At 40.3% G+C, this 48,923-nt stretch carries 46 protein-coding genes, 1 other RNA gene and 2 pseudogenes; 18 read left to right on the top strand and 31 right to left on the bottom strand.

The window, feature by feature from the left end; all coding sequences use genetic code 11:
* Positions 1–66 precede the first annotated feature (66 nt).
* The 3 genes from VF675_RS06660 to VF675_RS06670 all read right to left on the bottom strand — a co-directional run bounded on the left by VF675_RS06660 (position 67) and on the right by VF675_RS06670 (position 3,034).
* On the bottom strand, positions 67–1,938 hold the full coding sequence (locus tag VF675_RS06660; RefSeq protein WP_440204980.1) for a SurA N-terminal domain-containing protein: 1,872 nt from the start codon (positions 1,936–1,938) through the stop codon (positions 67–69).
* A gap of 131 nt (positions 1,939–2,069) precedes the next feature.
* A complete protein-coding gene (locus VF675_RS06665) occupies positions 2,070–2,342 on the bottom strand; it encodes an HU family DNA-binding protein (RefSeq protein ID WP_004976639.1) in 273 nt (90 codons plus the stop codon).
* A 224-nt stretch (positions 2,343–2,566) separates the two neighbouring features.
* Positions 2,567–3,034: a phasin family protein gene (locus VF675_RS06670; RefSeq protein ID WP_004976642.1), complete on the bottom strand. Its 468-nt coding sequence runs from the start codon at positions 3,032–3,034 to the stop codon at positions 2,567–2,569.
* A gap of 195 nt (positions 3,035–3,229) precedes the next feature.
* Here VF675_RS06670 and VF675_RS06675 point away from each other — a divergent pair, with 195 nt between their 5' ends.
* From VF675_RS06675 to fdx, 8 genes are all read left to right on the top strand, one after another.
* A complete protein-coding gene (locus tag VF675_RS06675) occupies positions 3,230–3,877 on the top strand; it encodes a hypothetical protein (protein WP_004976643.1) in 648 nt (215 codons plus the stop codon).
* Positions 3,878–4,000: 123 nt separating this feature from the next.
* Positions 4,001–4,474, top strand: coding sequence for an Rrf2 family transcriptional regulator (locus VF675_RS06680; protein ID WP_004976645.1), 474 nt, complete (start codon positions 4,001–4,003; stop codon positions 4,472–4,474).
* Position 4,475: 1 nt separating this feature from the next.
* Positions 4,476–5,693 carry an IscS subfamily cysteine desulfurase gene (locus tag VF675_RS06685; protein ID WP_004976647.1) on the top strand — a complete coding sequence of 406 codons (1,218 nt, stop codon included), beginning with the start codon at positions 4,476–4,478 and terminating at the stop codon, positions 5,691–5,693.
* 104 nt (positions 5,694–5,797) lie between these two features.
* On the top strand, positions 5,798–6,184 hold the full coding sequence (gene iscU, locus VF675_RS06690) for a Fe-S cluster assembly scaffold IscU (RefSeq protein WP_004976649.1): 387 nt from the start codon (positions 5,798–5,800) through the stop codon (positions 6,182–6,184).
* A 36-nt stretch (positions 6,185–6,220) separates the two neighbouring features.
* The gene (gene iscA, locus VF675_RS06695; protein WP_004976650.1) at positions 6,221–6,541 is read left to right on the top strand and encodes an iron-sulfur cluster assembly protein IscA; all 321 of its coding nucleotides are present in this window, start codon (positions 6,221–6,223) and stop codon (positions 6,539–6,541) included.
* A 99-nt stretch (positions 6,542–6,640) separates the two neighbouring features.
* The gene (gene hscB, locus VF675_RS06700) at positions 6,641–7,156 is read left to right on the top strand and encodes a Fe-S protein assembly co-chaperone HscB (protein ID WP_004976652.1); all 516 of its coding nucleotides are present in this window, start codon (positions 6,641–6,643) and stop codon (positions 7,154–7,156) included.
* Positions 7,157–7,201: 45 nt separating this feature from the next.
* A complete protein-coding gene (hscA, locus tag VF675_RS06705; RefSeq protein WP_440204981.1) occupies positions 7,202–9,061 on the top strand; it encodes a Fe-S protein assembly chaperone HscA in 1,860 nt (619 codons plus the stop codon).
* Between the two features lie 15 nt (positions 9,062–9,076).
* Positions 9,077–9,415, top strand: coding sequence for an ISC system 2Fe-2S type ferredoxin (gene fdx / locus VF675_RS06710; RefSeq protein WP_004976656.1), 339 nt, complete (start codon positions 9,077–9,079; stop codon positions 9,413–9,415).
* Positions 9,416–9,536: 121 nt separating this feature from the next.
* Here fdx and VF675_RS06715 read toward each other — a convergent pair whose 3' ends face one another.
* The 7 genes from VF675_RS06715 to VF675_RS06745 all read right to left on the bottom strand — a co-directional run bounded on the left by VF675_RS06715 (position 9,537) and on the right by VF675_RS06745 (position 17,949).
* Positions 9,537–11,018 (bottom strand): adenylate/guanylate cyclase domain-containing protein, encoded by a 1,482-nt coding sequence (locus VF675_RS06715; RefSeq protein ID WP_004976658.1) that lies wholly within the window; start codon positions 11,016–11,018, stop codon positions 9,537–9,539.
* Positions 11,019–11,084: 66 nt separating this feature from the next.
* Positions 11,085–11,519 carry an HIT domain-containing protein gene (locus VF675_RS06720; RefSeq protein ID WP_004976660.1) on the bottom strand — a complete coding sequence of 145 codons (435 nt, stop codon included), beginning with the start codon at positions 11,517–11,519 and terminating at the stop codon, positions 11,085–11,087.
* A gap of 208 nt (positions 11,520–11,727) precedes the next feature.
* Positions 11,728–15,189 (bottom strand): transcription-repair coupling factor, encoded by a 3,462-nt coding sequence (gene mfd / locus VF675_RS06725; RefSeq protein WP_154320768.1) that lies wholly within the window; start codon positions 15,187–15,189, stop codon positions 11,728–11,730.
* Positions 15,190–15,339: 150 nt separating this feature from the next.
* Positions 15,340–15,699, bottom strand: coding sequence for a hypothetical protein (locus tag VF675_RS06730; RefSeq protein ID WP_004976663.1), 360 nt, complete (start codon positions 15,697–15,699; stop codon positions 15,340–15,342).
* A 226-nt stretch (positions 15,700–15,925) separates the two neighbouring features.
* Positions 15,926–16,705 carry a glutathione S-transferase N-terminal domain-containing protein gene (locus tag VF675_RS06735; protein WP_440204982.1) on the bottom strand — a complete coding sequence of 260 codons (780 nt, stop codon included), beginning with the start codon at positions 16,703–16,705 and terminating at the stop codon, positions 15,926–15,928.
* A 53-nt stretch (positions 16,706–16,758) separates the two neighbouring features.
* The gene (gene rraA, locus VF675_RS06740) at positions 16,759–17,271 is read right to left on the bottom strand and encodes a ribonuclease E activity regulator RraA (RefSeq protein ID WP_004976667.1); all 513 of its coding nucleotides are present in this window, start codon (positions 17,269–17,271) and stop codon (positions 16,759–16,761) included.
* A gap of 12 nt (positions 17,272–17,283) precedes the next feature.
* On the bottom strand, positions 17,284–17,949 hold the full coding sequence (locus VF675_RS06745) for an NAD(P)H-binding protein (RefSeq protein ID WP_131261459.1): 666 nt from the start codon (positions 17,947–17,949) through the stop codon (positions 17,284–17,286).
* 215 nt (positions 17,950–18,164) lie between these two features.
* Between VF675_RS06745 and rpsT the strand changes: the two genes are divergently transcribed.
* A complete protein-coding gene (gene rpsT, locus VF675_RS06750; RefSeq protein WP_004976669.1) occupies positions 18,165–18,434 on the top strand; it encodes a 30S ribosomal protein S20 in 270 nt (89 codons plus the stop codon).
* 196 nt (positions 18,435–18,630) lie between these two features.
* On the opposite strand, the pseudogene VF675_RS06755 reads toward rpsT, so the two are convergent.
* From VF675_RS06755 to VF675_RS06775, 5 genes and pseudogenes are all read right to left on the bottom strand, one after another.
* Positions 18,631–21,330, bottom strand: a pseudogene (locus VF675_RS06755) (M66 family metalloprotease).
* A 349-nt stretch (positions 21,331–21,679) separates the two neighbouring features.
* Complete coding sequence (locus tag VF675_RS06760) at positions 21,680–22,414, bottom strand: histidine phosphatase family protein (protein WP_004976677.1); 735 nt, start codon at positions 22,412–22,414, stop codon at positions 21,680–21,682.
* A gap of 57 nt (positions 22,415–22,471) precedes the next feature.
* On the bottom strand, positions 22,472–23,329 hold the full coding sequence (locus tag VF675_RS06765; protein ID WP_004976680.1) for a 3'(2'),5'-bisphosphate nucleotidase CysQ family protein: 858 nt from the start codon (positions 23,327–23,329) through the stop codon (positions 22,472–22,474).
* A gap of 182 nt (positions 23,330–23,511) precedes the next feature.
* Positions 23,512–23,691 (bottom strand): hypothetical protein, encoded by a 180-nt coding sequence (locus tag VF675_RS06770; protein ID WP_004976682.1) that lies wholly within the window; start codon positions 23,689–23,691, stop codon positions 23,512–23,514.
* Between the two features lie 706 nt (positions 23,692–24,397).
* The gene (locus tag VF675_RS06775; protein WP_004976684.1) at positions 24,398–24,643 is read right to left on the bottom strand and encodes a hypothetical protein; all 246 of its coding nucleotides are present in this window, start codon (positions 24,641–24,643) and stop codon (positions 24,398–24,400) included.
* A gap of 285 nt (positions 24,644–24,928) precedes the next feature.
* Between VF675_RS06775 and VF675_RS06780 the strand changes: the two genes are divergently transcribed.
* From VF675_RS06780 to VF675_RS06795, 4 genes are all read left to right on the top strand, one after another.
* Positions 24,929–25,603: an HAD-IA family hydrolase gene (locus VF675_RS06780; protein WP_440204983.1), complete on the top strand. Its 675-nt coding sequence runs from the start codon at positions 24,929–24,931 to the stop codon at positions 25,601–25,603.
* Complete coding sequence (locus VF675_RS06785; RefSeq protein WP_004976690.1) at positions 25,596–26,036, top strand: RNA-binding S4 domain-containing protein; 441 nt, start codon at positions 25,596–25,598, stop codon at positions 26,034–26,036. The genes VF675_RS06780 and VF675_RS06785 overlap by 8 nt, the downstream gene beginning before the upstream one ends.
* A gap of 144 nt (positions 26,037–26,180) precedes the next feature.
* On the top strand, positions 26,181–27,227 hold the full coding sequence (recA, locus tag VF675_RS06790; protein ID WP_004976691.1) for a recombinase RecA: 1,047 nt from the start codon (positions 26,181–26,183) through the stop codon (positions 27,225–27,227).
* Positions 27,228–27,307: 80 nt separating this feature from the next.
* Positions 27,308–27,997, top strand: a complete 690-nt coding sequence (locus VF675_RS06795; RefSeq protein WP_167845975.1) for a regulatory protein RecX — start codon at positions 27,308–27,310, stop codon at positions 27,995–27,997.
* Positions 27,998–28,063: 66 nt separating this feature from the next.
* On the opposite strand, the gene ffs is transcribed toward VF675_RS06795, so the two are convergent.
* Positions 28,064–28,160: signal recognition particle sRNA small type (ffs, locus tag VF675_RS06800), an RNA gene on the bottom strand.
* 348 nt (positions 28,161–28,508) lie between these two features.
* On the opposite strand from ffs, the pseudogene VF675_RS06805 reads away from it, so the two are divergent.
* Positions 28,509–29,355: pseudogene (locus VF675_RS06805) on the top strand (YbgF trimerization domain-containing protein).
* A 70-nt stretch (positions 29,356–29,425) separates the two neighbouring features.
* On the opposite strand, the gene lpxA reads toward VF675_RS06805, so the two are convergent.
* From lpxA to rimO, 12 genes are all read right to left on the bottom strand, one after another.
* On the bottom strand, positions 29,426–30,214 hold the full coding sequence (gene lpxA / locus VF675_RS06810) for an acyl-ACP--UDP-N-acetylglucosamine O-acyltransferase (RefSeq protein ID WP_004976696.1): 789 nt from the start codon (positions 30,212–30,214) through the stop codon (positions 29,426–29,428).
* A complete protein-coding gene (gene fabZ / locus VF675_RS06815; protein WP_004976697.1) occupies positions 30,211–30,699 on the bottom strand; it encodes a 3-hydroxyacyl-ACP dehydratase FabZ in 489 nt (162 codons plus the stop codon). The genes lpxA and fabZ overlap by 4 nt, the downstream gene beginning before the upstream one ends.
* Before the next feature lie 2 nt (positions 30,700–30,701).
* Positions 30,702–31,772: a UDP-3-O-(3-hydroxymyristoyl)glucosamine N-acyltransferase gene (lpxD, locus tag VF675_RS06820; protein WP_004976698.1), complete on the bottom strand. Its 1,071-nt coding sequence runs from the start codon at positions 31,770–31,772 to the stop codon at positions 30,702–30,704.
* Between the two features lie 3 nt (positions 31,773–31,775).
* Positions 31,776–32,276, bottom strand: a complete 501-nt coding sequence (locus VF675_RS06825; protein ID WP_104851908.1) for an OmpH family outer membrane protein — start codon at positions 32,274–32,276, stop codon at positions 31,776–31,778.
* A gap of 41 nt (positions 32,277–32,317) precedes the next feature.
* The gene (gene bamA / locus VF675_RS06830; protein WP_440204984.1) at positions 32,318–34,828 is read right to left on the bottom strand and encodes an outer membrane protein assembly factor BamA; all 2,511 of its coding nucleotides are present in this window, start codon (positions 34,826–34,828) and stop codon (positions 32,318–32,320) included.
* 42 nt (positions 34,829–34,870) lie between these two features.
* Positions 34,871–36,226: an RIP metalloprotease RseP gene (rseP, locus tag VF675_RS06835; RefSeq protein WP_096901424.1), complete on the bottom strand. Its 1,356-nt coding sequence runs from the start codon at positions 36,224–36,226 to the stop codon at positions 34,871–34,873.
* Positions 36,227–36,229: 3 nt separating this feature from the next.
* The gene (gene ispC / locus VF675_RS06840) at positions 36,230–37,426 is read right to left on the bottom strand and encodes a 1-deoxy-D-xylulose-5-phosphate reductoisomerase (RefSeq protein ID WP_440204985.1); all 1,197 of its coding nucleotides are present in this window, start codon (positions 37,424–37,426) and stop codon (positions 36,230–36,232) included.
* On the bottom strand, positions 37,427–38,251 hold the full coding sequence (locus VF675_RS06845) for a phosphatidate cytidylyltransferase (RefSeq protein WP_136143951.1): 825 nt from the start codon (positions 38,249–38,251) through the stop codon (positions 37,427–37,429).
* A gap of 3 nt (positions 38,252–38,254) precedes the next feature.
* Positions 38,255–39,007, bottom strand: a complete 753-nt coding sequence (uppS, locus tag VF675_RS06850) for a polyprenyl diphosphate synthase (protein ID WP_004976709.1) — start codon at positions 39,005–39,007, stop codon at positions 38,255–38,257.
* Positions 39,008–39,010: 3 nt separating this feature from the next.
* Positions 39,011–39,565: a ribosome recycling factor gene (gene frr / locus VF675_RS06855; RefSeq protein ID WP_004976711.1), complete on the bottom strand. Its 555-nt coding sequence runs from the start codon at positions 39,563–39,565 to the stop codon at positions 39,011–39,013.
* 88 nt (positions 39,566–39,653) lie between these two features.
* Positions 39,654–40,382, bottom strand: coding sequence for a UMP kinase (pyrH, locus tag VF675_RS06860; RefSeq protein WP_004976712.1), 729 nt, complete (start codon positions 40,380–40,382; stop codon positions 39,654–39,656).
* Positions 40,383–40,466: 84 nt separating this feature from the next.
* The gene (gene rimO / locus VF675_RS06865) at positions 40,467–41,810 is read right to left on the bottom strand and encodes a 30S ribosomal protein S12 methylthiotransferase RimO (protein WP_416665295.1); all 1,344 of its coding nucleotides are present in this window, start codon (positions 41,808–41,810) and stop codon (positions 40,467–40,469) included.
* Positions 41,811–42,159: 349 nt separating this feature from the next.
* On the opposite strand from rimO, the gene glnL reads away from it, so the two are divergent.
* Positions 42,160–43,269: a nitrogen regulation protein NR(II) gene (glnL, locus tag VF675_RS06870; protein ID WP_168418932.1), complete on the top strand. Its 1,110-nt coding sequence runs from the start codon at positions 42,160–42,162 to the stop codon at positions 43,267–43,269.
* Positions 43,256–44,734 (top strand): nitrogen regulation protein NR(I), encoded by a 1,479-nt coding sequence (glnG, locus tag VF675_RS06875; RefSeq protein WP_440204986.1) that lies wholly within the window; start codon positions 43,256–43,258, stop codon positions 44,732–44,734. The genes glnL and glnG overlap by 14 nt, the downstream gene beginning before the upstream one ends.
* A 94-nt stretch (positions 44,735–44,828) precedes the next feature.
* On the opposite strand, the gene VF675_RS06880 is transcribed toward glnG, so the two are convergent.
* Complete coding sequence (locus VF675_RS06880) at positions 44,829–45,158, bottom strand: hypothetical protein (RefSeq protein ID WP_004976724.1); 330 nt, start codon at positions 45,156–45,158, stop codon at positions 44,829–44,831.
* 120 nt (positions 45,159–45,278) lie between these two features.
* Here VF675_RS06880 and VF675_RS06885 point away from each other — a divergent pair, with 120 nt between their 5' ends.
* Positions 45,279–45,707 carry an HD domain-containing protein gene (locus VF675_RS06885; protein WP_004976725.1) on the top strand — a complete coding sequence of 143 codons (429 nt, stop codon included), beginning with the start codon at positions 45,279–45,281 and terminating at the stop codon, positions 45,705–45,707.
* A gap of 74 nt (positions 45,708–45,781) precedes the next feature.
* The gene (locus tag VF675_RS06890; protein ID WP_004976726.1) at positions 45,782–46,681 is read left to right on the top strand and encodes a LysR substrate-binding domain-containing protein; all 900 of its coding nucleotides are present in this window, start codon (positions 45,782–45,784) and stop codon (positions 46,679–46,681) included.
* Positions 46,682–46,905: 224 nt separating this feature from the next.
* Here the strand turns inward: VF675_RS06890 and map are convergent, their stop codons facing one another.
* Positions 46,906–47,700, bottom strand: coding sequence for a type I methionyl aminopeptidase (gene map / locus VF675_RS06895; protein ID WP_004976729.1), 795 nt, complete (start codon positions 47,698–47,700; stop codon positions 46,906–46,908).
* A 178-nt stretch (positions 47,701–47,878) separates the two neighbouring features.
* A partial coding sequence (locus VF675_RS06900) for an RNA-guided endonuclease InsQ/TnpB family protein (RefSeq protein ID WP_440204987.1) occupies positions 47,879–48,923 on the bottom strand: 1,045 nt, incomplete at its 5' end.

Raw genomic sequence — 48,923 nt, forward strand, 5'->3', positions numbered from 1 at the left:
ACTTAATCATTTTAGATGCACAAAAAAACCAGCAAATTTGCTGGTTTTTTTGTAGATGTTCATCACTTATTTGATTTTCGCTTTCGATTTCAAATATTGCGTATAGTCATCTAGCTCTTGTTGAGCACGTAATTGTTGATACAACTGCGCTAACTCTTTCAGTTGCTCAGGCGTTAAAGCATTCGATGTAGTATCGTTTACATTTGATACAGCTACCACCACCAATTCATTTGGTATAGATGCTGTTGTTACTGACCACATACCATCTTTAGGCGCAAGCACACTAAATGCAGCACGTTCAATTTCACGCTTTAACAAACCATCTGCACGGGTGAATGTGCCTGCATTTTCAAAACGGATCTGGTTTTTCGCCAAAACGGTCGCTGCAGGTTGAGTTTTAAAGGCATCCAATGCAGCTTGAATATCTTTTTTCGCTGCATCAAAGGCTTTTTTCTCAATCAGTTTAGCTTTTACGCGGGGTGTTGCTTCTTCTAAAGTTTGCACACCTCCGGCATGGTAATTACGCACTTTCACCCATACCACATCGCCATTGGCTAAAGTAATGTTACTCGATGCGTTGCGATCGCCATTTTTCACATCATCATTAAACAATTTAACTTTGACAGATGGCTGGCTTAAAACAGGATGCTGCGCCGCCAAAGTTAAACCATTAACAGATTCGACTTTGGCCGTTTTCACTTCTTCTGCCACAACATCTAAAGCATCACTACTCACCACCAATTCATTTAAGCTGTTGATGGTATCGGTATACGCATTTTCAGTTTTGGCTTTTTGCAACTCTGCCATTAAACGTGCTTTTTGAGTTTCAAACGCAGGGACTTGAACTGTAGCACCTTCTGTTTGAATCACATGATAGCCATATTGAGTTTTAATCGGCTGTGATACTTCACCAGATTTTAAGCTACCCACGGCTTTGTCAAAGGCATCGCCAAATACGCCTGCTTCATAACCTGCAACCTCACCACCTTTGGCTTTAGACTCAGGATCATCCGAATACTTTTGTGCAGCTGCAGTAAAGCTTGTACCTTGCTTAATTTCAGTTGCGGCTTGCTCTGCAAGTTTTTTAGCTGCGGCATCATCACGCGCATCGGTGGTGATTAAAATATGTTTCACTGTCGGTACAGCAGCACCTTTTTGAGTTTCGACAAACTTTTGATAAGCCTGTTGTAACTCTGCGTCAGTGACAGCCGTATTTGCAGGTGCAATATTGGCTGGAGTCACCACAATGTAATCGACATCAACGCTAGCAACCTGTTTAAAGGCATTGGCGTGCTGTTCATAATACGCAGCAATCTCTTGTGCATTTGTGGTGATGTTTTTCTTGTAGTCATCTAACTTAATGCTAGATAAATGCAAAGTACGTTGCTGGGTTTGTAAATTGGCAATTTGCTGAATATCAGACGGGCTAACTAAAGCATAATCGGTAAAGCTAGCACTCAGCATTTTTAACGCATGGTCTTGGCGTAAATTTGCCACAAGCGCCTGATTGGTCATGCCTACAGATTGCAGATAGTTCGCATACAAGCTTTCAGAAAACTTGCCATCTTGTTGGAAATTCGGTTGCTGTGCAATCATTTGTTCAATTTGTGCATCGCTCAAAGAAATCCCTAATTTCTCAGCTTGTTGTAATAACAAGGTACGTGCAACCAACGTATCTTTGGCTTTGTTTTGAATATAATTTTGATTCAATAGTGTTTCATCACCATTGGTATAGGCCAAGTATTGTTCTTTCAAGGAATTGGTCAGATTATCTAATTCTCGTTTTGAAATTTGCTGACCATTAACTGTTTGTGCAGTGTCTTCAGACTGACCTCCACTAAAATATCCTTCAATACCTACAAGTGCTAAAGGGGTCAAGAACAAGACGAGCAAAACTTTGCCCAACCAACCCTTAATAACTTTACGAAAAGATTCCATAAGTATTCCAATATTTTATTTGTGCGAGATTTTAACTGAAAACCCTCAACGAATGAATGCGTTGAAGCCGTTTATTGACATTATTAATAAAAAACGCGCCAATTGGCGCGCTTTCTTGGTATTTTAAAAGATTATGCTACTGAATCTTTTAAACCTTTACCCGCTTTAAAGCTTGGTACTTTGCTTGCTTTAATTTCAAGTGTAGCACCTGTTTGTGGGTTACGACCTGTGCGAGCAGCACGCTCTTTCACATTAAATGTACCAAAACCAACGAGGGTTACAGTATCACCCGCTTTAAGCGCTTCAGTAATAGAAGCAATTGTTGCGTCTAAGGCCTTACCTGCATCAGTCTTAGACAATCCCCCTTTCTCTGCAATTGCATCGATTAATTCTGATTTATTCATGAAAATTACGTCCTCTTAATATCGTTTATTTAAGGTCCAGAGATTTAATTTAAATTACCGTAACGCCTTTATAGCAATGCTTTGAGGGTAAAAGCAATACTCCTTGCACGCTTTTATGCAAAATAAATGGTAAAAACGATGGAACTGTTAGCCTCTATTCAGTTTTGCCCTAAAATACCCGATGTATAATAAAGCAACATCCTTTAAGCCCCCTTTCCACAGAATTACTTTTTCGCAACATCTTCTTTTAATTGTTTATTTTCTTCAATCAACGCATCGACTTTGGCATGTAGTTGCAGTACCAATTGCTCCAAATGTTGTAGGTCTTTTGCTGTCACCAAGCCAATTCTATTTAAAGAATGATTGACGCTATGGTCAATTAAACGCTCAACTTTATCTTTAGTATCAATGACCGACTCTTTGGCTTTTTCAGACACTTTTTCAACTGTTTGATCGGCAATTTCTGTAGTTTTAGATTCTAATTCCTCACCCACCTTGACCAGAGAGTCAAACAATTTATTGCCTTCTTCTTCTGCGCGTGAAAATGCACCTAAACCTGCTAGCCAAATTTGCTTGGTATATTTACGAAAATCGAGTGATGATTTACGTCCTGAGCGTAATTTATCTTTATTTTTCAATGTGGTTTCTGATTCAAGCAAATGCTCTTCTACGCTATCCGTCGTTTTTTCCATGAACCTCTCTCCTGCTTATTTTATGCGCACATAAATGTAATAAACCTACAAAATGCTTTCATAATAGCAAATTAAATACTTGATCGTTTTGCTAAACTGTTCTACAAAGCAAGATTATTCGCTGCGCTTCTTAGAATGTATTCTCAACGAAGCGCAAAACAAGGAATTCAACTTTAGATTTAGGGACTTTATTTTATGAGTGATTCGCAACAAAGACAAAGTAATCCACATTTGTTGCTGACCATGCTCATGATTGTGCTGGAAACAATTTTTAGCTTTATTCTAAAACATGATCGTGTGGTCGCTTTGCAGGCTAAAAAGTTTGTCGACCAGAAAATCACCATTAAAATTAATAGCTATATTCCTTATTTCGACATTTACGTGGAATTCAATCCAAACGGCATCTTATTTGACAGCAAAGCACCTGAACAAGCTGTCGATTTAGATGTGCGCACCACCCTCATAGATTTATTTAAAATCTTTATTTTAGGTAATCGTCGCAGTATTAAACACATGCGTATAGATGGTGACATTACCCTTAAAGATGAGTTTCGTGATCTAATTTTGCATTTTAGTGCACCCAAAGTTTTAGCTGACTGGAAACAATGGCTGAAAGAAGCACCGCAAGAACAAGAAGTGATTGGTTCTAAAAAGCGCATTGCCCCACTTTTAGACAAAATTGATGAACAACGCTCTAAGATCAACACCCTACAAGTTGAGCTTAAACAGCATAAAAACCGTATTCGTCGGATTGAACGTCGTCAAAAGCGCATTAACATCGTCTTTGGTGTAATAACAGTACTATTAATTACGTTATTAGTGTATAATTTATGGATCGTTTAAACGCATTAAAATATCAAGAAAAACAGCGTAAATCCTCGCGCACAATATCACAATAAAATACTTGACTAATTTAGTCGGGATTCATAGAATACCCATATCTAGTCTAATCATGTGTATCGAATCATGCGCTTAACAACTCGCGGTCGCTACGCAGTGACTGCTCTACTTGATTTAGCTTTGCAGCCAACTGAACAAACGATCACGCTTGCTGAAATTGCAGCCCGTCAAACTATTTCTGTTGCTTATCTTGAGCAGTTATTCGCAAAACTTAAGCGCCACGGCTTAGTGTCTAGTGTTCGCGGTGCTAACGGTGGTTACCATTTAGCACGTAGTGCAAATGAAATCACTGTGCTAGAAATCATTGAAGCCGTAAACGAAACTGTTGATGCAACGCGTTGCGACCATAAAGGCAACTGTCAAAATGGTGCAATGTGCTTGACTCACGACTTATGGCAGGAACTCTCCCATCATATTGCCGACTATCTCGCTAAAATCTCACTTGCTGATTTAGTTGCGCGTGACAACGTACAAACTGTTGCCATTCGCCAGAACACAGCACCGTTTGATTCAGCTCTGTTATCGGTTACAGGTATTTGACATGAAACGTCCAATTTATCTTGACTACGCAGCAACCACTCCTGTAGATCCTCAAGTTGCAGAACGCATGATGGAGTGCCTGACTTTTGATGGGACTTTCGGTAATGCCGCTTCTCGTTCGCACGCTTATGGCTGGCAAGCAGAAGAAAAAGTTGAATATGCACGTGAACAAGTTGCGAACTTGATCAAAGCAGACCCACGTGAAATCGTGTGGACTTCTGGTGCAACAGAATCAGATAACCTTGCACTAAAAGGCGTAGCACAATTCTATTCGTCTAAAGGCAAACACATTATTACCTCTAAAATTGAACACAAAGCCATTTTAGATACCTGCCGTGAGCTTGAATCTGAAGGTTTTGAAATCACGTACTTAGAGCCACAACCACAAACAGGTTTAATTACACCTGAAATGGTTGAAGCGGCAATTCGTCCAGACACAATTTTAGTGTCGTTGATGATGGTCAATAACGAAATTGGTACGATTACCGATGTCGCTGCAATTGGCGAAATCACCCGTGCCAAAAAAATCTTCTTCCACGTTGATGCTGCGCAAGCTGCAGGTAAGGTAGAAATTGATTTATCTACCTTAAAAGTAGACTTAATGAGCTTCTCTGCACACAAAATCTATGGCCCTAAAGGTATTGGTGCGCTATTTGTACGCCGCAGTCCACGCGTACGCTTAAAAGCACAAATGCATGGTGGCGGTCATGAGCGTGGCATGCGTTCAGGCACACTTGCAACCCACCAAATTGTAGGTATGGGCGAAGCATTTGAACTTGCAGGCAAAAACTTGGCTTCTGAACAAGCCCGTTTACGTGTATTGCGCGACAAACTTTGGAATGGCTTGAACACCATGGAACAAGTTTTCCTGAATGGTCACCCAACACTAAACGTAGCCAACTATTTAAACGTCAGCTTCAACTTTGTTGAAGGTGAATCTTTAATGATGTCTCTTAAAGATGCTGCGGTATCTTCAGGTTCTGCGTGTACTTCAGCGACTTTAGAGCCATCTTATGTATTACGTGCACTAGGTCTTTCAGACGAACTTGCACACAGCTCAATTCGTTTCAGTTTTGGTAAATACACCACTGAAGAAGATATTGATCATGTCCTAACTGTGACTAAAGCTGCTGTTGAAAAGTTACGTGAACTTTCACCGCTTTGGGATATGTATAAAGAAGGGATTGACCTTTCTAAAGTAGAATGGACTGAACACTAATTCATCCCAAATCTAATGGCTTTGACAGGAAGCCATTAGATTGATAAAGGTAATTTCACCCCCATATTTATATTAAGGCTGACCCCGAGGTTTGGAGAAGCGACATGGCTTATAGCGATAAAGTAATTGATCATTACGAAAACCCTCGTAATGTTGGCGTTTTAGACAAAAATGCTGAAAACGTTGGTACAGGTATGGTGGGCGCACCTGCATGTGGCGATGTAATGCGTCTGCAAATTCAAGTGAATGACGAAGGCGTGATTGAAGAAGCACGTTTCAAAACTTATGGTTGTGGTTCTGCCATTGCTTCAAGTTCTTTGGTTACTGAGTGGCTTAAAGGTAAAACTTTAGATGAAGCACAAGCGATCAAGAACATTGATATTGCTACCGAACTTGCCCTTCCACCAGTGAAAGTACACTGCTCTGTATTGGCAGAAGATGCAATTAAAGCTGCTGTAGAAGACTATCGCAGCAAAAAGACCAAAGCTTAATTTGCTAAGTTTTGTGGAAAAACAAACGGAGTTTTCATGATCAATTTAACTGAAAATGCTGCAACTCATATCAGCAATTACTTAAAGAATCGCGGTAAGGGTCAAGGTATTCGCGTTGGTGTGAAAACTTCAGGCTGTTCTGGTTTGGCTTATGTACTCGAATTTGTAGATGAAGTCGATACGCACGACCAAATGTTTGAACAGTTTGGTGTTAAAGTTTTCGTTGATCCGAAAAGCCTAGTTTACCTAGATGGCATGGAAATGGACTATGTCAAAAATGGTTTAAACGAAGGTTTCGAGTTTAACAACCCCAATAAAAAAGGTGAATGTGGCTGCGGTGAATCGTTCACGGTATAACGCCACCTCCCTCTTTTTAGCTTAAAACAGTGTACAATACACTGTTTTAATTGCATTTATGCAGCCAATTTTGCACACTAATCGCGGATTCCATCTCCCATGAATCATTTTGAGTTGTTTAATCTTCCTGTTGCACTCGATATTGATTTCGCTACTTTAAAAGCTGAATTTTTAAAGCTACAGCAGCAATATCACCCCGACAAAGCCGAAGACAAAGATCAAGCCTTGATTAAATCTAGTAAAATTAATCAGGCGTTTAAACAACTCTCTGCGGTAGACAGTCGTGCTGCATATTTACTCTCATTGAAAAAGCAAGATTATCATCTCGATCAATCCATCCATGACTTTGAATTTTTACAAGATGCCTTGGAAATTCGTGAGCAATTGGATGATGCCAACTGTGCCGATGACTTACAGTCATTAAAGGTTGAAGTACAACAATGGGTTGATGGCTTAGTCCGTGAATTTAAAATTGACTATGCCGAAGAAGATTGGGCAGAAGCGCGTGACACTGTGCGTAAATTACGCTTTTTCATGAAAGTTATGGCTGACCTAGACAAAGCTGAAGATCGTTTCCTTGATGATGACAGTTTTGATTTAGACGATGATTTTTAATTTTAGTTTGTATTTTAATATTTAACGGGCAAAGGATTTTACATAATGGCGCTCTTGCAAATTGCAGAACCAGGTCAATCAAGTGCACCGCATGAACATCGCATTGCGATTGGCATTGACTTAGGCACCACTCATTCATTGGTTGCCACAGTTCTTTCTGGTAAAGCCAAAGTCTTGCATGATGAGCAAGGTCGCGTGCTACTGCCTTCTATCGTCCATTATGCAGAGCAAAATACACATTATGGCAATGCTGCTGCGCCATTTATTACTACAGACCCTAAAAACACGATTGTTTCAGTCAAGCGTTTTATGGGTCGTTCTAAAGCGGACATTAAATTTCAACATCCATACACGTTAGTGGGTGAAGACAATCAAATGCCTGCTTTTGAAACAGCTCAAGGCCGTAAAACACCTGTTGAAATTTCGGCAGAATTACTTAAACAACTCAAAGACCGCGCAGAAGCCAGCTTACAAAACCCTGTAAATGGTGCAGTGATTACTGTTCCTGCTTATTTTGATGAAGCTCAACGCCAAGCCACACGTGACGCTGCCGAGCTTGCAGGTTTAAAAGTATTGCGTTTATTGAATGAACCGACTGCAGCAGCGGTTGCCTACGGTTTAGATCAAGACACCAACTTGGCTCAAGACCGTAACTATGTGATTTACGACTTGGGCGGTGGTACGTTTGACGTTTCTATTTTACGTTTCTCTCAAGGTGTTTTTGAAGTTTTAGCCACAGGCGGCCACACTGCTTTAGGTGGTGATGACTTAGATCGTCTGATTGTAAAATGGGCAAAAAAACAGCTGAATATTGAAAGTTTAGATGATGCAGAATATGCACACTTTATTGTGTCTGCACGTAAAGCCAAAGAAGCGCTCAGCAATGCAGAAAGTGTTGAATTAAAACTGTTAGAGCACACGCTGCAATTAGACCGCGCAAACTTTGAAAGTATTATTCAGGTTGCTTTAGATAAAACCATTAGTGTATGCAAACGTGTATTACGCGATGCCAAACTTGACCTAGATGACATTCAAAATGTAGTTTTAGTTGGTGGTTCAACACGTTCTTATGCCGTGCAAAAAACTGTTCGTGAAGTATTTAATCAAGAACCATTATGCACAATTAACCCAGATGAAGTGGTTGCAATTGGTGCATCAATTACCGCCAATCAACTAATTGGTAACAGCAAAGATGGTTCGTTGCTATTAGACGTTACCCCACTGTCTTTGGGTTTAGAAACCATGGGCGGTTTGGTGGAACGCTTAATTTCACGCAATACTGCAATTCCTGTAGCACGTCGCCAAGAATTTACCACTTATCAAGATGGCCAAACTGCCATGTTGATTCATGTGGTACAAGGTGAGCGTGATTTGGTAGAACATTGTCGTAGCTTAGGTCGTTTTGTGCTACACGGTATTCCACCAATGACTGCTGGTCAGGCACGCATTGAAGTTACGTTCCAAGTCGATGCTGATGGCTTGCTCAGTGTTTCTGCTAAAGAAACCACTTCTGGTGTGACTGCAAATATCGACATCAAGCCATCTTATGGTTTATCTGAAGCAGATACCGAGCGTTTGCTGCTAGATGGTTTCAAATATGCAGAAGAAGACAAGCAATTGCGTCATTTGCATGAAACCAAAGTTGAAGCACAACGTGAACTTGAAGCTTTACAACAAGCCTTAAAAGTAGATGCACAACTATTAAGCCCAGAACAATTAGAAGCTTTAAATACTGCCAAAGCGCAGTTGGAAGCCGAATTGACTGGACAAGACATTAAAGCCATTGAACATGCTGTTGAACAGCTTAAAATACACAGTGATGCTTTTGCTGCAATTCGTATGAATCAACATATTGATGCAGCACTTAAAGGCACTAAACTCGACGACTGGTCAAACTCAAACTAATTTAAGGTAAAGATTATGCCACGTATTAAAGTACTTCCACATGCGCAATTCTGCCCAGAAGGTGCTGAGTTTGAAGTCGAACAAAATGCCAACTTATGCGAAAGCTTACTTGAAAATGGCATTAAAATTGAACATGCTTGCGATATGTCTTGTGCATGTACCACTTGCCACGTTGTTGTTCGTAAAGGCTTTGACAGCCTAGAAGAAATGGATGATGTTGAAGCTGACTTATTAGACCGTGCTTGGGGTTTAGAGCCTGATTCACGCTTATCTTGTCAGGTTAAAGTGGTCAATGAAGACTTGGAAGTCGAAATTCCAAAATACACCATTAACCATGCTTCAGAAAATCATTAATCATAAAATGATGCTAATTCTAAAAAACTGCGCTACGGCGCAGTTTTTTTATTGCACAACTTTAGATTTAAAATTTTTGAGGATTTAAAAGTTAAACGAGATCTACATTATAAGAAAAATTTTAGTGTTTTTCAGGAATATGAGTTTTGGCAATTTCTTCAACAGGTGGATGTTCAATCACTTCATCTTCAAGATTAAGTTTTACAATGCCCTGTGAGTTGGTCAGCTTTTGCTGCGTTTGAATTCTTTTAATCATTTTTTCTAATACGGTAATTAGCTCAGGATATTCAAAATTCTGCACTTCATCCAAATTAAGCAACAAATGAAAACCTTTATATTCGTAGTCAAACCAACGCTGATAATCCGACTTGCTGGCCGCATATTTTTCCATCACTTGCCAAGTTTTTACAGGACCTTGAATCCCCTTTAAAAAGATCGGTGCTTTCGGAGCACACAAATAATCATTTTTAATCAGTTTATAAGTGTCATCTGAAAGTAAAATTTCATCAACTTCGGCCGCACTTTGCAAACGCGCAGCTAAGTTAGCATCACGCCCAACAATGGTATATGCCATCCGATGTGCTGCACCGTAGTTCCCAACGTGGCAATATCCTGTACTGATACCCATACGAATATGTAAAGGCGGATAGCCCATTTTGACCCAACGTTCGCGTAACAATTTCATTTGCTGACGCATCGCAATAGCCATCTCTACACAAGTTTTAGCATCTTGTTCAACACCTTGCGTATTTGGATCACCAAAGAAAATTAAAATCGCATCACCCATAAACTTATCCACCGTCGCTTCATATTGCTTGGCAATTTCGGTCATGTGGCTTAAATAATCATTGAGCAGGAATGCTAAATCATCTGGAATTAGTGTTTCAGAAAGTTCAGTAAAGCCTTGAATATCAGAAAAGAAAATCGTCATTTTTTTACGTTTATATTCAATTTTCGCTTCCGACTCACCTTTCATAATCGATTGCCACAACTGCAAAGGTGCATAGCGACTAAGCTGATTCGCAAATTCCATATAGCGGTTCATTTGTGTGTAGTAATGGTCTTTCTTTGCCGTGGTATAGCGGATACGACGTGCCTGATAGGCACTGCCCATGCCAAAGTAAAAGATCATACATAAAAAGGCTAAAATCGTAAGTTCGGTACTGCTTTGTTCAAAATATTCGTTAAAACCAAAAATAAAAATATTACAAAAATAAAAAACTGTGACCGCCAATAAGGATGCCAATGCCACCAAAAAGAAAGAAACTTTAATATAAATGGCGGTATATAGCAGCGCAAATAAAGCGGCAAAAGTAAGTACCAAATTCAGATGTACCGCAGACAAACATACTGCGACTACCACAATATCAATAATAAACAGGATATTACGCTTGGCTTGATGACTATATTTATATTGCAGCCAACGCGAAAATTTAGGAATTATCAGTAATAAAAAAGTAAGAAAAAACGGAAGGTAAATTTGATAATTGGTATCGGCGTAGGTGTAGTGATAGACCACCATAATCAGGGATAAACTTGCATACCCGACTAAACGATGCAGAAATTCGAATTGTTTGGGATCTCTTTCCATCCAATTGTACATGAACACCGCGGCCTACTCCAATCTAGGATTAAAAAGCCACGCATCCTGCGTGGCAATTCATTTCAATTAATCCATTCGCCAGTCAAATGGCATATCGCCTTGACCACGCAGAGCAAGCATCAAGGTTTGACGCATGTGAGCCAAAACTTCATTGCTGTATGGTACAGCTGGCGTACCCCAAACTGGTTTAGGCCAAGCCACATCATTTTGATAACGCACGACGTGATGAAAATGCAATTGTGGAACCATATTACCTAAAGCCGCCACATTCATTTTATCGGCACGGAATACACGTGATAATTGGCTAGATAACCAGCTAGATTCACGTAAAAATTGTTCTTGGTCTGCCTGGCTTAATTCGTATAGTTCTGTAACCCCTGGCACACGTGGAATTAGAATTAACCAAGGGAATTGCATATCATTCATTAAACGACATGTTGACAGAGGAAAGTCGCCTACAAAAAAAGTATCTTGAGCAAGTTGTGGATGCAAACTAAACATATCTTTATAAATGACGCAAATTGTAATGATGGGTAATACTATCACATCCCTAGTGAACTGAGTATGATTCCCATCATGTTTCGATGTAAATAAAGTGCAATTTTAACCAAATTCATCATGAATAATATTCATTATAGAAGCAGAGGTTTCTTAGCAAATATTCATAAATTTACCGATATGATATTTGGATCAATTTGCATTTTTAAACTCAGCTGTGCAAAGTTTTTAGCAGGCTGTTTAATAGATCGGCAATAAATTGAATCCGCTTTTCAGCTTCCTCCAACATCACCATCACTTTTAAACGCTGTCCACCATCCATACGGAAATAGGTCGGATGTTTTTGCATCATTTGAATGATGCTCATGGCTTGCACAGGTGTATCTGGTGAAAATTCGATATGACCGCCATTTGTACCAATATCAATTTTAGTGATGCCCAACTGCTCTGCTTTTAAACGCAGTTGATGTACAGCAAATAATTGTTTCACCGCTTGTGGTGGAATACCAAAACGGTCAATCAACTCCATACGGATATGATCAAGCTTTTCTTGAGTATCGGTATTACTAATGCGTTTGTAGAACAATAAGCGCTGATGCACATCGCCCAAATAATCATCTGGAATTAAAGCAGGCATGTGCAGGTTGATTTCTGCAGTTAAAGACAATGGTGCATCGAAGTTAGGGGTTTTACCTTTTTGAATGGCTTTGGTGGCTTTTTCCAGCATTTCCATATACAGGCTATAACCAATAGCTTGCATTGAACCGCTTTGTTGCTCACCCAGTAATTCGCCCGCACCACGAATTTCCAAGTCTTCGGTTGCCAGCATAAAACCTGCACCCAAAGTTGAGGCACGCTGAATCGCATCCAAGCGTTTTTCAGCATCGCCTTTTAAGCCCTTAATGGAAGGTACCAGCAAATACGCATAAGCTTGGTGATGCGAACGTCCAACACGACCACGTAGTTGGTGCAACTGCGCCAATCCGAGTTTATCTGCACGTTCAATTAAAATGGTATTGGCATTTGGAACATCAATCCCTGTTTCAATAATGGTTGAGCAAACCAACACGTTATATTCTTTATGATAAAACTGCTGCATGACTTGCTCTAATTCACGCTCGCGCATTTGCCCATGCGCAACTGCAACCCGCGCTTCTGGTACCAATTCACGAATGGTTTCAGCACTACGCTCAATGGTTTCCACTTCATTATGCAGGAAATACACCTGACCACCACGTAACAATTCACGTAAAATGGCTTCTTTCACCGTATCGCCTGTATGCTCTTGCACAAAGGTTTTCACCGCTAAACGGCGTGCAGGCGGTGTGGCAATAATAGATAAATCGCGCATACCACTAAATGCCATATTTAAGGTACGTGGAATTGGCGTTGCGGTTAAAGTCAACATATCAACATCGGCACGCAACGCTTTAATACGTTCTTTGTCACGTACACCAAAACGATGTTCTTCATCGACAATCATCAAGCCTAATTGCTTGAACTGAATATTTTCTTGTAGAATTTTGTGCGTCCCAATCACAATATCGACTTTGCCTTCTGCTAAATCTTCAATGGTTTTCTGATGAGATTTGCTTGAACCAAAACGCGACAAGACTTCAATACGCACAGGCCAGTCGGCAAAACGGTCTTTAAAAGATTCATAATGCTGTTGTGCCAACAATGTGGTCGGAACCAATACCGCGACTTGTTTATTATTCTGTACCGCGACAAATGCAGCCCGCATGGCGACTTCGGTTTTACCAAAACCAACATCACCACAGACCAAACGATCCATTGGTTTTGCCAGTTGCATGTCATGTAAAGTCGCTTCAATTGCATTGGCTTGGTCTAGGGTTTCTTCATAAGCAAAGCCACTGGCAAATTGCATATAAAGACTATGATCCAACTCAAAAGCAAAACCCGGTTTAGATTGACGACGTGCCTGAATATGCAGTAATTCTGCTGCCACATCGTGAATTTGTTCCAACGCTTTGCGTTTGGCTTTATTCCATGCATCTGTGCCTAATTTATGCAAAGGCGCAAGGTCTGGATCACCACCGCTATAACGGCTGATTAAATGCAAATTGGTAACAGGTACATACACTTTTGCAGCATCGGCATAATCAAGTTGTAAAAACTCATGCTCTTGCTCATCAATATTTAAAGTAATTAAACCTGCATAACGCCCTACGCCATAATCAATATGTACCACAGGTGCACCAATGCTTAACTCGGTCAAACTGCGAATTAAAAACTCTTCAGAAACTTCCTGCTGACGTTTACGACGGCGCTGCACCACACGATGTTCATACAACTGATTTTCTGAGATTACACTCAATTGATCTTGAATGACCAAGCCGCGATCTAAAGGTGCATTGGTAATCGCAATGGCTTGTAAAGACTGCTGAAATGCCTCAAAACTCTCCACTTGTGGAATTTCACCCAAAGCGGCACGCAACGCATCTTTTAAGGTTTCACGACGACCTGCACTTTCTGCCACCAATAAAACAGGATGATTGGCCGCATCAATATATTGCTTAACGGCATGAAAGGGTTGTTCTTGTTTAGGATCAACCGCCAAACGTGGTGGTACAAGTGTGCTTAAGTTCACTACACCTGCTTTTTGCTCAAAAGCTTCGGGCGATGCAATCACACGTCCAAATTGATTCAGTTGTTCTAATAATTGATTTGGTTGTAGGAATAATTGCTCAGGCGGCAAAATCGGCTGGTCGATGTTATGACGTCTGTCCTCATAACGATACAGCACATCTTTCCAAAATTGAGTTAAACAGTCATCCACCGCCTTATCTGTAATGACAATGCAATGCTTTGGTAAGTATGAAAGTAATGTATTTTGACCTTCAAGCTGTGCTTGAGTGAAGAATAACGGAAAATAAAACTCTAAACCAGGCGATGCAATGCCTTCTAACACATCCTGATACACAGGGTTCTTTTTCGGGTTTGCCGTTGGGAAACTTTCTGCATAGCGGTCACGGAAAATCGCACGACCTTCTTTTAATGGAAATTCTTTGGCGGGTAAAACCGTAAAATTCTGCAAACTTTGGGTGGTACGCTGCGTTTCTGGATCAAAAAACTTTAAGGTTTCAACTTCATCATCAAATAAATCAATACGGATGGGTGCTTCCTGTCCCGAAGCATAAATATCCATAATACTGCCACGCACAGCAAACTCACCATGATCATAGACTGTATCGACCAGATGATAGCCTGCTTGTACCAAACGCTGTTTTTGTTGTTCCAAAGCAAACTTTTGCCCAACACGAATATCGAAATGCTCGCCTAACACCCATGAGGTTGGTGCAACACGTTGTGCCAAAGTGGTTGCCGAAACCAACAATACACCTTGCTGCGGCATATTGGATAAAATCGCCAAACGCTCCGACACAATATCTTGATGCGGTGACAAGCGGTCATAAGGCAAAATTTCCCAATCGGGGAAAATAGTCGGTTTTACCCCGTAAAATTCTAATTCGCTTTCTAACTGCGCCAAATGTTGTTGATTGCGCGCGACAATCACAAATAAATGCTGATTCTGCTGACCAATTTCTTTAAATAATAATGCTGCGGCAGAACCTTGTAGATTACCAATCCAGCGTTTTTCGCCAGCTTTCAGTTGTGCTAAATTGAGTTGGGAAATTTCGTGTTGGAACATGTATATAGCTTTAGGGTCTAAACAACATGGGGCTTATACTAGCACGATGAATTGACGGTTTTACGTAATTTTTTTCATCCACCATTACAGCGTATTTAATTGCAAAATTTTATAAAACAGCGAGCTTTAAAGTTTGATACACACGCCTCTTTACTTTTGATCACGTAAAAACTGTCGATAATAATCATTCAATTTTTTAACAATCGCTTTAAATTCCAGTAAGTTTTCTTCGGTATTACCAAGCATTGTGTTAAAACGCTGTTGTGCAATTTCCAGATCAATTTTTTCATTGATAATCATAGCTGTAGAATACAGCTGTGCCAAATCATCAAACTGCTGCATACGGCGGTTGGATAAATAATTTAAACGCTCTGCCAAAACATCGTTAAGCAAAATACCATCGACAATATAGCCTTGTTCCGCATCCCATTGAATATTCTGTGCTTCTAAATAGGCAATTTCTTCGAGATTGGCTTTATTTTTAAACAACCCTGTAAGTTTGCTGAACATTTTGAACCTATAAATTGGCGAAATCAAAGTGAATGCTGCAGAGTTTAAATGCTTCACTAAAATAGATGCAACTGATCAGGGTGATTTATGCTCCCCTGATGTTATAAGTCAGTGTTTCAACCCCACTTTGCTTAGGCTATTTATAATAATGCATATTTTGCATCCTGCCAAATGCAAAAAAGCATCTTGAAGATGCTTTTATAACAATCAAAAAATGACTTAAAGCTTATTTGCCATAAGTTTGCTGTAAATACTTCACAATCTTGGCCGATTCAAAAAGCTGAGTCTGGGTATTTGGATCGATTAAAAATGGGACTTGAATATTATCACCCATAACTTTTAATACCTGCTCACGCTTACCACCTGCCAGTGGCACATATTTACCCGGTTTTAAACGTAATTTTGCAAAGCCTTGATCTTGCCAACGCTCTTTGGCTACATTATGAAATTTGAATGGCAACTCCAGTTCAGTCAATACACCACGTACTACACGTGTATAAGGACTTCCCTCAAAACCCCACAGTTCAATCAGTTGTTCAGGTGCAGCGCGCTCTACAATTTTCTGGTTAATCCACACACCACGTGCACCATTCAATAACGTGCCTGCAAGTGCAACATAAGGAATTTTAGGAAAATACGCGTATTTTTTTGGCGTTTTTCCACTTTTGCCATAATGTTTGAATAAATGATGAATGATCTGCTGTGATTCATAGAGCTGATCACCTGTATTTTCATCAATTAAAAATGGAAACTGAGTTTTACCACCCAGTTGTTTCACCAAAGGTCGATATTTTGTGCCGCCTTTGGGGCATGGATAAACCTCATAATCCAAATTTAACAAGGTCATGACTTCGCGTACACGACGGCAAAATGGTGAACCTTCAAACTCATATAACTTTAAGGCTTTTTCGGGTTGCTTGGGAAATGCTGTCCCATTCACTCCACGTCCACCTTCGGTAAGCATAGATGCCACTGCCTGAATGACTTTAATTTGATGATGCACCATTTTGTTTTCCTTGTGATGTGCTCAGCAATTTGATGACTGCGCCATCAAACCGCTTATAAATCGACCAACTTTTCTTTTGCCACAATAATACCGTTGTTATCAGCATAGACATAATCGCCCGAATTAAAAGTGACTTGTCCGAAATGCAAACTCACATCCACTTCACCCACGCCTTTGCGGTTACTTTTTTGTGGAATTGAAGCCAAAGCATGTACGCCTAAATCAAGTGCTGCAATTGCATCGACATCACGTACACAGCCGTAAATGATCACGCCATTCCAGTGATTTTTCACTGCGGATTCAGCAATCAAGTCACCCATTAAGGCACAGCGCATAGATGCCCCACCATCTACCACCAAAACTTTGCCTGTGCCATCGGTTGCCAATAACTCTTTTACACGTGAGTTATCTTCAAAGCATTTTACAGTCACAATTTGACCACCAAAAGTTTTACGTGCACCGTAACTTTTGAAAAATTTACCATCCAAAGATGGAATCACCACTTGAAGGTCATGTTCTGGATGGTCATCTAATAAGTCACAAGTTACGAATGGTACTGTAGACACGTTGTTCCCCTTTTACTTGGTTTTTTGTATTTGTAAATTATCATAAATTTGAAATTTATGAATTTGCGATTGCGCTGCCTCGACCATAGTATGAGCCACTTGCGTAGCACTTACTGGCTTATATGTAAAATGATCGGGAATAAATCGTGATATTTTAAGATACAGCTTTTGTCCTAAATCTTCTAAACGCCGTTGTTCGTTGCGCTCACCCAATAATAAAGATGGACGCAAAATTGATACTTTGTCTAAATCCAAACTTTCAATATATTGTTCTAGCTCACCTTTGACACGATTATAAAATACGGCTGATTTGGCTTCTGCTCCCAAAGCACTGACCAATATGTAATGCGTACCCTTCGCCTGCAATAATTCGGCAAAATGTGCATTGATGGTATAGTCCACAGCATAAAATCCCTGCTTTGAGCCTGCCTTTTTTAAGGTTGTGCCTAAACAACTGAATGCATGACTATAACCGCTCACATCTTCATCATTGAGCAATAAAAAGTCTTCGAGGAGTAACGTCTGGACTTTTTCTAAGCGATTTAATTCCGAGCAAGGTCTACGCAAAACAACGGTGATATTTTTACATTCAGGCAGCTGATTAAGCTGTTTGACCAATTGCTGCCCAACTAAACCATTCGCACCAATTACAATTGCATTTTGAATAGAATTTGTCATTTTTTAAACAATCTCTGAGGCTTAAAGCTAATCTACCTGTTTCTTTCTGATTTTTCTGCAGCTAAAATGTTGTCAAAGCATGTCAAGACTTGACTTAACTGTCTAGTTTCATCAAAATATGGCACTTGTTTACGGGCTGGTGATAATTCTTCTGATGTTGGTTTTCGGAAGTAATTGCAGCCCGCCCAGACCAATCTATTTCAAGGAGTGCACGAGTGGCAAACTCTGCTCAAGCTAGAAAACGTGCTCGTCAAAACGTTAAAGCACGTAAACACAACGCAAGCTTACGTTCTATGGTTCGTACTTATTTAAAACGCACAATCGCTGCTATTGCTGCAGGTGATTATGCGGTTGCTACTGAAGCTTACAAAAAAGCTGTTCCAGTAATTGACCGTATGGCTGATAAAGGCATCATCCATAAGAACAAAGCAGCTCGTCATAAGAGCCGTTTAAACGCTCAAGTTAAAGCTTTAGCTTCTAACTAAGTGTTAAACAAAAGAAGCCCGTTAAGGGCTTTTTTTGTGCCTGCTGTTTCGATAATTTATCAAATTAAGCAATCTTTAGTTTCTGCACGCCAATTACATCACTTCAAATACACCTGCCACCATAAAATAAAAAACACCTCCTGAACCGGTCAAAAGGTGTTTTAAATTAATGAAGATGAATAATTCAGACGAAGAATTATTTCAGCATCAGTCGTAAATTTTGTGGACTTAAATAAGCCAGTTGCAAACTGTTATTAGCCTTTAATTGCGTCCATTGCTGATTCGCACCACCTGTGCAACCATAACGAATTAAACGCGCGCGGTTTTCTTTTAGGTAGCCATGCTCTAAATCAAAACACTGACTCCCCTGACGAATCGTTCCCGAAGCTGTGTGCATTTCCCAGACCTGACTGTCTTTAGATGTACTGCAGCTTGCAAGTGAGACCACATTGCCGTTGTTAGTTAAGCACTGATCCATTTCTGCTTTGCTGTGAATACGCCCCAAACCATCATAAATCCACTGCTCAGTTGCATCGCCTGTACAGCCACTTGCTCCACTAATGTAAGCATTTTTCTGACCACTCGCCAAAGTTTCAACTTTCAAACAGTTATTTCTGTTTTTCATTAGTGTTGCTTCAGCCACAATATTTTCATTGCCTAAACCCAATCGCTCCACAAAATTGTGCAATGCTGTTTCCGCTTCAGGCTTAGTCTTTTCTAAATCGGCACGATAAACATTCATCCAGCGGTTTAAACGATAAATCGTATTTTGCTGTTGTTCATAACGCTGTAATTGTTGCTGTGCAGTTGCACTTAGCTCTTGACGATAATCTGCATAAGAATCATACAATAGTTGTGCAGCAGGTTTTAAAGCCACCACAGCTTGACTGGCTTGCGCTTCCAACTGCTTCTGAAAAGCAGGCATTTCAACTTTTCTTAAAGCTTCATAGCCATGTGTACGACCAATTTTTACCGCAGGTTGAATACTATCGCTATATTGCGGAATATTCAGTGTCGATAATAACTTCTCGGCATGATTGGCTTTTTTACAGTATAAATTCACCTGTTTTGGCTGCTCAGCAAGTGCTAAATTGACATGCAGTTTATTGGCATTGCTGGTCATACGGTTAGGTGCCAATGCCACGTTCTGATTACGATTGGCATATTGAACATCTAACCAACATGCGGCATTTTCAGCAGCACGATTTGCCACAGGTAAATTATAAACATTACCCCAGTTACTGCGTGCAGCAGGATACAACACACCTTGCTGAGTTTCAGGATCATATCCGCCAATAATAGTAATTACAGGCACACCAAATAAGCGCGGTTTTAAATAATATCCATCGGCACTGTTGTACCAAACCTGATTGGAGCTTGGTACTTTTGGATAAACCACTTCCATTTGGCGTGTGTCTTTATTCCAAATTTTATAACCACTTGGTGAGCTTTCATCCCAAACATGTCGCGCCCCAAAGTGGGGTTGAATCCGAATATGGGTACTGTAACCCGTGTAATGGGTATAACGCGAAATGCTACTGTTGGTTGCACCACCTGACATCGCATCCCAACCATAAGCATATTGTTTCAGGAAGTTAGGCACACCATTTTTGCCATCACCCAAGTTTCGAGTATGCCACGCCAAGTTGCCACGCATTTTATTACGATACGCAATATAGCCCTAACCGCTGTCTGCATGGTGTGCAGCCCAGAACATATTTTCACCTTGTGAACCCGGATAATGCCCAAGACCATAATGATGTCCAATTTCATGGCTAAACTCGTTGCCCACAGAATCATACAGGGTCAACATACCATTACCGCCACTTAAACCATGCGTTTGATCACCATTTGTATATTTACCTCGTGCATGATGGGCAATTACAGTTTGTGTAAGTTGTGGCTGTTGATGACTCAACATCGAGGCACTGGTCACCCCCCAGTTGGCCAAGTTAATTCCTACACTAAAGGTCGATTTTGCAGTATTTTCCCGCATGTCCCCCGAATAGACACCACCTTCACCCGTACTTTGGGTATCATAAATCGTACCGTTAGCGACCATCACCCGATCTAGCTGAATGTCGTCGTATTTAGCCACAGTCATTTGCGCCGCAGGAATGGTTTGGAAATAATCGGTACCCGCTTTTTCAGGCTCTAATAACATATAATGCCCGCCAGACTTCGGCGGCGCAGTCAATAAACCAATACGAATATTGTTGAGTACCAATTCACCCGGTGCTGCAAAATCAATTTTTTCTGCGTCAAGTGCACCACTACGGTTTTTAGAATCAACCAAACGCAGCTTTAAACCGGGACGTACTTCATCCCAATTTAATTTAGCCGACCACGCACGCTTACTATACAGTACCTCGGCACGACCATCTTGATTGCTCTGGTCTGAAGCAGGAATCTGGGTTGGATCAAGTAAAGCAACACGACGTAACAAGCGCTCATTTTGATACACTTCAAGCTGTAAAGTGTCGATATTGTCCATGCCTTGATTTGGCGTAACCAATAATAATGCTTCTTTTTCTGCGGTTAGACGTGGCATTTTTTTCACCTCGTTACCATTCGGGTCAACCACATGCCCTTGAGCAAATTGAATCATTGCCTGAAAATCACCATCTAAATCATTACGCACTTCACGTGATTCAGAATTAGCGTTGTAATCATAAAACCCGAGTACCGATTGATTGATGACATCTTGTTTAGGTTCAGGATAAGGATTAGCCACATTGCCCACAGGTGGTTGCTGAGGATTTTCCGGTGGTATTGGATTTTCTTGATTTGAATTCCCAGCGGCATCCCCATCGCCACCACCACCACATGCAGCAAGCATGGATGATAATATACATACGCTTAATAGACTAAGCGAAAACCGAGTCACACTTTTCATTATTTATTCCACCCCAATGTCAATTTATGACAAAAAATATAAAAATAAACACATATTTTTCAATGGCTTGTATTTTTATATTAAATAGATGTATAAAATTATGCAATTCTCAAGTTTCATATCGCTTTATATTTTCAACACAATTTTATTAATTTTTCTTTATAAAAATCAGCGAATTTTTAAAGCAGCATACAGATTGATAGACAATATTTGATCGAGTTTGCGCTCACAACTGCATAAAATGAAGAAAAAAAAGAGAATAAAATTTGAATTATTTTTTTTAATTTCTGACAGACGGTATTCTATCGTACTGAATGGATAGCACTAGAATATGCGTTCAATGTTCTGCTTAAACTTTCTGACGAAATTGCGAGATATCTAAAGTGTGAATCTGACCGCGCCAAATCCATTTTAGCTTGGATTCTAAAAACTCATCACCTTCAAACCAAACGAATAAACCTTCCATCATGTCTGGCCAATCGGCTTGCGTGACTTCATTACGTCCAGAAATCACCGCGATAATTGCAGCTAAAATCGTATCATGACTCACAGCCAAACTCAGTCCGTATTGGTTGGTTGGATGGGTGTTATAAATCAGCTCAAGGACATCCACGACACCATGAATCGGATGTTTCATGCCGGGCAAGGCATTATTCACAAAACTATTAATAAAGCCTAAAGCACCCTGTTTCTGAAAATATGGGCCTGCCTGTTTGATATCAAGTACAAAGCTTCCTGGTTCCACCAATAAACCTTGTTCTATAATTTCAATGTGATGGGTATTGGGTTCGAGGGTAATGCCATCTGCCCCACGAATCATTAAAGCAGCCGTATCGACACAACGCTGAATAGGACTTGAAATACAGTGTTGAATCACCCGATCTGTATTTCCAACCAAGTAGCCTCCCCATGCTTCGGCTAAATCGCGACCTTGTTCGGTCAATTGTAAATTATAGCCAGCCAAACCCTGACCAACGACAATTTCACGAATAGAATGACGGGTAAACAAAGTCACAGGCGTCTGAGCATCAGGCAATAAATCAATTGCTTTAAGCATACTTGCAGGGAGTAGTTCTAATGCCATGATCTAGCCAAAATTTTAACTTGGTTGCTTGACACTATACCATGTTCAGCACTTTGCTCAATCTGACTTCGCCATAAGTCCAAGTGCTTGTAAGGCAATCTGTTTCATCTGCGTATTTTTATAGGCGATAAAACCACCATTTAACAATGTATCGCGCTGATTATATAAAAATGCCCGCCCCTGAAAATCGACCAATCCACCACCTATTCGTTCCAATAAACATTGTCCTGCACTGGTGTCCCACTCAGAAGTCGGATGAAAACGTGGGTAAATATCGACACGATCTTCCAAAATCATGCAGAATTTATAAGCACTACCTGCTTTTAGTTCTTCAAAATTGGTCAACTGCGCCAAGCTTTTTAAATAGTCTGCATAGTGTGATTTTTTTTGACTACTGTGGCTTAATCCAATTTTTAGAACTGAAGATGTTACCGTGGGTTCAGACTGATAGAGATACCATTGCTGAGTTAAAATATGATATTTCAATGGCATACCCTGTTCAGGACAAAAATAAATAGTTTGCTCGCCTGGTACTGCAAGTACTGCAAAAGTTGTTTGCACACCACAAATTAAACTTAAATTAATGGTAAATTCAGGACGTTGATGTAAAAACTCTTTCGTGCCATCTAAAGGATCAAGCAACCAAAACTCCTGCCATTGCTGACGTTGGTCTTGCTCACCTTCTTCTGACAAGATAGGTAAATTGGAGATTTTTGCCAAAGCCTGCATTAAATAATAATTGACTCGATAATCGGCTTGCGTAACAGGAGAATCATCGGTTTTCTTTTCTACATCAAAAGCAGCACCTGAACAATAATCTTGAAATTCCTGATTTAAAATTTCACACGCCTGCTGCATGATTGGCAGCAACTGTAAAATTAAAGTATGCGTTGGCGCTGTTGTTTTTATAAACATAACTATCCTTTTTAGACTGTATCTAAAGGTCTAATTTTTCATTACTTTCATAAAAACATTGTAATAAAATTTACGGCTGATGCGTAGATAAAATTTAGTGGCTAGATATGCTAAATCAAGACTTTATGTGTCAAGGCAATTCATTTTTACTTGAGTTTTTTATTTATTGAGTGCTTAGTTAATTAATCTTTAAATGGATTGGATAATCTTTTTTTAAACATCGATAAAGTGAGTGCACCACTAACCAATAATAAAATACCCACAATCACCAAATAAGTTTCACCACCAAAAAAACCAATAATAATTGCAGCAATACCCAATAAACCCAAAATAGTGGTAATGGCAATTCCTAAAATAGACATCACAATTCCTTTTAAATTTATTTAATCATGAAAAATTGTCAATATTCTCAGGTATCGTTCTGTCATATTCATGCCTCTTTTGATAGTTAAAGCGTAACATTTGAGCGCACCTTGCCACATTTATACACAGAACTTATACTGAAATAGACTAAACACGACCTATTACATTTCACTGAGTTTGCTGAATAGCTTAAGTGCAGATTATGACAACTTGATGCATTTTATTTAAAAAGATTCTTTCTTAAATCATTTTTGAATCACTGCAAAGGAAATTCCCTTTCCTTTTAGGAGACTTGCGGAGCATGCTCCTCAGGGAGAGGTTTTTTATAAGAATCCCCTCATCCACTTGCGGAATATATTCCTCATCCTGAGCAATACATGGCGTAAAAGAAGGGACTTTCAATACTAATTTTACTGATCATTTATGATCAAATTTCGACTTATAAAAGGATTCTAATTCAGGTTGAACCATTCATAGAATTAAGGGGCTTTGTTGCACAAAGATTTCATAACTATATGATTTTAAAAGTTTTGATTATTTTTTGATCCAAAATTAAATTTATTTAAATCAGATGCTTACATATTTATGCAACAAAGCCGAATTAAGGTATAAAAAAGCCCGATCTGCATCAATCGGGCCAGATTTAAAGGTACACAAATTTGTATACATAATCAAAATCACTAGAATTTTAAATCAAAAAATTAATCAATCCTTTTCTAGAAAAGTTAACTCTCCCTCATCTGAGGTGATTTTAATTTTGACTTTACGATAACTACGTTTATCTGGGTTTAATGCCGACTCTGAAACATGATGGGCGAATTTTTCATCGCCCATTAAATGCGCAAATAATTTATAGCCGATACGCATTTTCTTAATTTTTTTCTTCTTTTTCTCAAACTCATCGAGTTGTTTATCTAAGTGTTTTAAATCTAAATACTGTTGTTCAGCCATTACTAGCTCCCTAATTTAAAAAATTTACCATTCAATTTCTATGCTTGTACAGACAAACAAATACAGAAATATGTCAAAAAAATTGTTTTTGTGAACGCTACAGTTACTTTTTACAACTGCCCCATCTCACCTAATTTATATGCAACGCATGTACAGTGCTTATTTATTTAGCCTAGCACAATTTGGCGAATAATCAGACAGCATTTTGAGTTATGCCTCAAGCATGTTTAAATGAGCCAGTTTTATTTGCCTTTTGGCAATTGCTTTATGGTTTAGGATGTCTAAATGCACAAAAATATCATCATGTTTGACATGGACGGAACGCTGTTAGATCTCGCTTATGATGATTTTATTTGGAATGAACAACTGCCTATTCGCTATGCAGAATTACACGCCTGTTCTTTAGAGCGCAGCAAAGAAATTTTATACGATTTTTATCAAGCGCATAGCCACACCTTAGAGTGGTATTCCTCACGTTTTTGGACGGCTAAAGTGGGTGTAGATATGCTTGCGATGCAACTTGAATATAAAGATCAAGTCATGCTGCGTCCACAAGCTATTGAATTACTGGAATATTTAAAAAATAATGGCTATCACATTTGGCTCACCACCAATGCCGATTGTGCAGGTTTAGACTTTAAATTAGCACATACAGGTTTAGCAAAGTATTTTGAAGTGATTGTTAGTTCTGAAAGTATTGGTTATGCCAAAGAGCGCGTTGAATTTTGGCAAACATTGCAACAACAACATGCATTTAATCCTGAAGATTGCTATTTTATAGATGACACCGAAAAGGTGCTTAATGGTGCTAAAGCCTTTGGGATTGGACACTTATATAGTATTGCCCAGCCATCCTCAGCAAAACCTGCGCGTCAGACTTGTAATTACCCTATGTTGCACCAATTAACTGATTTAATTCCTATCTTAGAACAATTTGAGGACACTCAAAAATATGCCTAAAACTTCGTCCCACGAAGCCATTGAAACGATCCGAATTGATAAATGGCTATGGGCTGCACGTTTTTTCAAGACCCGCTCTATTGCAAAAGCTGCCATTGAAGGCGGCAAAGTACATCACAATGGCGAGCGCGTTAAAGTTTCCAAAGAAATTCGTGTGGGAACTGAGCTGACCATTCAACAAGGTTTTGATAAGAAAACCGTATTGGTCAAGGCATTATCCGGCGTACGCGGCCCTGCCCCTGTCGCTCAGCAACTTTATGAAGAAACTGAAGTGAGTATTGCACGCAGGGAATTGATTGCGACCCAAAGAAAGTTGCATAATCTAGCACGACCTGATCATCGACCAAGTAAAAAAGACCGTCGTGACATCAGCAAATTTAAACAAGAGAATGATCAGCAATTTGACCAATTTTGGTCATATAATGATGATTAAATAGAGCGTCACAGGCTGTCGCACAGCCCGTGATATAAATAGAACTACAGGACAAATTCTGTCACTATATTGCATGTGGAAAAGATTTAAGTAAATGCATCCACTTGAGTATATTGTTTCGTGACATCGTATTGAGGTTGTAAGATGGATGAGAATAAAAGCAAGGCGTTAAACGCTGCGTTAAGCCAGATTGAAAAACAATTTGGTAAGAACACAGTCATGCGTCTTGGTGACAACACTGTGCAAGCGGTAGAAGCCGTATCTACAGGCTCATTGACCCTAGATATTGCATTGGGTATTGGTGGCTTACCTAAAGGTCGTATCATTGAAATTTACGGCCCTGAATCATCAGGTAAAACGACTATGACCTTGCAAGCCATTGCAGAATGTCAAAAAGCTGGTGGAACTTGTGCCTTTATTGATGCCGAACACGCGCTTGATCCTCAATATGCACGTAAACTTGGTGTAGATATTGACAATCTTTTAGTATCGCAACCAGACAACGGTGAACAAGCTCTTGAAATTGCCGATATGTTGGTACGCTCTGGCGCAATCGACATGATTGTGGTCGACTCCGTGGCTGCCTTAACCCCTCGCGCCGAGATTGAGGGTGAAATGGGTGATTCACACATGGGCTTACAAGCGCGCTTAATGAGCCAAGCCTTGCGTAAAATCACAGGTAATGCCAAACGTTCGAACTGTATGGTGATCTTCATTAACCAAATTCGTATGAAAATTGGTGTAATGTTTGGTAGCCCAGAAACCACAACTGGCGGTAACGCATTGAAGTTCTATGCTTCTGTTCGTTTAGATATTCGCCGTGTAGGTCAGGTGAAAGAAGGCGACGAGATTATTGGTTCTGAAACCAAAGTCAAAGTTGTGAAAAACAAAATGGCGCCTCCATTTAAAGAAGCATTGTTCCAGATTCTTTACGGTAAAGGCGTTAACCATTTGGGCGAGCTGGTCGATTTGGCTGTTCAACAAAATATCGTGCAAAAAGCAGGTGCTTGGTATTCTTATCAAGGCGATAAAATTGGTCAAGGTAAAAACAACACCATTCGCCACCTTGAAGAACATCCAGAGCTTGCTAAAGGCATCGAAGCGATTATTCGTGAACAACTGCTCACGACAGGTCAAGCAGCACCTGTAGAAGATAAAGACGAAGAAGAATTCGACTTACTTGATGTTTAAGCATACGCTAATATGAACACAACAAACTGAATTAAATAGAACGCTCTACGGAGCGTTTTATTGTATATGGAAGCATTACCATGCCTGAAGACAAATTCCCCAAACTGATTGATTACGCTGCGCTAAAACAACAATTTGGCGAAGATGAGCAATCATGTAGCCGAACTGAGCAGATATATTCCGAAACAACGTCTGCCCTGCATTTTGCCTCAAATTCTGCGCCTAACATTAATAAACAATACCCTGCTCATACGGAAGCCATTGATGATCAAGAACACAATCACAATGAAGACCAAGACGAACAGCAAAACAAACGCCCAGGACTAACAGGTTCTCGTCTACGCAGCTACGCCTTTGCTGTCTTAACGCGTAAAGAATATTCTAAAAATGACTTAATTGAAAAACTGGCTTTATATGCAGAAAACCGTGATGAAGTGATTGAGTTAGTCAATGAATTGGCACGTGAAAATTATCAGAGTGATCAACGCCTAGCAGAAATGTTACTGGCTAGCCAAAAGCGGCAAGGTAAAGGGCCAAATCGTATTAAAATGGCTCTTAAAAACAAAAAAGTGGATAGCAGTTTAATTTCAGAAGAACTTAAAGAAACTGATTGGACAGAACAAGCCTATCAACTGAAAGTGAAAAAATTCGGCACAGAAGTCGCAAACGAGCCAAAACTTAAAGCCAAACAAATTCGTTTTTTACAGTATCGGGGCTTTGATATGGATGCGATTATGAAAGCAATTCGTAGGAAAGAGCAGGATTTTTAAAATAGTGGATATAAGATCAAAATAAGTAGAAGATAAATAAAATTATTATTTCAAAACTGGTGGCAACCCTACCAGCAAGCCTTCGGCACATCATAGTTCCACTACCGCTGCTACCTTCCGGTCCTGACGGGGTTCGTAGAGTACAATTGCGAAGTAACCAGCAGGGCTACCATTGCAAAAACAGAGTATAGAGATTTTTAACAAACTTGCAAGCGTTGTTCTGTATTTCCTTTTATAATGCTATCCAATTGATTATTTTAAAAACAATTGAAGACATTTATAGAATAACCTCACTTAAAATTCAAAACTTAGTCTAACTAAACCATCATAAAATTATTTTGAGATTTAAATCCTAGATTTACCCATATTGCGCTGAGATTGATGATAAGTTTGTAAAAGCTTATTGCAATTCCACGCGCGGACGTTTTAAATGTGGAAAATGACTAAATCAACAGGTTGAGTCCAATACGCTTACAAGGACTCACTTATACAAGATTAAGATGGATATTCAATTATGCTAAAAAAGCATGCACTTTGTGCTCTTGCCCTACTGTGCTCAACGTCTGTATTTGCCAATATTCCAATTGAAAGCCACAACCTCAGCCAAAGCAGTGCTGGCTATGCCAATAGCCCTGCGATTGCAACGAGTAATATGGCAACTGCTAATGTACCCACCAATATCAATTGGCAGTTGATGCAAAAAAATCAGCAACTTGAAAATGACATCCGCCAGTTACGTGGCAAAATTGAAGAACAAGACAATGAAATTGCGCAGCTCAAACATGAATTGCAAAATCGCTATACCGATTTAGATCAACGTCTAGAACTGCTCCAACAAAAAATAGACCCTGAATCTGCTCCTGCCGCTGAGGAGGATAACCAAAAAGATACTGCACCCAGTCACCAGCAACAACCAGTTAAATAGCAATGCCCCGCAATCTGCGCAAAATACAACGCATGTTAGCCCAACAGCTCAAGGTTTAAATACCAATATTGAGCTAGAAAAAGCAGCCTATACTGTTGCATTGGATGCCTATAAACAAGGTGGTGCTAAAAAAGCCATTGCACCCATGCAAAACTTTATTAAAAACCACCCAAACAGTGTGTATATCAGCAATGCTTATTTTTGGTTAGCTGAGTTTAATTTAGCGATTGAACCGACCAATTACAGCGAAGCCAAAAAGAATTTTGAAATTGTGGCAACCAAGTACCCTCAATCTGCAAAAGCATCAAGTGCCCTATATCGTTTATATAGTATTGCGCAAGATGTAGATCACAAACCTGCTTTGGCAGCGCAATACAAAAGTAAAATTCTGAGCCAATACCCAAAGTCTGAAGAAGCAAGATTCTTTAAATAAGCCAATAAAAAAGACATCCGAGGATGTCTTTTAATATTCTGAAGCTTGCCGCATTCGACAAACTCAAAGCTTAACGCACAATACCACGTTCAGATTGCTCTAAAGAATCAATTAAACGCTGCGCTTCTGCCACATTTGGCAAAATATCAATGCGAATTTGCTGAATGGCTTGCTCAGTGGTTAATCCAGATTTGTAAATGAGTTTAAAGGCTTCACGAAGACCTTGAATCACATCCTTCGACCAGCCTTTACGACGCATTCCTTCCACATTCATTGCAAATGCATGTGCAGGATTACCAGAAACCATGACATACGCAGGCACATCTTTAAGAATGAGCGATGCACCACCAATCATGCTATAAGAGTCAATTTTACAGAATTGGTGAATACCAGAGTTTCCACCGACAACCACATAATCCCCAACATGCACATGACCTGCCACACCCACGTTATTGGCAAAAATATTGTGATCACCCACCATACAGTCATGTGCGATATGCGTATTGACCATAAGTAAGTTGTGACTACCAATTTTGGTCAGGCTATTGTCTTGCACCGTACCACGATGCAAACTGCAGTGTTCACGAATTTTGTTGTGATCACCAATTTCTAGCCAAGTTTCCTCACCTGCATATTTTAAGTCCTGACAGACCTCACCTACGCTGGCGAACTGGAAAATTTCATTGTGCTGACCAATACGGGTGTAACCACCAATCACCACATGCGAATGAAGTTTTGTACCCTCACCAATCGTTACATTTGGGCCAATAATACAGTATGGACCAATCGTGACATCTGAAGCGATTACTGCAGATGAGTCAATAATAGCGGTTGGGTGAATGAGTGGGTTATTGCTCATGCTTGCTCTGTTTTCTGATGCGAAACCATAATTTCCGCGGTTGCTGCGACGACGCCATCAACGGTGGCGATACAATTATATTTGTAAATGCCTCGTTTTTGCATAACTAATTCAGATTTTAATACAAGTTGATCGCCTGCAACGACTTGTTTTTTAAATCGAACTTTTTCTGCGCCTGCAAAAAGGAACAAAGAACCTGCGCTCGGTTTCTCATTATTCATGATAAAACCTAAAATACCCGACACTTGTGCCATAGCTTCAACGATTAAAACACCCGGCATGATCGGATAATTCGGGAAGTGTCCTTGCAAGAATTCTTCATTGATAGATACGTTTTTATAACCCACGATACCGTTATCAGTGACTTCTACAATGCGGTCTACCAATAAAAACGGATAGCGATGGGGTAAATATTCACGAATGGTTTGAATGTGCATTGGCAATTCAGGTTTAGTGAAGGTGCTAGAATTCGACTCAGTCATCATAATTATTTACGCAATTTAAAAGTTGATTCAAGGGACTCAATTTGAGATTGCATATCATCAAGTCTTTTCACCAATTGGGTCAATGGCACATCTGCTAATTGTCTGAGGCGCACAACAGTACGTTTCCACTTTTGATTTTCAAACAAGCCTATACCTGACGAATATTTTCCTGATTCAGAAATATTATTTGTGACCATTGACATTCCTGTCAAAGTCACATTATCAGCAATATTTAAGTGCCCTGAAATTGCACTTCCACCACCAATGATACAGTTTTTGCCAATTGTCACACTTCCAGCCACGGCAGTTTTTGCTGCAATGGCCGTATGAGCACCTAATTTGACGTTATGTGCGATTTGCACAAGGTTATCAATAATGACACCATCTTCCAAAATTGTATCATTTAGTGCACCGCGATCTACGCTGCAATTCGAGCCAATACGAACGTCATTGCCAATAATCACCGAACCCAACTGTGCAATACGATGCCATTTGCCTTGATAAGGTGCAAAGCCAAAGCCTTCACTGCCAATTACAGTATTGGCGTGTATGCGCACACGATGTCCAAGCTTGGCTGCACCTGTCAAAGTCACGTGTGAATCAATAAAACACTGTTGACCAATTTCGACAAAGTCATCAATTTTACAGTGCGATTGCACAATCGTATTGTCACCCACCACACAATTTTCACCAATTACGACGTAATGACCAATATAGGCACTATCGGCGATGATGGCTGATGGATGGATTTGAGCTGTGCTTTCTATACCACGTTGCGTATGCTTGCGCTCAAATACATGAGTCAAAATTGCAAAAGCCAAATATGGATTATCGACCACAATAAAGTTGTGATGATTGTCTAACTCGGCTTGTAGTGAAGCGGTCACAATTAAAGCTCCCGCTTGGGAGCTACGTGCTTGCGCTAAATATTTATCGCCATTCACGAATGCAAGTTGATGCGCCTGAGCAGACTCAAGGCTTGCCAAACCTTGCAAACGTAAATCGGCTTGTCCAATGTATTGACCTTGAACTAAACCAGCAATTTCTTCTAAGCGATAATGTTGGGAACTCATTGATTATTTAAGTGCGTTGACCTTTTGGATCATTTTATCAGTTAAATCATACTTCGGGTCATAGGCAAGTGCCGAGTTTTTATTCAAAACTACATCTAAACCATTTTCTTTACGCAATTGTTCAGCAACTTGCTTTAAACGAGTTTCAAAACCATCGTTAATTTTGTGCAATTCTGACTGAACACGGGTTTGTACCACTTGTTGCAAACCATTAAATTCTTTCAATTTCGCTTGAAACTGTGTATTCATTTTTTGCTTTTCAGTATCTGACAAATTCGTAGCCTGCTGCGCTCGCTGCTGCATGGCTTCCAACTCTTTTGTCAGCTGTTCAAGCTTAGTGGTTTGTGGTTTGACCGACTGCTGCAAAGCTAAATTTTGCTGTTTGAGATAACTGCTATTTTCTACAACACGCTCTAAACTTACTACACCATAGCCTGCAGCATGTGCTACTGCTGCCATTGTAGATAAACCCAACAATGCCAAACTCAATATTGTTTTTTTCATATGCTACATCCTGTGTTTAAACAATCCAACACGAGTCGTACTTAGAAAGTACGACCAATTTCGAATTGAATATTTTTAGTATCATCGCCTTGTTTATCATTCAACGGATACGCATAGCTGAGTGACAATGGACCAATCATGGTGATCCAAGTAAAGCCTACACCCACGCTATAACGCATTTCACCGAAGTCAAAGCCGTAGTTGTCTTTACAATATTGCTTGGCATTCACAGAAGCACCATTCACAAAAATATTTGAATCAGAAACATTACACTGAGTATCAAAAACTTGTGCGCCTTCTGCAAAAATTACTGGACGGACTTGACGCGTCCAATCTCCTTTAAATGGCACTGGTAGAGCCAATTCTGTACCGAACTGTACTAGAGCATTACCACCAACTTCTTCAGGTGAGCGATCCGTTTGACTTGTATCAGAGAAATAAACACCTGGATATTTCGGGCCTAAGGTGCTGTTGTCATAACCACGTACTGAACCATAACCACCTGCATAGAAGTTCTTATAGAACGGTAAGTCATTACCAAAACCTAACTTACCGTAGCCACGTAAGACAAAATCATGACCTAATGGCATATAAGCCTGTGCATCATAGGTCACTTTTTGGAATTCCACATCACTACCGGGTAAAGCAATTTCAGCATTAACACGATGCGACATACCATTGGTTGGGAAAATCGGACGATTTAAAGTGTTGTATGACCAACCTAAATTTAGGTTATACGTAAGGAAATCACCTTTAAATTCTTTGCCGTAAGGAATTGGATTTGCACAAGGCTCATACCCTACTACATCACCATTTGCATCTTTAATAGGGACTAAATCATCTGGACAATATTCGTCACTTTTGGTTTCTTTACCCCCATGGCGCTCTAAATAGTCTGCGACATAAGTTGAAACATAAGGACCTGTGGTTACTTCGGTCTGATCAATGTTTAAACCTGCACTAATGCTTTGGTTTTCATCAATTGGGTAACCGAAGTTAATTCCACCACCTAAACTGTCAGTCACATAGTTGTTAACGTTATAGTTATCATCTAACTTGGTTTTACGGTAGTACATGTTGTAACCACGACGCACACCATCAATCGTGAAGTATGGATCAGTCACACTCAGGTTATAGTAATCTTGTGTTTCAGAACGTGATAAATCAATCGAAACCGAATTACCCGTACCTAAGAAGTTAGTTTGGCTTAAACCAGCTTGGAACGTCACACCACCGCTTTGCGAGAAACCTACCGCTAAAGTACTGGTACCTGAGTGCTGTTCTTCTACATTAACATTTAAGTCAATTTGGTCTGGCACATTAGGAATACGTACTGGCTTAACATCGACGGTTTTAAAGAAACCTGTACGTTCTAAACGAACTTTAGACAAGTCAATTTTTTCATTGCTTGCCAATGCGCCTTCCATTTGACGCATTTCACGACGTAGCACTTCATCGGCAGTTTTACTGTTACCTGCGAAGTTAATACGACGCACTGTAACTTGCTGACCTGGATTAATGTAGTAGTTTAAATCGACCAGTTTAGTTTCTTTGTCAATTTGCGGCACAATATTCACTTCTGCATAGTAATAGCCTGCATTACCATATTTACGCAGCAACAATTGTTTCACCGCATTCACTTTTTCTTGTGAATAGGTTTCACCATCTTTATAAATTTGCAGTGCCGTAAGTTCTTCTGGTTTGTATAAAGCATCGCCCAAGAACTTGCTTTCGCCAAACTTGAATTGCTCACCTTCATCCACCGAAACTTCAACAAAAATATGCTTTTTGTCTTCGCTCAAATTCAAGCTAGAGTTAGTGATATTGAAGTTGATATAACCTTTATTCAGATATAACGCACGTAATGCTTCCAAGCTTGCTGCCATTTTTTCGCGTGCATAACGGTCATTACGGGTAACAATCGAACTCCAGCTACTTTCTTTAACAGCAAACGCCTGCTTAATATCGCTATCTTTAAATACCGTATTGCCAATGATGTTGATATCTACCACTTTGGCGGCTTTGCCTTCAACAAATTCTACGGTTAAATCTACACGGTTATTTGGGCGTGCTGTGGTAATGACGCGTACATCTGCATCATAACGACCTTGCTGCATATACTGCTGTTCAAGCTCAGATTCTAAAGTTTGTAGTGCTGACTTTTTCAGTACTTCACCTTCAGCCACACCCATTTTCTTTAAACCATCTTCCAACGCTTCTTTTGGAATCAGTTTATTGCCTTTAAATTCAACCTTAGAAATGATTGGGCGCTCAACCACTTTAAACACTAAAGTGTCGGCTTCACGACTGGCCTGAATGTCATCAAACAAACCTGTGGCATAGAGTGAACGAATCGCATTGGCCAACACTGCTTCATTGACACGATCACCACTATTCACTGGAATCATTCCATAGACATTGGCTGGCGTTAAACGAACAAGACCATCTATTTTTATATCTCGCGCAATAAATTCATCTGCTGCATATACTTGTTGTGTTGCCGCCATTGCACTAACCAGTGCCAAGGGCATAAATAAATGTGTGTGCTGCATGCCAGTCTTTTCCAGTGTTAAATTTATTTCGTATCTACGTTGTTATAAACGCATAATGTCATTAAATAATGCAAGGAGCATCATACTTCCAAGCAGTACCATACCAATTTTTAAACCAACTAATTGTATTTGTTCAGAAACAGGTTTTCCACGAATCAGCTCGATAAAATAATAAACTAAATGCCCGCCATCCAACATTGGAATTGGCAATAAATTTAGAATTCCTAAGCTTACGCTCATAAGTGCCATAAAGGAAATAAAAGTTTGCCACCCCATTTCCGCACTTTGCCCTGCGACTTTGGCAATAGTAATTGGGCCTGATAAGTTATCTAAACCAATTAAACCACGTACCATTTTGACAATAGAATTCAGAATCATGCTAGACAGCTGACCTGTTTTATCTACCGCCATAAATAAAGCTTCACTCGGGCTGTATTGAATGGTTTGCTTAAAATCTTCTGGAATGACAATTTTTCCAGGATCACTTTGCACACCCAATACACCCGAAACATTGCCCATATTGTCACGTTTGCCTTGCGGCATCACTTCCAGTTGCTGTACTTGATTGTTACGCAGCACATCTACTTTCAGTAATTTTTCTGGCGATGCTTGAACAACTTGTACCACATCGTACCAGTCATTCATTTTGACGCCATCAATCGCAATAATTTGATCGCCGACTTGCATACCTTGACGAATGGCCGCACCATCTTCACTTAACTTACTGACAATTGCAGGAATTTGTGGGCGATACGGTGTAAAACCCAAGATATCTAAAGGTGATTGGGATTGATCATTTAAGAAATTTTGAATGGGTAAGCTAAATGTTTTGATTTCACCTGCGCGTTCCGCCTGTACCTGGATCTTGCCTGTTTCACCTACACGATCTACCAAGGCAAAGTTCAGCTTTTCCCATGTCGTCACAGGCGTACCATCAATGGCGGTAATCTTATCACCTACTTGCATTTGCGCTGCCGCCGCAGGTGTATCTGCCAGTACCTTACCCACACGGGTATTCAACTGTTCTTGAGAGGGTAAAAATAATAGCCAGAACAATAATATGGCAAAAATCAGGTTGATTAACGGACCTGCTGCCACAATCGCAATACGTTTCCACGGATGCTGACGATTAAAGGCATAAGGTAGGTCTGCTTCTGCAACGTTTTCTTCGCGTTCATCAAGCATTTTGACATAGCCACCCAAAGGCAGTGCCGAAAGCTGATATTGAATCCCCGATTTTTTAGACGTCCATTTTAAAATGGTTGGCCCAAAGCCTATGGAATACACCAAAACTTTGACACCTAATTTACGTGCAACAAAGTAGTGCCCAAACTCATGAATTGCAATTAAAGGTCCTAGCAAAAGAATCGCTGCAACCACAATAAATAAGGCACTCATGCTTTAGCTTCCTTTATTCAACACAAAATACTGTGCAATAGCACGAGCATTTTGGTCTGCCTGCAAAATCAGTTCAATGCTTTCTGCGGCTGAATTTTGTATTTGGTTCAAGGTATGCTCAACCACTGTCGCAATTTCAGTAAAACGAATTTTTTGCTGCAAGAATGCTGCAACTGCAATTTCATTTGCTGCATTTAAAATAGCAGGCGCCAGACCACCTTCTTGCATGGCTTGACGTGCCAGACTTAACGCAGGAAAACGTGTGGTATCGGGTGCTTGAAAATCAAGCTGATGATTGACAAACAAATCTAAAGGCGGAACATGCGTTTGGATACGCTGCGGCCATGCCAAAGCATGCGCAATTGGCGTACACATATCAGGATTACCCATTTGTGCCAAAGTTGAACCATCCACATATTGAACCATGGAATGAATAATACTCTGTGGATGAACCACAACTGTAACAAAGTGTTCTGAAATTGCAAAAAGATGACACGCTTCGATTAATTCCAAACCTTTGTTCATTAAGGTTGCAGAATCTACCGAAATTTTTTGTCCCATAGACCAATTTGGATGTTTGCAGGCTTGTGCAGGGGTAACGTGTTGCAGTTCTTCTAGGCTATGATTTAAAAATGGGCCGCCCGAAGCAGTCAGTAAAATTTGTGATACACCTAGCTGAGGTTGTCCATTTCTTTCGGTTTGTAAATAATGTTGAGGCAAACATTGAAAAATCGCGTTATGTTCAGAATCTACAGGCAATAACAAAGCACCATGTTCACGTGCCGCCTGCATCATGATGTCGCCCGACATCACCAAGGCTTCTTTATTGGCCAATAACACGCGCTTACCCGCTTTAACCGCAGCCAGTGTAGGTAATAAACCTGCCGCACCGACAATGGCTGCCATCACCACATCCACTTCAGGATGTTCGGCAACTGCGATTAAACCCGCTTCATCGCTTAGAATTTCAATTTCAGAAATATGTTGCTGTGCAAGTGATTGCTGTAACTCATCAACTTTTGACGCAGGTACAACCACAATTTTAGGATGGTACTGTTTGCATATTTGAACCAGTTCTTGAATTCGGCTGTGCGCCGTCACGGCAAAAACTGAATACTGCTCTGGATGTTGTTGCAATACTTTTAGGGTGCTTTGTCCAATTGAACCTGTCACACCCAAGATACAAACAGCTTGTGACATTTATAAATCTACGCCAATAAGTTTTAAAACATACATACCCGCAGCAAAAATTGGAGCTGCTGCAAGCAAAGAATCAATCCGATCTAGCACACCACCATGACCTGGCAAGACGCGCCCAGAGTCTTTAATACCTGCACGGCGTTTGATCATGGATTCAAATAAATCGCCCAATACCGAGCTAAATACCGTAATCACCGAAAGAATCAGGAATAAAATATGTTGTGCCAAAGTCAGGTCTAAATACACCACTTCAACAACAATCACGATTAGCATGGCAGTAAAAACACCGCCATATAAGCCTTCTACTGATTTGTTTGGACTGACATTCGGTGCAAGTTTTTTCTTGCCCAGTTTACGCCCAACAAAATAAGCACCTGAGTCTGCACCCCAAACCAACAAGAACAAGTACATTAACCACCACGGCGAACTATTCCATACGGAAAAAATTGCAGTGACCGCAGCAGAAATTAGAATAAAACCAATAAAACTTAAGCTTGGATTATACCATGCATCGTATTCTGGATAAGACTTGACCCAATAAATACTGAGTAACCATGTCAAAATGGAAGCTGCCCAAAGTAACAAGGCAATATCACTAAAATAAAGTGCCATTGCTGCCAAAGCGGCAGTCAATACACCAAAGCCCCAAGCCACAGGTTTGAGGACATATTTAGTTTTTCTTGGCATGAGTTTGAACCACTCATAGCCCGCAACCCCTGCTGCAACAATCATCAGCATAAACATTGGATAGTGCGACTGAGTTGCAAACATACAACTCAACACCACAGCAACCAATACCAATGCGGTAATAATCCGCTCTAACATGTATTAATTCTCAATTTTCTCTTGTTGAATTTGCTCAGAAGTTTTACCAAAACGACGTTCGCGACCACCAAATACTGCCAGTGCATCGTCAAATTCTTCTATGCTAAATTCAGGCCACAAGGTTTGGGTAAAATACAATTCAGCATACGCAGCTTGCCAAAGTAAAAAGTTGGACAATCTAAAATCGCCACCTGTACGAATCAACAGATCGACAGGTGGTAGGTCTGCCAGACTGACATATTGACCAAAAAGTTGTGTATCTATTTGTTCAATATCAATTTTATGCGCCACAACATCTGCAGCAATTTGTTTTGCAGCTTGTGCCATATCCCACATACCACCATAACTAATGGCAATTGTGAGTGTCATGCTGTTGAAATTAGCAGTCCTTTGTTCGGCATGCAACATTAACTCACGCAAATGCGGCGACAAACGTGAACGGTCACCAATAAAACGTAAGGCAATATTGAATTTTTCCATGCGTGGTAATTGCTCATGAATTGTGGTTTCCAGCAATTGCATGAGTAAATCCACTTCAAACTGCGGACGATTCCAGTTTTCACTCGAAAAAGCAAAAACGGTTAAAGCTTGAATGTGTTTTTTTCTACAATGTTCAACAATCGGGTCAAGTACATCTTTACCAGAGCGATGTCCTTCCCCTTTTTGCATTTGATTTTTTTTTGCAAAACGATTGTTGCCATCCATAATGATGGCAACATGTTTTGGCAAAGACGCGCTGTCTTCCGATGTGGTCATTGATTAGACCTTCATCAACTCAGCTTCTTTTGCAGCAAGACGCTTGTCTACTTCTGCAACGTATTTGTCTGTGATTTTTTGGATGTCATCTGCTGCACGGCGCTCATCATCTTCAGAAATTTCTTTTTCTTTCAATAATGCTTTGATGTCGCCCAATACATCACGGCGGATGTTACGAATAGCAACTTTGGCATTTTCTGCTTCAGAACGCGCAACTTTTTGCATGTCACGACGAGTTTCTTCAGTCAATGCTGCAAGCGGTACACGAATTGCATCGGCTGTGATTGGGTTTAGACCCAAATCTGACTCACGAATTGCTTTATCAATTGCAGACACCATTGAACGCTCAAATGGCTGAACCAATAAGGTACGTGAATCTTCTACACCAATGTTGGCTACTTGGTTAAGTGGCACATCGGAACCGTAGTAAGAAACCATCACACCATTTAAAATTGATGGATGTGCACGACCTGTACGTACTTTGGCAAAACCATGTTCTAAAGACTCTAAAGTCTTGCTCATACGTTCTTCGCTGTCTTTTTTAAGATCGTTAATCATAAGATCTTCCTTACTGTATTCTAAAATTTGAGTCAAAATATAGGGTTAAATTAAACCGTAGTATAAAGAGCTTTGTGGCTCACGTACATTAGTTCGTAACGTGAGTTCCTTCTTTTTCGCCCATCACTACAGAAAGCAATGCACCTGCTTTATTCATATCAAAAACTTGCAACGGCACATTGTGATCGCGGCATAAGCAGATTGCAGTTAAATCCATAACACCTAATTTTTCATCCAACACCTGGTCAAATGTAAGTGTGTCATATTTCACCGCATCTTCGTATTTGCTTGGATCTTTGTTATATACGCCATCTACTTTGGTCGCTTTTAAGATCAAGTTAGCTTCGATTTCGATACCACGTAAACATGCTGCTGTATCTGTGGTAAAGAATGGATTGCCTGTACCCGCAACGAACACACACACTTCACCTTGAGTCAGGTGACGAATCGCATCACGGCTTGAGTAAGACTCAACCACTGTACCAATAGGCAATGCAGACATTAAACGGGTTTTGATGTTACGGCGCACCAAGGCATCACGCATGGCTAAACCGTTCATCACCGTTGCCAACATACCCATTTGGTCGCCTGTTACACGGCCGACTAAACCATCTTTTTGTAATTGGCTGCCACGGTATAAGTTACCACCACCGACAACAATACCCACTTGCACACCTAAACCAACCAAGTGTGCAATTGCCAAAGACATTTGATCGAGCACTTGCGCATCAATCCCCATGTCTTTATTACCCGCAAGTGCCTCACCCGATAGTTTCAACAAGATACGTGCATAACGTGGCTTTTTTGAATCTAACATTGTCATTACTCCAATTCTAAATTCTAAACTTTAATTTTTTACAATTTGTATGGCTTACAGCTAGCAATCCAAATCTGCAAAGCATTATGCAGATTTGACCTGAATCAGCTTGGCAAATAAGTCGTATTCATCGGCATCGGTAATTTCAACTTCAAGTAAATCACCTGCTTTAATCACGCTCTTGTCAATATCTTCTACAAAGACGTTGCCATCAATTTCTGGCGCATCTGCATAAGAACGTGCCACTGCGACTGGAAATTCTTCTTCCAAATCATCTACCAACACGGTCATGGTTTGACCAATACGTTTTTGCAGTTTAGCTGCTGAAATTTCTTGCTGAACCTGCATAAAACGCTCATAGCGTTCTTGCTTGATTTCTTCTGGCACATGATCTGGCAAGTCGTTTGCTGCCGCACCTTCAACAGGTGAATAAGTAAAGCAACCAACACGGTCTAATTGCGCTTCTTTTAGCCAGTCGAGCAAAATTTGGAAATCTTCTTCTGTTTCGCCTGGAAAACCCACCACAAAGGTTGAACGAATCACCAGCTCAGGGCATTTTTCACGCCAAAGTTTTAAACGCTCCAACGTGTTTTCGCTGTGCGCAGGTCGCTTCATCAACTTTAATACTTTCGGGCTGGCATGTTGGAATGGAATATCCAAATAAGGCAAAATTTTGCCTTGTGCCATTAAATCAATTACAGCATCCACATGCGGATATGGATAGACATAGTGCAAACGCACCCAAATACCCAATTGCCCTAAGGCTTCACACATATCATAGAATTTGGTTTTAACAGGCTGACCGTTCCAAAAGTCCAATTTGTATTTGGTATCTACGCCGTAGGCAGAAGTATCTTGAGAAATTACCAATACTTCTTTTACGCCTGCACGTTTCAGTGCCGCAGCTTCTTCTAATACCGAACCCACAGGACGCGAAACTAAATCGCCACGCATGCTTGGAATGATGCAGAAAGTACAGCGATGGTTACAGCCTTCTGAAATTTTAAGATAGGCATAATGTTTAGGCGTCAAACGAATGCCTTGTTCAGGAACCAAATCGATGAATGGATTATGCTTTGGTGGCTCAGGTACATACTGGTGCACCGCTTCCATAACTTCCTGATAAGCTGCCGCGCCTGTGACTTTTAATACATTTGGGTGCATTTGACGAATCTTGTCTTCATCTTTACCCAAACAGCCTGTCACAATCACACGGCCATTGGCATTCATTGCTTCGCCAATCGCGTCTAAGGACTCTTGTACTGCAGATTCAATAAAACCACATGTATTGACAACAACTAAGTCTGCACCATCATAATCAGATGCAACATCGTAACCTTCAGTTTTTAACTGAGTTAAAATTCGTTCGGAATCTACCAATGCCTTAGGACAACCTAAAGAAACAAAACCGACTTTGGGGGATTTCATAGAATCTGCACTCCACTAGAATGCGCGTATTGTATGACTTTTCTTTGCATAAAAATAGAGAAATAGCCGACTCTTTGCATAATGCACCAAAATACAACCATTCAGGCTGAATGATTTATTTATTGCACCATTTTAATGCATTTTTTATTTACAGTGTTTCTGTTATCCGTTATATCTTGAAAATTCAGTCCAGTTGCAGCGCATTTTTTTGAACTTGCGAAGATAAATGCACTAAAAACTTAAAGTTGGCGTGCATTTTGCTTAATTCGCCTCACTTCGATCCAAATTTGGAACATGGCTGCTACATGATAATACCCTTGCGCTATTTTAATACAGGAAGTATTCGCTAATGGATCAAACCCAGAGCATTGACTACCGCCTCTTGGTAGACAACTTAAGCACTGCAATTTTATTGGTTGACCGTGACCTGAATATTTTTTATTTAAATTCTTCGTGTGAAGCCTTGTTTGATATCAGTTTAATTCGTGCATCAGGACAACCTGTTTTAAATCTGCTGCACATGCCTAATGATGAGTTTAATACTCAAGAGGCTTTTCTAAACACACTCAAAACAGGTCAACCTTATACACGCCGTGAAGCAACAATTAATGTCAATTTCAAAGATATTCACGTCGATTACACTGCATCACAGCTAAATTCAGGCAAGCCTTATCATCCCTTATTGCTGATTGAATTAAATCCGATTGATCGGATGCTCAAAATTTCCAAAGAAGAAAACTTTATTCAGCAGCATCAGGTGGCGCGGCAACTCATACGTGGTGTGGCGCATGAAATTAAAAACCCGCTTGCAGGAATTCGTGGTGCGACTCAACTTTTAGCACGCAGCTTGAATGACCCAAAATATGACGAATTTACCGACATTATTATTAGTGAAGTCGATCGTTTAAGAAACTTGGCAGACACCATGCTCGGTTCACGCCAATTACCAAGTTATGAATTGGTCAACGTACACGAGCCCTTGGAACGTGTACGCAGTTTAATTGTCAATCAAACCAAAAATAAAATAAAAATCATTCGTGACTATGACCTTTCCTTACCTGAAGTCATGGCAGACCGTGATCAATTGATTCAAGTCATGCTGAATATTTGTGCCAATGCGGTGCAAGCCATGACTGAAAACGCTGATTTCTTTATCGAGCATCAACCTGAATTGGTTTTAAGAACCCGTATTCAGCGCTTAGTCACCATTAATGGTGTACTGAACCGCTCTACGGTGCGTGTTGATATTGAAGATAACGGCCCTGGTGTACCTGAAGACATTTTAGAGTCTGTATTTTATCCGTTGGTGACTGGACGAGCTAACGGCACTGGGCTTGGTTTGAGCATCGCACAAAATATTATGCATCAACACAACGGAATGATTGAATGCCAATCCATTCCGGGAAAAACAATATTTAGCTTATATTTACCTTGGGAGGCGAGTCATGTCGCGAAATAAAATTTGGGTGATTGATGATGACCGAGCAATGCGCTGGGTACTGGAAAAAACCTTTAGAGAAGAAGGTTTTGAAGTCACCAGTTTTGAAGAGGCTCAATCTGCACTGGATGAACTCAGCCAAGATGCACCCGATGTAATTTTGACCGACATTCGTATGCCTGGGGTGGATGGCCTGACCTTCTTAGCCAAAGTCAAAGCAAACTACCCAGACCTACCTGTCATTATTATGACTGCACACTCCGATTTAGAGTCAGCAGTTTCAAGCTACCAAACTGGTGCATTTGAATACCTGCCTAAGCCTTTCGATCTTGATGAAGCTTTAGCGTTGGTTAATCGTGCAATTTTACACATCACCAAATTACAACAGCAAGAATCTGCAAAATCTACAGTACAGCCAATTCAATCGACAGAAATTATTGGTGAATCACCTGCTATGCAGGAAGTATTCCGCGCCATTGGACGATTATCACAATCACATATTACCGTGCTGATTAATGGTGAGTCTGGCACAGGTAAAGAACTGGTGGCACATGCACTGCATCGCCACTCACCACGTAGCAGCAAGCCATTTATTGCGCTAAATATGGCGGCCATTCCTAAAGATCTGATTGAAACCGAACTTTTTGGACACGAAAAAGGTGCGTTTACGGGTGCCAATACGCAACGTCAAGGGCGCTTTGAACAAGCCAACGGCGGCACACTGTTTTTAGATGAAATTGGCGATATGCCTTTTGAAACTCAAACTCGTTTATTGCGTGTCTTGGCTGACGGTGAGTTTTACCGTGTTGGTGGGCATATCCCTGTCAAAGTAGATGTGCGTATTGTTGCAGCGACGCATCAGGACTTAGAAAAACTGGTACAGGATGGTCGCTTCCGTGAAGACTTGTATCACCGCCTGAACGTCATTCGTATTCACATTCCTAAACTGGCGCATCGTAGCGAAGATATTCCAATGTTGGCGCAACACTTTTTAGCACGTGCGGGCAAAGAATTGGGGGTGAGTCCAAAAATATTGCGTCCTGAAACTGTTGAATATATGCAACAACTGCCTTGGCAAGGTAACGTACGCCAACTGGAAAATACCTGCCGTTGGCTAACCGTCATGATTACAGGCCGTGAGGTCTATCCTGAAGATTTACCAACTGAACTCAAGCAAATTCCAATTGAAAAATTAGGTGAGCATCCTGCACAGCACTTGGTAGATCGAGTGTCTATGCACCACTGGGATGAATTGTTGGGTCAATGGGCAGTACAAAAGTTAAAAAATGGCGAGATGAAACTTCTGGATATCGCCATTCCAATGTTTGAACGCACCTTAATTAATGCTGCACTGCAACAAACCCGTGGACGTAAACGTCATGCCGCTGAATTATTGGGTTGGGGACGTAATACTTTGACGCGAAAACTCAAAGAATTAGGAATGGACAGTGCCGATGATGAAATAGAAGAAGATATGGAGAGCTAAACGCAGAAAAAATATCTAATCCATCAAAATATAGGGAAATTCAGCTTTTGAATTTCCCTATTTTTATATCTTAGACTCTCTAAGTTAAGTGCAATTAAGCCGCGGTAAATCCAACATAGCGAGATAAACCTTGCACGCCTAAATCCGTTTTATAAATCAAATATTGCGGATAACGACTTGAAGTCAGTTCTTGCCACATATCCAACTGATCATCATGTGCATGAATTTCATCGACACTGCGTGGCATGCTTTGTTCAAATACATCTGAGGCATATTCAAAACCCAAATCCATTGCGACAAACAAAGTATGCTCGCAAGGCTGAATATATTGTTCTTCTGCCCAATCAATAACAGCATGTTGGCAATGTGGGCAAAGCAAATTTTCAGTCGCAGGCGTATTCAGTTCAATGAGTTGATATGGCATAGAGCAGCATCACCAATAGTAAAATAGATAAACATAAAATCTGTTTGCATCATAACAAGCAATTTCTATATTTTGCGCTAAGCACGGCTTATAATTATAGAAATTTTTTTAATTATACTTATGGCAACTCTAGAAAATGCAATTACACTTGCAGTACAACAACATACAGGGCAGCTAGATAAAGGCGGTCAGCCTTATATTTTGCATCCCTTACGTGTAATGTTGCAATTACAACAGCCCGATCAGCAAATTGTCGCTGTACTGCACGACATTCTTGAAGATACCCACACCACAGCACAAGACCTGCAAAATTTAGGATTTCAAACGCATATTATTCAAGCAATTCAGGCGCTCACCAAACTGCCGCATGAAACTCGTGTTCAAGCGGCTATGCGTACTGCACAAAACCCGCTTGCCTGTGCTGTAAAAATTGCAGATGTGCAAGACAACATGAATTTAACGCGGATTCCCAATCCTACAGCACGTGATTTAGCCCGTTTAGAAGAATACCGACAAGTTTTAGAGATTCTGCAAAAAGCACAGCAATAAAGCACAATTAAAGATTGACAACATGCAACGATGCCACTTTAATTTAAGTATTGTTGCATAAATGGAATTTAGTCATGCTTACAGATTTGGATGATTTTTATTGTTTTGCCCAAGTGGTCGAACATGGTGGATTTAGTGCAGCAGAACGCGCCACCGATATTCCAAAATCCAAACTTAGCCGACGCGTACACAACCTAGAAGAACGCTTAGGTGTGCGTTTAATTCAGCGCAGCTCACGTCATTTTGCGGTCACAGAAATTGGTATGAATGTGTATCGGCATGCGCAAGTAATGATGAATGCTGCCCAAGCCGCGCACGACTTGGTCGATCACCTAAGTATTCAACCGCGTGGTGTAATTAAAGTCAGCTTACCTGTTTCAATTGCACAAAATGAAATTGCCAAAATCTTGCCTGAGTTTTTGAAAGCCTACCCTGAAATTAAAGTACAGCTAATTGTCAGCAACCGTCGTGTCGATATCGTCAACGAAGGGATCGACATTGCCCTGCGTGTCCGCTCAAATTTAGATGATGATCCAAGTTTGGTGATTCGCAAATTCAGCAACATCGAACAACATCTATTTGCCAGTCAGGCTTATTTGAATGAATTTGGCGATTTGAAAAAACCTGAAGATTTAAGTCATCATAAAATTTTAAGCATGTCGGATGAGCATTTAGATCAATACATGGTTGTGCATGATCAACAACAGCAACCGAAAAAAATTAAGGTCAACCCTACAGTCATGGGTTCAGATTTAATGATGCTAGCGCAATTGGCACGACAAAATTGTGGCATTGTGTTGTTGCCTGACACGATTGTTGAAGATTATGTTGCATCGGGTGAATTGGTTCGTGTTTTACCCGACTGGCACGCACCGCATGGTATTTTCCATGCCGTCTATCCATCACGCCGTGGTTTATTACCTGCTGTACGTGTATTTATCGACTATTTGGTCGAAAAGCTAACCATTCGTTAGCACATAGGATCTTTTGATTTCAGATACGAAACAGCAAAAAAAAAAGCTTATCTAAGACAGATAAGCTTTGAAAACTACAATCTAAAATAAGAAAGCTAAAACAAAGAAACTACAGCAAGTATCTTTGACTTCAATTATAGCGATTGTTCATTTTTTAACAAATAGTTTAAAACTAAAGTCTAAGATGTTTTATCTATCAGTCTTAACCTGAAAGCATTCGTGCATTAAATTTCAGGATAACTCCCCGTACCTTCTGGCCACGGCGATAACACTTCAAAGCCTGTATCAGTCACAGCAACCATGTGTTCCCATTGTGCAGAAAGTGATTTATCTGTCGTCACCACCGTCCAGCCATCTTTCAGTTCTTTCACACGCGCTTTGCCCGCATTCACCATTGGCTCAATGGTAAATACCATGCCTTTTTTAAGCACCAAGCCTTGTCCAGGCTGACCATAATGCAGCACACTTGGTTGTTCGTGATACACCTGCCCAATACCATGTCCGCAATATTCACGCACAATGCTAAACCCTTCACGATGCGCCACACTTTGAATGGCATAGCCAATATCGCCCAAAGTCGCGCCCGGTTTCACCGCATGAATCCCTGCGCGCATCGCCTCATAAGTGGTATCGACCAGTTTTTTCGCTTCTGGTTTCACCTGACCCACATAGTACATACGACTGGTATCACCATAAAAACCATCTTTAATCACTGCCACATCAATATTAATAATGTCGCCATCTTTTAAAATGGTTTTGGATGATGGAATACCATGACAGACCACTTCATTGGGTGAAATACAGGTGGTTTTGGTATAACCGTGATAGCCCACATTGGCAGGAATGACTTTTAAGGTATTTACAATATAATCGTGACACAAATCATCTAAGTATTCTGTCGTGACTCCAGGTTTGACATGCTCGCCAATCATCTGCAACACCTGAGCAGCCAAACGCCCCGAAATGCGTAATTTCTCAATATCTTGCTCTGATTTAATGCTGACTTTAAGGGCGCGCATGATGAACTCCTGACCTGAAGCCTGAGATTATAGCCGTTATTTAAAACCTACTCAAACCTACTCAATGTGGGTTTGATGTTTAATTCCTACTTCACCATCAAGAACCTAAAACATTTGCTTTAGGGATTACCTCAATTCCATAGGCTGTCACGGTGTAACTCACCGCCTTAATCACCACTTATGCAGTGATTAAATCTTTATCCGCATATCGCAGGATATTAATTGATGCATTAACATCACGATTTTGGATGGTTTGGCAAACTAAGCACTTCCACTCTCGCGCAGAAAGTGTGAGAGATTGATTTAATTCACCACAGCACGAACACATTTTACTACTTGGGAAGAATCGACCAACCGAAAGTACCGATTTTCCATGCTGTTTGGCTTTATAAATCAACTGCCTTTTAAACTCATAAAAACCCATATCGGATATAGCTCTTGCGAGTTTACGATTCCTCAACATGCCTTTAACATTCAAATCTTCAATCGCAATCACATCAAAACGTGTTACCAAATCCGTTGTGACTTGATGAAGATTATTCTTGCGTAGACAGGCAATTTTATAGTGCAGGCGAGATAGCTTGGCTTTTGCTTTTTCTCGATTCTGACTAGCTTTTTTCTTACGACTAAAAGACTTGTTGAGTCGCCTTAGTTTTGCAAGCTGTCTTTTAAGTGGTGCGTTAGAAGGAATAACCTCACCATTTGAAAGGGTGGCAAGATTAGAGACACCCAAATCAACACCGATACTTAAACCTGTTTTCGGTTTAAGCTTTTCGATCTGGGTGAGTTCGACAGCGATTGATACAAACCACTTACCACCTTGTTTAAATATTTTGGCCGAGAGAATTTTACCCTTATAGCGCAGATTCTCAGTCATTTTCACCCAACCCAAATTAGGGATTTTAATAGACCGACCCTTTACGCTAAATTGATCATTTGATAATGAAAAACGGTCATCCTTGCCTTTTTTTCTTGGCTTGGGGTATCCTGATTTGCCGTTAAAAAATCTATCAAAAGCACTACCCAACTGCTTAATCGCCAACTGTGGTGCGCACTTAGTCACTTTCTTCATGAAAGGATATTTTTCAAATTTAAAAGTGTTTAGGTGCTTTCTTAATTTACTCTCTTTAGGTCTATTAAGAAGCATTTCATTCACCGCAACATCATAATACTCACACTGATCTCGATATTCCTTATCAGCCTTGTATTGTCGCTGCCACTCT

The organism is Acinetobacter sp. Lyrl_1 (assembly GCF_051948795.1).
GTDB lineage: Bacteria > Pseudomonadota > Gammaproteobacteria > Pseudomonadales > Moraxellaceae > Acinetobacter > Acinetobacter towneri.

Bases quoted from the DNA above. Each gene is read 5' to 3' on its own strand.
- VF675_RS06660 (WP_440204980.1), bottom strand. From the start codon at position 1,938: ATGGAATCTTTTCGTAAAGTTATTAAGGGTTGGTTGGGCAAAGTTTTG.
- VF675_RS06665 (WP_004976639.1), bottom strand. From the start codon at position 2,342: ATGAATAAATCAGAATTAATCGATGCAATTGCAGAGAAAGGGGGATTG.
- VF675_RS06670 (WP_004976642.1), bottom strand. From the start codon at position 3,034: ATGGAAAAAACGACGGATAGCGTAGAAGAGCATTTGCTTGAATCAGAA.
- VF675_RS06675 (WP_004976643.1), top strand. From the start codon at position 3,230: ATGAGTGATTCGCAACAAAGACAAAGTAATCCACATTTGTTGCTGACC.
- VF675_RS06680 (WP_004976645.1), top strand. From the start codon at position 4,001: ATGCGCTTAACAACTCGCGGTCGCTACGCAGTGACTGCTCTACTTGAT.
- VF675_RS06685 (WP_004976647.1), top strand. From the start codon at position 4,476: ATGAAACGTCCAATTTATCTTGACTACGCAGCAACCACTCCTGTAGAT.
- iscU (WP_004976649.1), top strand. From the start codon at position 5,798: ATGGCTTATAGCGATAAAGTAATTGATCATTACGAAAACCCTCGTAAT.
- iscA (WP_004976650.1), top strand. From the start codon at position 6,221: ATGATCAATTTAACTGAAAATGCTGCAACTCATATCAGCAATTACTTA.
- hscB (WP_004976652.1), top strand. From the start codon at position 6,641: ATGAATCATTTTGAGTTGTTTAATCTTCCTGTTGCACTCGATATTGAT.
- hscA (WP_440204981.1), top strand. From the start codon at position 7,202: ATGGCGCTCTTGCAAATTGCAGAACCAGGTCAATCAAGTGCACCGCAT.
- fdx (WP_004976656.1), top strand. From the start codon at position 9,077: ATGCCACGTATTAAAGTACTTCCACATGCGCAATTCTGCCCAGAAGGT.
- VF675_RS06715 (WP_004976658.1), bottom strand. From the start codon at position 11,018: ATGTACAATTGGATGGAAAGAGATCCCAAACAATTCGAATTTCTGCAT.
- VF675_RS06720 (WP_004976660.1), bottom strand. From the start codon at position 11,519: ATGTTTAGTTTGCATCCACAACTTGCTCAAGATACTTTTTTTGTAGGC.
- mfd (WP_154320768.1), bottom strand. From the start codon at position 15,189: ATGTTCCAACACGAAATTTCCCAACTCAATTTAGCACAACTGAAAGCT.
- VF675_RS06730 (WP_004976663.1), bottom strand. From the start codon at position 15,699: ATGTTCAGCAAACTTACAGGGTTGTTTAAAAATAAAGCCAATCTCGAA.
- VF675_RS06735 (WP_440204982.1), bottom strand. From the start codon at position 16,705: ATGGTGCATCATCAAATTAAAGTCATTCAGGCAGTGGCATCTATGCTT.
- VF675_RS06745 (WP_131261459.1), bottom strand. From the start codon at position 17,949: ATGACAAATTCTATTCAAAATGCAATTGTAATTGGTGCGAATGGTTTA.
- VF675_RS06760 (WP_004976677.1), bottom strand. From the start codon at position 22,414: ATGGCATTAGAACTACTCCCTGCAAGTATGCTTAAAGCAATTGATTTA.
- VF675_RS06765 (WP_004976680.1), bottom strand. From the start codon at position 23,329: ATGTTTATAAAAACAACAGCGCCAACGCATACTTTAATTTTACAGTTG.
- VF675_RS06770 (WP_004976682.1), bottom strand. From the start codon at position 23,691: ATGTCTATTTTAGGAATTGCCATTACCACTATTTTGGGTTTATTGGGT.
- VF675_RS06775 (WP_004976684.1), bottom strand. From the start codon at position 24,643: ATGGCTGAACAACAGTATTTAGATTTAAAACACTTAGATAAACAACTC.
- VF675_RS06780 (WP_440204983.1), top strand. From the start codon at position 24,929: ATGCACAAAAATATCATCATGTTTGACATGGACGGAACGCTGTTAGAT.
- VF675_RS06785 (WP_004976690.1), top strand. From the start codon at position 25,596: ATGCCTAAAACTTCGTCCCACGAAGCCATTGAAACGATCCGAATTGAT.
- recA (WP_004976691.1), top strand. From the start codon at position 26,181: ATGGATGAGAATAAAAGCAAGGCGTTAAACGCTGCGTTAAGCCAGATT.
- VF675_RS06795 (WP_167845975.1), top strand. From the start codon at position 27,308: ATGCCTGAAGACAAATTCCCCAAACTGATTGATTACGCTGCGCTAAAA.
- lpxA (WP_004976696.1), bottom strand. From the start codon at position 30,214: ATGAGCAATAACCCACTCATTCACCCAACCGCTATTATTGACTCATCT.
- fabZ (WP_004976697.1), bottom strand. From the start codon at position 30,699: ATGATGACTGAGTCGAATTCTAGCACCTTCACTAAACCTGAATTGCCA.
- lpxD (WP_004976698.1), bottom strand. From the start codon at position 31,772: ATGAGTTCCCAACATTATCGCTTAGAAGAAATTGCTGGTTTAGTTCAA.
- VF675_RS06825 (WP_104851908.1), bottom strand. From the start codon at position 32,276: ATGAAAAAAACAATATTGAGTTTGGCATTGTTGGGTTTATCTACAATG.
- bamA (WP_440204984.1), bottom strand. From the start codon at position 34,828: ATGCAGCACACACATTTATTTATGCCCTTGGCACTGGTTAGTGCAATG.
- rseP (WP_096901424.1), bottom strand. From the start codon at position 36,226: ATGAGTGCCTTATTTATTGTGGTTGCAGCGATTCTTTTGCTAGGACCT.
- ispC (WP_440204985.1), bottom strand. From the start codon at position 37,426: ATGTCACAAGCTGTTTGTATCTTGGGTGTGACAGGTTCAATTGGACAA.
- VF675_RS06845 (WP_136143951.1), bottom strand. From the start codon at position 38,251: ATGTTAGAGCGGATTATTACCGCATTGGTATTGGTTGCTGTGGTGTTG.
- uppS (WP_004976709.1), bottom strand. From the start codon at position 39,007: ATGACCACATCGGAAGACAGCGCGTCTTTGCCAAAACATGTTGCCATC.
- frr (WP_004976711.1), bottom strand. From the start codon at position 39,565: ATGATTAACGATCTTAAAAAAGACAGCGAAGAACGTATGAGCAAGACT.
- pyrH (WP_004976712.1), bottom strand. From the start codon at position 40,382: ATGTTAGATTCAAAAAAGCCACGTTATGCACGTATCTTGTTGAAACTA.
- rimO (WP_416665295.1), bottom strand. From the start codon at position 41,810: ATGAAATCCCCCAAAGTCGGTTTTGTTTCTTTAGGTTGTCCTAAGGCA.
- glnL (WP_168418932.1), top strand. From the start codon at position 42,160: ATGGATCAAACCCAGAGCATTGACTACCGCCTCTTGGTAGACAACTTA.
- glnG (WP_440204986.1), top strand. From the start codon at position 43,256: ATGTCGCGAAATAAAATTTGGGTGATTGATGATGACCGAGCAATGCGC.
- VF675_RS06880 (WP_004976724.1), bottom strand. From the start codon at position 45,158: ATGCCATATCAACTCATTGAACTGAATACGCCTGCGACTGAAAATTTG.
- VF675_RS06885 (WP_004976725.1), top strand. From the start codon at position 45,279: ATGGCAACTCTAGAAAATGCAATTACACTTGCAGTACAACAACATACA.
- VF675_RS06890 (WP_004976726.1), top strand. From the start codon at position 45,782: ATGCTTACAGATTTGGATGATTTTTATTGTTTTGCCCAAGTGGTCGAA.
- map (WP_004976729.1), bottom strand. From the start codon at position 47,700: ATGCGCGCCCTTAAAGTCAGCATTAAATCAGAGCAAGATATTGAGAAA.